Source organism: Peribacillus sp. NPDC097295, assembly GCF_044761665.1.
Classification (GTDB): Bacteria; Bacillota; Bacilli; order Bacillales; family DSM-1321; genus Peribacillus.
This window is the reverse complement of the sequence record NZ_JBIWCW010000006.1, coordinates 67,181-124,851: the sequence shown is the minus strand read 5'-3', so window position 1 is coordinate 124,851 and position 57,671 is coordinate 67,181. Positions and strand designations below refer to the sequence as shown.

Genomic DNA, 57,671 nt, shown 5'->3' with positions numbered 1-57,671 from the left:
GTTTGAAAGTTACTATTGAAGAGTGAAAAGTAAAGTAAAAAAAGGGTTCGGAATTGAAGTGCAAACATTCCGAACCCCTTTTTTCCTAACCGAGTTTTGGTCACGTCAGACAATAACCCACTAAATGTTAGATTTATTTTACAACTGTTATTTTAATAGGAAGCGAAGGCCCATATCTATCATTCAGTAAAATACTCATCTCGAATTGCCCAGGTTTAACGGCCTTAAGTGCACCACCCGTATTTTTAAGTGGGCCATTTTTATTAATAGTAGTGTACATTCTAAATATATAATCAGAATGATCCGTTTTCCCCTTACGAATAATTGAGAAACTTTCTCCAACTTTCATTTTTATTTGTTTATTTCCATCTAGACGCATAGTTCCGTTTCGTCTTTCCAACAAAAGAAGATGTTTTGCATTTCCAGCTATTTTGCGGTCATCTGCTCCAGTTCCGTCATATTGTACAAATTTCCCCTTTTTATACATATATCTTTTGGAAACGGACGAAAGAAAATCAACAAAAAATAATTCCTTATTTTTGATTATGGCATTACCATCAACAAATCCCTCATCACCTGGGGATATTAAGGTTTTTATAGTTTTCCCATCAGTCGATCCATAGAGGATTGGAGTTAGTGAGAAATCACTTCCCCATACATGTCCCACAACTAATTGTTCTCTTTTATTGTCCATCAATTTCCCTTTTGTTATAAATCTCAGTGGCCGATAGGTATACATTTCATTTTCACTAGTGAATTTCTTTATTAATTTCCAGTTCTTTTTTGTGGAATCGTATTGATACACTTGCAATAACGTTTTATTAATGAAGTTCGTGTCTTTTTCAAATCCATAGCTGGAAACCACAATTTCCGATATTTCTTTACCTGTAAATTTAACAGGATATGCTTCATAGAACACATAACCTTTAATTTTTTTCTTTTTCACAACCTCTAGTTGTTTATCTACTAATTTTTGAACATTGTGTGTTTTAGCATAAATAGTTGTTTGGTTAAGACCAGAAAAATCAATAATTACAAATGATAATGTGAAAATAATTAATATTAAGACTTTCTTCATGAGTAGCTAATCCTCCATTTCTTTAATTTGAAGCAATCAATGAATTTGTCAAAGGATTTATGGTTGAACAAGACAAATCTGAGAGTGAAAAGAAAATACAAAAAACAAAACAATTATTAGGTATATTTTATCATTATACTATCGATATATATTAATAATATAGATGTTTATCGTTAAATTATGACTTTTGTCCTATGATTTGTTCTTTATCTTAAGTTTTGTAGATGGTTTGTTTCCATCTTCCATACCTTGTTTAGTCCAACTAAAATAACTCGAATCGTGGAACCTGCAGGCAGTTAAGAGGGCTTTTCTAGTATAGGTACGACGACGCCTCTATACTAGAAGGTTTACTTTTTTACTTCTCCTCTAGTATTTTACATATACATGTCATTTTCCATTTGCAAATGGAATAGTTAATGATCTTGTAGCTCTGATTCACTTTTTCATTCAGGACCATCTCCATAGGTTGATCAAAACGATGGGTTTCGTTCGCTCGATACCATCTCAACCATAGTGGAATTTGAGATTGTTTTTTATTCCTATAGTTTTCCATAATCTCTTCAGGCACTCATTTTCTCTTTCACATCTACTCTATTTCATTTCTCCTGAATATACGTTTTTGCTCATGCAAAAACACCTCCGTTAATGTACTTATTTCAAGTGTACATTTACGAAGGTGTTTAATATGGTCTCAATAATTTAGATTAGTCCATTTTTCTCGTCAAAATAATTGAAATAGACAAAGTAGATTTAAAGATTCATCTAGATCTTACCTTAAAAATACCTCAAAGCTATATATAATTTTTCTATTCATATTTCTTAACTTGCAATCGGAAAAATTACCTCTGACCAGTATTCACATAAACTAATTTTATTTTTCTATATAAGATGAAGATACTTGGTCGATTGGTACCTTATTTTTATCTAATACCCTATCAAGAACAATCGCTATACTATAAACGATAACAGAGGTGAGAATCGCATTAACAGGGGGAATACCTGGTATAAAGTTAGCCGCGACTATCCCGAATATCCAAGCAACAATCGCCTTCATATTGATATTTTTGATATCATTTTTAGCATAGCCTGATTTTCTTCTTAATAAAAAGTAATCCGCTAAAATAATAGCTCCAATAGAGGGAATGGTTGATCCTAGAATAGTTAACCAACTGATAAAGTTGTTATAAACGATTAACGAAAGAGCTGTACCGATTAATCCATTAAAAACGACAATCTTATTCTTTGGTAATTTTGTAATATGTGAAAATCCTAAACCTGAGGTGTAAAGAGAATTATCATTCGTTGACCATATGTTTAAACCTAAAACAATAATGGCTGGAATAAGTAATCCCTGGGCCAACATAACGTCTGAGATATCTGCATATCCCATAGCTAAAGTTCCAACCATTCCGAAGGCGAACATCAAAGAGTTACCAATGAAATAAGCAATAAAAGTCGTTAAGAAACCATTTAGTCTCGTTTTAGAAAATCTTGTGAAATCTGCTGTTAATGTAGCCCCACCTATAAAAGAACCAATACAAATAGAAAGTGCTAATGTATAGGACATGGTCTCCGTTGGTTCAAGTTGCATTAAGAGTGCGAAGCCACCAACATTATCCGTAGCTTTGAAGATAGAAAGGCTACCTAGAATCGCAATGGCAGGTACCGCCACAACACTTAGTATGGTTAATGCTTTAATTCCCCAATAAGCGGTGGATGTCATCAAAATACCAGAAATGATAATTAAAAGGGGTAAGCTGATGCCTGTTGCTTTATTCACCATAATCGAAAAAGTTGCTACACCTACACCAAACCATCCTATTTGAATGGCACTTAGTAAAAAGGATGTGAGATAGGACCCTTTATTCCCGAATGAATAACTGGTCAACAAATGTGTACTCAATCCTGATTTCGCTCCAATGAACCCGAGAAATGCGGCGTAAATGCCTAATATGAAATTTCCAGCTAAAATAGTAAGTATAAACTCTCTCATATTCAAACCCTGGCCTAATGTTCCTCCGGCAACCATACTGGACGAGAAAAAGGTGAAACCTAACATTACGAAGAACATTGGGATAAATCCTCTGCGGTGTTCCTTGGGAATGGGTTCTAATGCAAAATCTTGGTCTTGGCTCGCCATTGTAAGTCCTCCTTTTTTGTATAATGTTTAGAATATTAAGAAAATTCAAGAGAAAATAGGGATGTTAATCTTTGTTATAGCAGGCTTTGTTTCCACTATAACTTCACCGTTTCTAATTGAGTAAAGTACAGGTGATTGACAACGAATGGCTTCATACTCAGAATCTGTATCAATGACGATTAGATTCGCTTTATTCCCTTCTTTTACACCATAATCTTCTTTCAAATGTAAAGCTTTAGCACCATTCGTAGTAATTAACTTCATCGCTGTGACAATATCGTTGTATCCTGTCATATGGCATGCATGTAGCCCCATTTCTAGAACACGTATTAAATTCCCATCACCTAGTGGATACCATGGATCCATAATCGAATCTAGTCCAAAACATACATTGATATCTGCTTCTAAAAGTTCCTTAACTCTTGTTATTCCTCTTCGCTTAGGATAGCTGTCGAATCTTCCTTGTAAATGTAAATTCGCCTTCGGAAGTCCTACGAAATTAATATTTGACTGTTTTAGCTTCTTGAAAAGTTTGTAAGCATAAGCATCATTATAAGAGCCCATTGCGGTTGTATGGCTTGCTGTTACAAGCTCACCCATTCCTAATTTATAAGCTTCGGCAGCTACTACTTCTACAAATCTCGATTGTTCATCGTCAATCTCATCACAATGAATATCAACCATTTTGTTATATTTATAGGCCAATTCGATTGTTTTTTTCACAGAGCGAACGCCATCTTCTCTCGTAAACTCATAGTGTGGAATGCCACCGACAACGTCCGCCCCCATTTTTAAAGACTCTTCTAATAATTCCTCTCCATTTGGGTAGGCATAAATCCCTTCCTGGGGAAAAGCGACGATTTGCAAGTCTACCCAAGGTTTTACTTCTTCTTTGACTTCTAACAAAGCTTCTAACCCTAGAAAACTGGGATCCGTGATATCAACATGGGTTCTTACGTGTTGAATACCGTGTTTCATCTGCATATTCAATGCCTTCAATGCTCGGTTCTTAATGTTTTCTTTAGTATCTTGGAACACTACTTTTCTCTCTGACCAAATTTGAATGCCTTCAAATAGGGTACCAGATTGATTCCATCTAGGTGTCCCGGCTGTTAAAACACAATCCAAATGGATATGCGGTTCGACGAAAGGTGGTAAGACGAGTTTACCTTCTAAGTCAATTGTTTGATCGTTCTCTATAGAATCCTCAGAGGAGAAAGAAGTGATACTTACGATTTTTTCGTCCTTTATATAAATATTCCATCTTCCAGCTTTACCATATAATTTAGCATTTTTTAAAAGCATCGTAATCACATCTCCTCAATTGTTTGTGGGTGCTAGCATATTAAAACTATAAATGAAAAAATTTCCTTTGTCTATACCTTTATGTTAGGTTATATAACATCAATCTTTAAATATCATTAGAATATAGTTAATAAACGTCTTGTTAAATAAAATTACTTTTTAATGTATGTTATATTTAGTTACATTGAAATGCATAGTTGAGCATAGAACTTCATATTATTCGAACACATTGGTGGAGGGAGGTGGTTAACGAGGAAAAACTTGAATAATCTGAAATTTTATTCATAATTAAAGAATCAGCATATTAAATAGTGTTGCATAATCCAATGATAAGGTGTTTTTATATGACCGAAAATACAATTGAAGAGCTTTGCCATTTATATACTGACTTATCGGACTCAGATATACAAATCATTGTTAAGATAGCTGTTACGCTACCTCTGCATGCTGAACTTACTAACAAGTGTATGTTTATAGACTGTATGGTGAAATCTAGCAAGCAGGCAATTGTTGTAGCCGAAGCATTTCACAGAACACAGGAAGCAGTTTATATAAAGTCCGTAGTAGGGGAATTTGTCTATGAAACATTTGAACCAGGCGTTCATTATAGTCATAGTACTGGAAAAAAGTCCTTTGGGCATCGAGCTATTACACAAGAAGGTAAGATTGTTGAGCAAAGTGTCGTGCCCATACGTAATGATAACCATGAAGTAATTGCAACATTGATTATGGAAGAGGAACTTGCTACTACTTTTAATAAGTCGAATGAGCGGAATGATATTTCATTTGGTTCTAAGGCGCTCGGGAATCTGATGGCTGAAACTATTGATGATTATCCGATTGTAACTGATCTGTTGATGGAGATTTTTCTCGTTACAGACGCTGATCAGAGGCTTGTGTATGCTAATCCGGCTGGAGTAAGATTTATAAATGAAATGAGTCAAGCAGTTAGCATTCAAAATGAAAAAATCTTAACCCTACTTCCTTTTTTAGCGGACATACTTGATAACCAGGAAGAAGTATATGTTTCTGAATTAACGGTACTGTCCAAGAATATCGAAGTGAAAAAAGTGAAAATGCATAGTAAGACCAATGAGCTGAAGGGTATTTTAATGATCATTCAGGATTTGACAGAACTTCGAACGAAAGAAAGAGAATTGATGATGAAGTCCGTTGTCATTAAGGAAATTCACCACCGAGTTAAAAACAATTTACAGACTGTCGCAAGTCTTCTACGGCTACAAATGCGCAAAATCTATCCGTCTGAAAATAGAATCCATTTTGAAGAAACATTGAACCGGATTTTTAGCATTTCTTCAGTGTATGAGTTGATTTTAGCCAATGAAACTGTGAATGAAGACGATGTGGACCTGATCGAATTAACAAGAAAAATTAGCTCGTCGATGATACTCAATGGACTTTATACAAATGTAGGTTTGGTTATTGAGACAAATGGCAACAAAGTAATAACATCTTCCAGAAAAGCTGTTTCAATTTCATTAATTGTCAATGAACTTGTACAAAATTCACTGAAACACGCATTCCCTGAAGAGGTATCCGGAACTATTTACATCGAGTTTTTTTCTCATAAAAAGTTTGCTGAACTGCACATCCGTGACAACGGCGTCGGGATGTCGGGTACTTCGTATTCGCTGGGGCTTGAAATCGTTCATAATCTCGTAGTGAATGACCTTGAGGGAGAATTCATGTATAAAACTGTCCAAAATGGTACACTAGCAACAATCAAGTTCCCGCTGAGTCAGGAGGTAATGATTCATCATGAAAAAACGGATTCTAATTGCTGAAGATGAATCGATTATTCGAATGGATTTAAAAATGATGCTTCAGGATAATGATTTTCAAGTGGTAGGAGAAGCTGGAGACGGAGACCGGGCGATTGAACTCGCTTTTGAGATGAAGCCAGACCTCATCTTAATGGATATTAAAATGCCAAAAATGAATGGGTTGCAAGCAAGCAAGATCATCGGTCGCCAACTTGATTTGCCAATTCTTCTTATAACAGCATACAGCCAAAAGGAGTTCGTGGATAAATCTAAACAGGATAATATTCTCGGGTACCTCGTAAAACCGATATCGGAATCAAATTTGATTCCGGCTATCACGGTAGCTCTTCATCAGGCTGATAAAGCAAAGGCGTTTAAGCGTTCAGTGCAGTCTGCACAGGATGAAGTTCAGAAGCGAAAGCTTATTGAACGTGCGAAAGGAATACTGATGGACAAGAGTGAGCTTTCGGAAAAAGAAGCCTATACTTCACTTCGAAATGAGAGCATGTCCCGTCAACTGACAATGGAGTCAATTGCACAGGAAACTATTTCAAAGTATTCCCATTAACAAGTACATAAGGATTTATTAAGCAAAGGCGCTTAAAGAATAACTTCTTTATAGCGTCTTTTTGTTCTTTAGAGGTAAGTGGATAGAGATGGAATGATACTAATTATCAAAAAAACAGGAGGATATTCAAATGGAATTAGTTGGTACAATTGTAATTTACATTATCATGGCGTGTGCTCTTGCAGGAGCCATTGCCGCCATAAAAAGTCCGGATCAGGGGCTAGGAAAAGAGTTCATGAACGGTATTCATACAGTAGGTCATATTTTTGTTCCTGCTGCTGGGATTATGGCATCCATTCCCTATTTGACAATTTTCATTGATAAACTCGTCGGACCATTTTTTAATTTTCTTGGTGCGGATCCGGCTATTGCAGCAACGGCAATTTTGGCATCTGACATGGGCGGGTATCAACTGGCGAATGCATTGAAGGAATCATATGAAGGGTGGATCATGGCATTGATCGTTGGCTATATGGCCGGCGCCACCATCGTTTTCTCGGTTCCGATGGGACTAGCGATGCTTGATAAACGCGATCACAAGTATATGGCACTTGGAATCATGTCAGGCGTATTGACGATTCCGATTGGAGCGTTAATTTCAAGTATATTGGTAGTTTTATTTAATACAGACGTTCGTACAGAAATTAGTACGACAGCTGAATCAACACATGAATTCGCACTGGCATATGGGCAAATTTTCCTCAATTTATTACCTTTGCTCCTATTCGTCGTAGTAATTGCGGCTGGACTAAAATTTTTCCCGCGGATGATGATCAGTGGTTTTATGATTTTTGGAAGAGTGATGGATGCATTAATTAAACTAGTACTTGTTTTCTCGATTATTGAAATTTTCACAGGAATCTTTTCGACGGTTTTCGGAGAGTGGGGTTTCCATCCAATCATGGCGGATGAAAAAGATCAGTTCCGTGCCCTTGAAACAGCAGGTTATATCGGCATCATGCTTGCTGGAGCCTTTCCAATGGTATATTTACTCCGTAAATATGCAGCAAAACCGCTTGAATTAGGCGGCCGTAAACTTGGTTTATCTTCTACTGGAAGTGCCGGGATTTTGGCAACAGTAGCAAACATTCTAGCGATGTTCCAACTCATTCGATACATGCCGCCTAAAGACAAAGTTATCAATATCTCATTTGCGGTATGTGCAGCTTTCTTGTTAGGAGACCATTTATCTTTTACCGCTAACTTTCAGCCGAATCTAATCTTGCCGGTTCTTGCAGGTAAATTTCTAGCTGGTGTATGTGCAATTGCATTCGCTTATTGGTTATCCGTCCCAACTGCATTAAAACTTGAAGAACTGGACCGGAGGAAGGGTATAATTAAAAAAGGAGAGTATCTTATTGAAGCGGATACTGAATATCTCAAAGAAAAGGAAGCTTAAGGGGTTTATATATTTTAACTACGAAGATACATCAGTAACACCGGTAAAAAAATTATAATAATTCAATCATTCACTCTTAAACTCCAATAATATGTTTTAAGAATAATGATTGGCTTATGGAAATTCACTATAATCTTTACAATTAGTAGAATATTTGATATATTAATGCTATTAAAAAGTGAATGTTTATGGCAAAGACGCCTTTACAGCTCGACGAATAATTGTCGATTTTGTAAAGGCGTCTTTTTTTTACGAGGAAAGCGGGTGTCTGAATGGCCGGAGTTCATTTGAAACGAGATAAGATGGTTAGCGCTGGTATAGATATTGGCACTAGTACGACCAAAGTTATTATCAGTCGCTTTTCACTAATGAATACCGCGGGGAGTACGGATATTCCTCGTATTGAAATTGTCGGTAAAGAAATTTTATACAAAAGTCCTATTTTTCGAACACCACTTAAAGATGCTTTAACCATTGATGTATCTAGCGTCGAGAAATTCATCCGGTCGCAATATGAGGAGGCGGGTGTACATCCATCGGATATCGAAACAGGAGCTGTCATCATAACAGGTGAAGCCGCGACAAAACGAAATGCAAGCGAAATCGTCCATCACCTCTCAGGTGAAGCTGGTGATTTTCTCGTGGCAACTGCTGGATCGGATCTAGAAGGTATAATCGCGGCAAAAGGATCAGGTGCCTATGATCACTCTGTGAAAACTGGAAGAGTGACAGCCAACGTCGACATCGGTGGAGGTACAGCCAATATAGCTGTCTTTAAACGGGAGGAATTGCTAGGTACTTGTACATTACATATTGGGGGAAGACTCATTGAATTTTGTGATGGATTGGTCACCTCAATTTCACCTCCAGTACAGAGGTTGATTGAACAGGAAGGCTGGACGCTTACTATAGGGGATCCGATTCATCACCGTGATATAGATAAAGTGACGAAATTCATGGCCGAGTCAATTGCTCGTTTTATAGCATGCGAACCGGTTTTAAAAGATAATGTACTACTTTTGGGACATCACCCTAATTGGGGAACAAGGATTGAAGATGTGATATTTTCTGGTGGCATTTCTGAATGCATGTATAAAAAGGAATCTTCAAAACCAACTGATATTTTGTATTGTGATGTTGGAGTTAAGCTGGCAGCAGCCTTATTAGAAAATAGCACTCTTACTAAATGGAACAGGATCGAACCCAAGGAGACTGTGCGCGCGACGGTAATCGGGGCCGGAACCCACACTACGGAAATAAGCGGCGCGACGAATCAGGTTGCTTCAGAAGTACTACCTCTGAAAAATTTGCCGGTATACAAGTTCTCATTTAAAGATGGTTTTAAAAGCGGGCTTTCCATATTTGGAGAGTCTGTGAAAGAGGCAATTGACATGTATGATTCGTTTCAGGAAGGACAAAACTTCGTGTTTTATTTAGCGGATTTGCCATATATGAGTTTTAAGAATATTCGAATATTAGCAAAAGAAATTATAAAAATGTCAGACCTGCGGCATGATTCGGAGCAGCCAATCGTTATCGTTTTACAAACCGATCATGCCAAAGTGCTCGGTCAGACATTGCACGCCATGAATGCTCGGCAAAGTATCGTGTGCATTGATCAGATAAATGTCGAACATGGTGATTATATAGACATTGGTCACACTAGGCAGTCCGAGGTTGTGCCTGTTGTCATCAAAACACTAACGTTCCATTCATCATAAAGGAGGTAAATATAACATGAATTTAAAAACGACGCTTGGCGGTAAAGTATATCATTTTACCAATTTAAAAGAAGTATTTGCAAAAGCAAACGAAGAAAAATCGGGAGATCGTCTCGCAGGGCTGGCAGCGGAAAACGTACAAGAACGTATCGCTGCTAAAACAGTCATCAGTGACATTACCCTTGCCGATATTCGAAACAATCCGTTTTTGCCCAGTGATCAGGATGAAGTTTCTGCCATTATTGAAGGCGACATAAATGAAAAGATTTATTCGAAAGTGAAAAATTGGAGTATTGCGGAATTACGTGAATACATCTTGAGCAATGAAATAGGTGACAGGGAGCTGAAACGGCTTAGTAAAGGACTAAATAGTGAAATGATTGCTGCAGTCACAAAGATAATGTCGAATTTGGACCTCGTCCATGCGGGAAATAAAATGGAGATTTTAACTACCTGCAATATTACTATTGGTCAGAAAGGTACTCTTTCATCAAGGTTGCAACCGAACCATCCGACCGACAATGTTGATGGAATGCTTGCATCCCTAAAAGATGGTCTTTCGTATGGAATTGGCGACGCACTAATTGGTATTAATCCGGTCAATGATTCTGTTGAAAGTGTGAAACGTCTTCTACATGCGACCAATGATTTTATACAAAAATGGAAGATTCCGACACAGAACTGCGTGCTTGCCCACATAAGTACACAGATGAAAGCTATTCGAGAAGGTGCACCTGCAGATATGATTTTTCAAAGTATCGCGGGAACAGAAGCGGCAAACCGTTCATTCGGGATTACTGCTGAACTGATTGCAGAAGCTAATGAATTGGCAAAAAGACAAGGTACAGGGACTGGGCCTCAGCATATGTATTTTGAAACGGGTCAAGGTTCTGAATTGTCCGCAGAAGCGCATTTTGGCATTGACCAGCTGACGCTTGAATCGCGTAATTATGGCTTTGCCCGCCATTATGATCCGTATATAGTCAACACAGTCGTCGGTTTTATTGGTCCAGAGTATTTATATAATAGCAAGCAGGTTATCCGTGCCGGGCTTGAAGATCACTTCATGGGCAAGATGCATGGCCTTCCTATGGGTGTAGACATTTGCTACACAAACCATATAAAAGCCGATCAAAATGACATTGAAGACCTGGGCGTTTTACTGACAGCCGCAGGTGTGAACTTCATAATAGCCACACCAATGGGTGATGACTGTATGCTGAATTATCAATCCATGAGCTATCACGACGTGGCTACATTAAATCAGCTTTTTGGAAAAACACCGGCACCGGCTTTTCTTGAGTGGTTAGAGAAAATGGGGATTTATGAAAATGGACACCTTGGTCCAAATGCGGGTAACATATCATTATTTTCGTAAAAAAGGGGGAAGCTTATCTTGCAAAATGAACAGCAGTTGCAACACATGAAAAATCCAGCTCAAAAAGATGCCGGTTTGATAGAAGAGTTACAAATGAAAACACCGGCACGCATCGCAGTAGGCCGGGCAGGGTCAAGACCAAAAACGAGCACTTGGCTTCAATTTCGGTTTGACCATGCAGCAGCAGTTGATGCAGTATACGGAGAAGTACCGGACGAATTGCTAAAGGAACTAGACTTATTTCAAGTTCAGACACGTGTTAGAGATAAAGAAGAATACCTTCGCCGGCCAGATCTTGGTCGCAAATTATCCGATGATGCAAAAGAAGTAATTAAAAAGAAGTGCAAGTCTTTACCTTGTGTGCAGATTGTCATCTCTAATGGGTTGAGCGCAAGAGCAATTGAAGAGAATGTGGAAGATGTGTATTTATCACTCGTTCAGTCACTCGGAAACTTAGGGATTGAAACAGGGACGCCTTTTTATGTTGATAAAGGGCGAGTTGCCCTAATGAATGAAATCGGGGAAATACTTCAGCCGGATGTTGTCATTTTACTGATTGGTGAGCGGCCTGGACTTGTTTCTGCTGAGTCACTCAGCGCATATTTATGCTATAAGCCGCGTATCGGGACGATAGAATCGGACCGGATGGTTGTCTCAAACATTCATAAAGGCGGCATTCCCCCTGTCGAAGCCGGTGCCTATCTTGGCACGCTTATTCAGAAAATTCTAAGATACGAAGCGAGTGGCATTTCACTTGTGGAAAAGGAGGGCTGAAAATTACAGCACGTTGAATTTCATGTCATTTCAAATGTCGATGAACAATTTGCTGAGATGCTATAGAGGGTTCGGCTCCTTACAGGCAAAAAGAACTTAAATCCTTGTATTATTAGGGTTTAAGTTCTTTTTACATCAAAGCGTAATTATTAAGCTTACATATACCGTCCACTATTTATATTGTAAAAAATTTACAATACAGCGGCGCAAGAATGTCTGTTTCCTTTCCACTAAGCTTCCAACTTATATTTATATATATGTATGTAGTCTAGAGGGCGGAGAACTTTCAATTTTCTTACCTTACTGTAATGCCTCTTAAGGATTCTGAATATTTCATTTCATTGCATGACGTCAACCCCTTTGGTACACTAGGCAGAAGTGCTTTTCGGATTATTGCTTGTATTTATTATCTAATAGAATAAATTCCTGAATAAATCATGTAGCGAGAAAGACTTTGGAATAATTACATAATAATTTACTGTGTTATTAATAATGAAAAATCATGTGTTCCCTCATGCGCGAGGGGCTTGTATGTTACAAGAATTTTCTTTGAAGAGATTGCATTAGTAATAAAATTAGGAGGAAGTAATGAATAATTATAAATTGACGATTCAATATGATGGTGGGCGCTATCAGGGCTGGCAACGACTTGGTAATAGTGAAAATACAATCCAGGGGAAGATCGAAAGTGTGTTAACGGAAATGGTAGGGGAACCGGTTGAAATCATCGGTTGTAGCAGAACGGATTCCGGTGTACATGCTCTTTCCCAAATAGCCAATTTTAAGAGTGATACAAATATGACTGAAGCAGAAGTCATGAATTACTTGAATCGATATTTACCTCGAGATATCAGTATTGTGGAAGTCACTTTAGTTCCCGAGCGTTTTCATGCCCGTTATAATGCTAAGGACAAGACGTATTTGTATAAGATCTGGAATGAGCAATATACAAATCCTTTCATGCGAAAGTACAGTATGCATGTTGACCAAAATCTGAATATCACAAGCATGAAAGAAGCTAGTCGATATTTTATAGGCAGTCATGATTTTACTGCTTATTCGAATGCAAAGTCCAAAAAAAAATCCATGGTGCGTGAAATCTATTCGATCCATATCGAAGACAATGCAGGTTTCATCGAAATTAGAGTGCGAGGCAATGGTTTTCTGTATAACATGGTTAGAAAGATTGTCGGGACGTTAATAGAAGTTGGGTTGGATGAGATAGATGCAAAAAATATCCCAGGTATTATAGAGTCGAAAGAAAGGGTCCAAACGGGTCGAATGGCAGATCCAGCTGGGTTATACTTGGAAAACGTAGAGTTTTAATGAAGGATAATCTAGACTGTTTATAATGAGTTGTTTATTTGACAGAGTGAGTTCAGGTAATTACACTCATTCCAGGTAACTTATATGGTGGGAGCGTTGCTAAGGCAATGTTTCCGCTCTGGTACTTAAATAAGAATATCGATACTCATTGATGAGAGAAAACTCTTAGATAAACTTTAAAAAACCAACTGAAACGGAACGACACCTCCAATGGTTAGATGGTGTGCAGTTCAAAACAGAAGGTTTTTTTTTATTATGTTCTTTGTTATTTAACACTTTTCAATTGGAGATTGTATTTCAAAGTTTCTTCGTCTGAATATAGTTTGTATCCAAGATTATCACTGTAGTTAAGGAAAACTTTTTTCGGAAGGTGCTTTTTAGACTCGTTTGATATTAATATAGGGACCCTATCGATTATGAACTTCTCATCATCTTTGTTCTGCTTGTCAATTTTCAATTCGTGTTCTACATAAATAGAACAGCTTCCAAGATAAATGGCTTCGATCCTGATTCCCTCATTCTCTTTAAAATCCACTTTTTTAAGCTGTTCTACTGCTGCTTTTTTGAGCTCAATATTCATTTAAACACACTCCCATTATAAATATTTTCTATTTTTTCATAGCACAAGTTAATCCGCAATTATTAGGGCTGGTTAATTATTCTATTTATTCCTATACCCAATTGTTGATAAATTAATGTGCCCGGTTACTTTTAGAAGAGGGTTAAAATCTGAAGGGAGCAAGAGGCAATGTTAATAACCATGCCTAGGAAACGATTCTATAGGCATGATTTTTTTGATATAATATAGTATTTTGTTTGACGAGTGGTCTAATATACATACCAAAATTTAATAAAACTATATTTTCATAAGAGTCAGAAAATTATTTGACTTTGGTATAACAATATTATAATATGTTATTAACACATTTGGTACTATATTTCATTATTGGAAAAGTAAGCGATTACATTTAGCTTGTTTTAGAGAATAACACTTTGATTCTTCATTTTTTTAATAGAAAATCTATATTTTAGTAGCGAGAAATTTAGGAGACGCCTGCTATATAAGGTTTTCCTATAAATAACTTAAAATCAGAATCAGCATGTTCAGTTAAAGAAAAGTGCTGTTCAATTGAATGAAGGAGGTTTTTACAATGGTAGAAAATATAGAGCAAAAAGGTTCAAAAGTTGTTCGTACAGTACTTGGTCCGGTGCCTTCTCGAGAACTGGGTGTTGTTCTTGTGCATGAAACACTGCTTTCCGTGGTTCCTGGTGCGGAATTTGCACCAGAAATCGACATGGACAAGAGTGAGATTTTCGAAGTATTGAAACGAAAGCTAATCGATTTCCGCCGTAATGGAGGTAAAACAATTGTTGATTATAGCGGTATGTTTCACGGTCGTGATGTAAAACTCTATGAAACTCTTTCTAAGACTACTGGTGTACATATTATCGCTTCTACAGGCTTAGGGCCTCAGAAGATGTTAAGTGGTTACTTTACTACGCCACAAAAGAATCCTCCTACACCTTGGTCGGCAGAACAATTTTCGGAATTATTCAAAAAAGAGGTAGTAGAAGGAATCGTGGTACCACGTATAGAACGATCAGGTCTGGCAGGATTGGTTACATCCATTGCTACTCAAAGCGGCATTACAGCAATCGAACAGCAACTTTTCCGCGGTAGTGCACAGGCTGCACTGGCAACAGGAGTACCTGTATCTGTACAATATGGTGCCGATGCCGTAAATGATTTGGAAGTAATCATGAACGAAGGCCTTGACGCGAGCCGTATTATTATCGGAGATCTTGATTGTCTGGATGCTGTTGAACGGGAAGAAGCATTTGCTATTGCAGAACGAGGTGCGTATGTGGCATTAGATCATGTTGGCTGGTCTGCACCAGAAGGCTATATTAATGATACAGAACGTTCCGAGTTAATCGCTGAACTATTTGCAAAAGGTCATGGAAAGCGCTTACTTATTTCAACCAATGCAGTCGGTGTTGCAAAAGGCCATGAAACAAAGGATCTAGGCTATGATTACTTGCTGACAAAATTCGTACCGATCCTACGTAAGGCAGGCATAACGGATGAACAGATTCGTATTTTACTAGAAGAAAATCCACAGCGTGTTTTGACTGCAGCAACTTCAGTTATTGCAAAAAAGGAAGCGGTTGTCGGTGCGCAAAAATAAAAGGTGAGGAGTGAATGAATGATGGGTAAGGTAAATACGGTTCTAGGAACAATCGCGACAGAAGATTTGGGAATTACAGCTATGCATGAACATATTGGGTTCGGTCTTCCGGGCTGTGATTTAGATACACAATGGTGGAAAAAACCTGAAGAAGCCTTTGAAGTGACCATCCAAAAGTTACGCCGTTTCCATGAACATGGTGGTAAGACATTCGTGGATTGCACAGGAATCGGTAATGGGCGAGACGTGGAATACTTCCAAGTGCTTTCACGCAGAACGGGCGTCAATATTGTTGCAGTTACAGGTTTTGTAGCGGGTGACTCGGCGCTTCCGTATTTCCGTGAAAAATCAGTAGAATATTTAACAGATTTATTCATCCATGAGATTACGATCGGAATTGACGGTACAGGCGCAAAAGCAGGGGCTGTTAAAGTCGGAGTGAGCCGTGGTGGCAAGCTTAACGAACTTGACAAAAGGATTTACCGCGCAGCTGCACGGGCAGCTATGAAAACGGGTGTTCCGATCATCACGCATCTGTGCGTGGATCCCGAAACAGCCATCGCTATCTTCAATGAAGAGGGTTTGCCGCTTAATCGTGTTCTGATGGGGCATGCCGATGAAGGACCAAGCGTTAATGAAGAACGTGATTCTATGATTGCAAGTTTAGGAGGATATGTAGGGTTCGACACAATCGGCTACGATACAGAAGCCGATGGGGCACCATATTGGGCACGACCTCGTCAAGACCGGGTTGAACATTTCATTCGTTTCATGGACAAAGGATATTTGGATCGGGCTGTCATTTCAGCGGATGCCAACTGCTGTGCGTTGGGGTGGCCGGGATTAAAAGGACATTCCGTCAACTATCTGTTTGAGGAATTTATTCCTGACCTTATAAAAGCAGGCGTTAGTGCAGACGTAGTTGAACAACTTTTAGTCCGCACTCCTGCAGATATTCTTACCATGCAGGAGCCAAAAGAACCTCTTAGCAACAGAAAAGCTGATGTGTTCGCAGCTATAAAATAAAAACAGAATGGTGCCCGGCTTATTGGAGCCTAGCACTCTTCCTTCAGGTATGTGGATCACAGTGTGGCGATACGGTATGGAATCAACAGGATGGACGGAGGTAGTATCATGAATATTAAAGGAAAGGCTTATATTGCTGGAGCGTTTGAGCATCCACTACGTAAAGCCCCAGATAAATCAGTTGCCGCGATACATGCTGAATGTGCTAGCGGCGCTTTGGCAGATGCTGGCCTCACATTTGAGGATGTGGATGGATATTTCTGTGCCGGTGATGCACCTGGTGGTGTTCTATCAATGGTGGATTATTTAGGCCTTAACGTACGACATTTAGATAGTACGGATATTGGGGGATCTTCTTATATCGCCCATGTTTCACACGCAGCACAAGCGATAGTAGCGGGAAAATGTAATGTAGCATTGATCACGATGGGCGGTCGTCCCCGTTCAGAAGGAAGAAGCGGAGTTAAACAAAAATTAGTAGGCTTAAATGTTCCGGATGGACCTTTTGAACTCCCTTATGGACCGACTGCGGTAAATGAGTATGCGATGGCTACGATGCGACATATGCACGAATTCGGTACGACAAGTGAACAGTTGGCATGGGTTAAAGTGGCAGCTTCACATCATGCCAAGTACAATCCACATGCGATGCTACGTGATGTCGTTACAGTAGAAGATGTAATTTCCTCTCCGATGATTGCCGATCCTTTACATCGATTAGATTGTTGTGTCGTAAGTGATGGTGGCGGGGCAATCGTAGTGGTGAGTCCAGAAATAGCAAAAAGTCTGAAACGTCCGCTTGTCAGAGTAATGGGAGCTGGAGAATCATCTAAAGGCTTAAAGGGTGGAAAAGTTAATCTTACCTATAGCGGTGCTATATGGTCAGGGGCTTCAGCTTTTGAGGAAGCTGGGGTTACGCCTCAAGACATTAAATACGCCTCCATCTATGATAGCTTTACCATTACTGTGTTAATGCAACTGGAGGATTTAGGTTTCTGTAAAAAGGGCGAAGGCGGAAAGTTTGTGGCTGATGGAAACCTGATATCAGGTGTTGGTAAGCTACCAGTCAATACCGATGGTGGAGGATTGAATAATAATCACCCAGCTAGCCGTGGTGGAATCGTGAAGGTGATAGAAGCTGTGCGCCAGCTTCGTGGAGAGGCGCATTCAAAGGTGCAAGTAAACAATTGTGATCTTGCATTAGTTCATGGTACTGGCGGAGGACTTGCAAGCCGTCATGGCAGTGCAACATTGATCTTGGAGAGGGTGTAGATCATGGCAACTATGTATGAATCCAGAAAAATGTCCGTCCCTGAAATTCATCCTGAACACAAGGAATATTGGGATGCTGCTACAGAAGGAAAGTTACTTATAAAACAGTGTGATTCTTGTGGTGAATATCACTATTATCCACGTATGTTGTGCCCGTTTTGCATGAGTGATAAGACGATATGGAAAGAAGCGAACGGTACTGGCAGTATCTACACATATAGTGTGATGAGAAAAGGAACTCCGTATGCGATAGCTTTTGTTACGCTCGATGAAGGTCCGAAAATGATGACGAATATAGTAGACTGTAATCTTGATGCTGTGCATATAGGCCAAAAAGTAAAAGTAGTCTTTAAGCAAAGCGGAAATCAAGAGGATCCAGGACCGTTTATACCGTGCTTTTCACCGATTGTAATTGAATAAATATCCATTCCATAAATATTAATTTTCGGAATCTTAAGAACTTGGTGGAACACATATATGGAACACAAAAAATACTTACAAAGATTTAAGCAGACAAGGAGCGATTGAAATGATCATCACTAAGGACGCAAGCATTCAAATGCGAGATGGCGTACATATCGCGGCAGATATATACCGTCCTGAAGGCGCGGAAAAAGTTCCAGCCTTGCTGGCGTTAAGCCCATATGGTAAAGAGCTGCAAGCACAAGCCCTAACATTACCTCCGCAAGCACGCCCAAGCCATCTTTGGAATGGGGCGATCGAAGCTGGGGATATTCATGAAGTAGTATCCCGGGGATATGCCCATATTATCGCTGACGTACGCGGAACAGGCGGCTCTGAAGGACAAATGTGCGGGAACTATAATTCTGGGGGCCATGGAGATGGGAAAGACATCTATGATCTCGTAGAATGGTTGGCAGAACAAGATTGGTGCGATGGCAACATCGGGATGATTGGTATTTCATACTTTGCATCCGTTCAAATTTTAGGCGCGGCAGAGCAACCGCCGCACTTGAAAGCAATCTTTGCAAACGGAGGCCACTTTGATCTTTATGAACTTTGTTATCACGGCGGAATTATGTGGTTAATGCCACGTGCTTCTCGTGAAGGACGTGGTGGCGATAGCGGGAATGCGTTTAATAACGTTGCAAGTAAGAGCTCGAAAGTATTCACGAAAGAAGAACTTAAGCGAATGACGCAGGAGCGATTAAAAGATCCAGATATCGCGCATTGGTCAGATTTCGTCCACCTTTTACATTACCAAGACCGTCATGAATTATGGATGGATTACTTGTTGAATCCACTTGATGGAGAGTTCTGGCAAGCGGATTCGGCTATAGAAGTAGCCCACAAAGTGACAATCCCGACTTATTTCCAAGCGAAATGGGGACGTGGTTGGAATGTTGAAGGTACACTTGAATGTTTCGAAAAAGTATCAGGAATCAAAAAGCTCGATATTCAAGCGCTACCACCTATGTTGGAGCGTCCATTCCATGAAAATCATGACGAAATGTTCCGTTGGTATGATTACTGGTTAAAAGGCATCGATACAGGCATTATGGATGAACCATCCGTACAGTTCTCTGTAGAAGGTTCTTACAAATGGCGGGGAGGAGAACATTGGCCATTGCCATACGAAGAGAAGAAAGAGTTCTATTTGCGTCCTCGCCACAAAATCAGTGACAAACCAGAGCCATTACCTTCTGAGTATGCTCATCCTGATGGTTTCTATCAAGCACCATTAACAGTCACGACGAAATCAGAAAATATTAAATGGACTAGTGATAAATTCCTTGAGCCTGTTGAAATGACAGGCACAGGTGCCTTGTACTTACATGTTGAAATCGATACAGATGATACAAACCTTATTGCGAAACTTTACGATGTGGATCCAAGTGGCAAACGCACTTTAATGACTTCAGGTTATTTAAAAGCATCACATCGTGAATTAAATGAAGAAAAATCAAAATATGGTGAGCCGTGGCACCCACATAAGCGAGCGGTACCTGTAACACCTGGTGAAATTAACGAGTATGCAATTCGCTTATATCCTTTTTCCTTCTTAATTAAACCAGGGCATCGAATTGAATTGGAACTTGCGTGCAACGAACCACTTGATGGAGAAGATGCAAAATTATTACCGCCAGACAGCTACCATTTACCATCTGGTCGTGCTACGACCCACAAAATCTATCGTGATAGAAATCACCAATCGCGTTTAGTGCTGCCGGTCATTCCAAAAGAATTCAATGTATTGAACATGCCGAATACAGCTGAAACAGAAGGTACAGCAAAATAAGCGTCACTAAAAGGCGCTCTGGGGACAAATGAATGAGAGGGGTAAAACAAATGGTGAATTCAGTAAGTGTCATCCCGATTGAATGCAAATTTGGTCCTACGTCTGCGTATGCCTACTATATTGATGCACCGGAACCTGCAATCGTTGATACAGGGATTGCGTCATCCGCCTTCCAAGAGATTGAGGCTGTTCTTAACCAGCATGGTCGGCGAATCGAGGATATACGCTGGATTTTGCTTACCCACGGACATGTTGACCATCTCGGCAGCGCCCGAGCTGTTTGGGAGAAAACTGGAGGTCGCGCAGAAATTGTGATACCTCAAAAGGAAGCATACTTACTTCGTGACCGTCGTGCACACATAATAGATTACAAAGGTCTCCAAGGAAAATACCTTGATTCCGAAACCCAAGAAAAGCATACGGCAATCCTGATGAATGATATTGGGGGGGATTTGGAACCAACGGTAGAAGTGGCTGATGGTGATCAAATATCACTTGGTGGCGAGGTGTCGATCACTGTAGTGGAAACGCCAGGACACTCAATCGGATCAGTGACCTTTGTACTTGATGGCTTAGGGTGGGCATTTGTTGCTGACGCCGTGCAAATGTATGGTGGTGCAAAAAGCGGCATTCCCACAATTGAGTCTCCTGCTCTTTATCGTCAAAGCTTGCAGCGCCTTCTCGAGGAAATTCATCCTAAGCGTCTTTACTTAGGTCATCATTTCTTGAATTCAAGCGGGGAAACGGTCAGTGAGCAAGTGGATGGAGAGGAGGTTTCAGTGATACTTCGGGATAGCCTTGAAATGGATGCGAAGTTAGCTGAAATGGTCTGCAGACATTTAAGAGAAAATGTACCATCCAATCCGGACGATGAATTGTATGGACCATTTAAATCGATTGCAGATGAGCTGAATTATACAGGGAATCCACGGAATCTGCCTTGTGCTTTCTTTGTTACGATGAATGGTTATAGAGAAGAACTGGTTGGTGTATATGAAAAATGAGAGGGTGAATTCTAGATGATCCAAAAGAAATACGAAAGTGCAGCAAAAGCTGTTGCTGATATGCAAGATGGAGCAACGCTGCTTGTCGGAGGGTTTGGTGGGAGTGGACTTCCCTCACATCTAGTTGCTGCCCTTACAAAGCAGGGAGCTAAGAATCTGACAGTGGTTTCCAATAATATTGGCGCAGTTAGTGATGGTGTAGCGGCGCTTATCAGCAACAATCAAGTACGAAAGATTATTTGCTCTTTCCCTGTTGGTCCACATGCCGACGAACTGATCAAGCGGATGGAAGATGGGAGTATAGAGTTAGAGATAGCTCCTCAAGGAACATTAGCAGAGCGTATCCGTGCAGGCGGTGCGGGAATCCCGGCCTTTTACACACCGACAGCCGCACATACGGAACTTGGAGAAGGCAAGGAAACGCGCGTGTACAATGATCGTTTGCATGTCTTGGAGAATTCCATAACAGGTGACTATGCATTTATCAAAGCCCATCAAGCGGACCGTTGGGGCAATCTTGTTTACCGAAAGACTCAGCGTAACTTCAACCCAGTAATGGCAACAGCTGCCCAAATAACAATTGCTGAGGTAGAAGAAATCGTTGAAGTCGGTGAAATTGATCCGGAGGTAATCGTAACACCGAGCGTATATGTACATCGTTTAGTAAAACTAGATGCGCAAAGTGAAGGGAAGGTGTTAGTGAATGGATAGAGATCAACAGGCGATAGGATGGACAAAAATCGAGTTAGCTTCTCGGGTAGCTCAAGACTTAGAAGATGGATGGTTCGTGAATCTTGGTATCGGTTTACCGACACTTGTTGCTGATGTAATCCCTGAAGGAAGGGAAATTATTCTGCATAGTGAGAATGGTCTTCTAGGATTAGGTCCAAAACCCGAACCGGGTGAAGAGGACATGGACCTTGTCAATGCTGGTAAAGAACCTATCACGTTAAAACCGGGCGGTTGCTTCTTTTCACAATCAGAATCATTTGCCATGATTCGTGGTGGGCACCTTGATGCTGCCATTCTTGGCGCATTCCAGGTTTCGATGTATGGCGATCTTGCTAGCTGGAAACTCCCAAACGCTCCCCTTGGTCGTGTCGGAGGAGCCATGGACCTGACCGTTGGTTCAAAGAGGGTCTTTCTCTGCATGCAGCATACAAGTAAGGGGTTGCCGAAAATCGTTGAGGAATGTTCGTATCCGTTGACTGCTCCTCGTTGTGTAGACCGAATCTATACAAATCTTGGAGTGATTAACGTGACAGATGATGGCCTTGTCGTCCAGGAACTTGCTCCTGGCGTTACATTTGAACACATGCAGGAACATACCGCAGCTCCGCTTAAAATTCATACGACCAGTGAATGGCAAGCAGAAACTCTGAACAAGCATGACTAAGTACACGAATACCATAGATCGCAGCTCAGCTGTGCCGCTTTATAAACAAATCAAGGAAATCTTGATTGAGGAATTACAAGCCGCTGACAGTGGGAATGGTCGCCCCTTCAGCACAGAGCATGAACTTGTTAATCGCTTTAGAGTGAGCCGTGCACCAGTTCGTCAGGCACTGAAAGAGCTAGTCAATGAGGGATATATTTACCGAGAGCGGGCGAAAGGCACGTTCCCTGTCCAGGAACTCCCCGTCCGGCCTCCAGGATTAGAGTTAGGGGGCTTGGTTGGTTATCTTCGTGATCAAGGATTGGCTTGTACTTCAAAAATATTAAGTGTTGATCGTGTGTTCCCCACAGATAAACTGTGTGAAATCCTAGGGCTTGAGCCGATGGATAAGGTCTTGAGGACCTCCCGATTAATCAAGCTCAAAGGGAAACCTTTGGTATGGACGCAGACTTATTTAATTGTTTCGGAAGAATTTCAGCCAAATGCAGGGGAGCTAGAGGATGCCGACAGTGTATTCGTACTACTTGAAAGAGAACAAGGCATTTATATTTCGCGAGGCGATCACCAGATATATGCTTCAGGTGCGAACAGTATGGAGACAGAGATTTTGGGTATTAACAACGGGGACCCCGTTCTCATAATAGAGACAAAGTTATACACGCGAAATGATCGTCTTATCGGCTGGAGAAGGGCGATTCATAAAGCTGACGACTATAAATTTTCTTTCTCGGTGAACCGTTAAGACTTATACCATTTGAAAAGAAGAAGAACGAACTGTACGATCAAACATCACGAGTCTCATCATCGTACTTTATACGACTGGGGGGGTTGGGGTGCCTCGAATAAACATTGTCGATGTTGTGAATGAAGGGAAATTCAATCGTTTTCATATTGGCTTATTAATATGCTGCTGTATCATTATCACTTTTGATATGTTCGATCTAGTAATCTATAGTTCTGTCATACCGATCCTGATGAAGGAATGGTCCATATCCACTGTTCAAGCAGGCGTTATGGGCAGTTATGGAATTTTTGGAATGATGATTGGGGCCATACTATTTGGGATATTGGCTGACAAATTCGGAAGAAAGAACATCCTGATTTTATGTGTGGTCTTATTCAGTGTATTTACATTTTTATGCGCATTCGCACCAGGTCCAACCACGTTTTCCCTTTTTCGATTTATCGCTGGGGTAGGGATTGGCGGTGTTTTGCCCAATGTGATTGCCTTAATGACGGATTATGCACCGAAGCATATGCATAACATGATGGTATCCATCGTCATGTGCTGTTTTTCTGTAGGTGGTATTTTAGCGGGGCTAATAGGAATATACTTTATCCCTCACTTGGGATGGAAAAGCGTTTACTGGGTGGCGGCGCTTCCCATTTTACTTATTCCTTTCATGGTCAAGTATTTTCATGATTCACCTGCTATTCTTTTAGTGAAAGGACGGTTAGATGAACTAAGGTTGGTACTTACAAAAGTGAATAAGAAGGTAACCCTTGCCCCGGATGTTGAATTTGAACCAATCAGCGTCAGCGAGAAAGATTCTGGATCTCCTGTCGCGGCATTGTTTCAAAACCGCCGCGCACAAGGTACCGTGATGATCTGGATTGCCTTTTTCATGTGCTTGTTAATGATTAACGGAGTCACTACTTGGCTTCCTAATTTGATGTTGAATGCAGGCTATGCTCTTGGTTCAAGTCTACGGTTCATGATTGTATTCAATGTCGGAGCTATCATTGGAACGTTAATCTTTGGTAGTCTTGCAGATAAATTCGGTGTAAAAAAAGTGCTTGTTCCAATGTTCATTGTTTCGGCAATTAGCATGACGTTCCTTGGATTTAAAAATGATGTGTTGCTACTATATGTAATTGTTGCAATCACCGGTGCATGTACAATGGGGGCTCAAAATATTTCTTACTCCTTTGTTTCACAATACTACCCTTCATTAATGCGTTCAACTGCAATAGGTTTTGCCTCAGGAATTGGAAGAATAGGAGGTATAGTAGGGCCGACCTTCGGGGGCTATCTATTTACTCTTAATCTATCTGCGCAAATGAATTTCGTTTCGTTTGCGATTCCTGGCATTATCGCAGCTATTGCCTTTTCATTCGTACCTTTAAAACTTGCTTTTGAAAATAAAATGATAAAAAAACCTGCATAGGAGGGAAATAGTATGAAAACATCAGAATTAAGAATTGTAATCATTGGCGGCGGCATCGGTGGTGCTTCGGCTGTACTCGCGTTAAAATCAAGAGGAATTCGTGCAGATGTGTATGAGCAAGCACCTGTTTTGGGAGAGGTTGGCGCTGGGATCGGCATTCGTCCCCCGACTGTAAACTGTTTTAAAAAATGGGGCATATACGAAGATATAGAAAGAGTGACTTCAAGAAGTGATCACATGGAAATCATAGCGGGAGACGACCAAGTATTCATTAAAGAAGCATGGCCTGTTTTGACGGATGACACTTCAGAAGCATACGCTCGTTTAATTCACCGTGCGGATTTATTAGATACCCTTATCTCCCATATCCCTGAAGACCAGCTTCATTTAGACCACCGTCTAACGGAAGTGATTGATCACGGGGACTATGCGGAAGTGAAATTTGCCAATGGGAAGACAATTGAAGCTGATCTCGTGATTGCTGCCGACGGTATTCGTTCACCAATTCGAGATCAAGTATTAGATAAACAGGAACCTGTCTATTCTGGTTACCTAGCCCACCGTGCATTGATTTCGACAGAAGCAGCATTAGGCATGGCTTCACAGGATAATATTTTACGTATCTACGTAGATGGTGATAGTTCAGTCTATTTAATGCCATTAGAAGGACGCGACCAAGTGTCTGTTGATGTCACGGTTCCTGGTAAGTTCGCATGGCGCCCTGAAATAACAAAAGAAGAACTAATGGAGAGCATTAAGGGCTTCGGTCCTACCATCCAGAAAATTGTTAATCGTATCGATATGAAGAATATCGTTACCCGTCCTTTATGTGACCTTGAGCCCATGACAAAATGGAGCACAAAATGTGTAACGTTGATTGGCGACGCTGCTCATGCAATGCTTCATAATCAAGGCCAAGGGGCTAACATGGCCATTCAAGACGGTGAAGTATTAGCTGAAGCAATTGTTGAAGCTGAAACAATTGCAGAAGCATTACAGGTATATGAAGAGAAACGTAAACCAATTACGAAACTTTACCAGGATTTATCCCGTCTATTCCCTACGGACAAAGCTGAAACCGCTTTCCCTGAAAAGGCGCATTTTTAAGATGGTGGAAGTAAAGAGTCGTTTGTCGAACTTAATAATGATGAAATAAGGAGGATTTTACAAATGCCAGTACATCCTGAGATAAAAAAAATCCTGGACTCCATTCCAGAATCAGATCCAAATCAAAAAATCATTCCGGAAGAACATAGAAAAATGTTCGATGCTCCCGCTATACCATTTGAAAAACGTGTGCAGGTGTATTCTATTGAAGAAAGAAACATTCCGACTTCAGAAGCGGATATACCGGTAAGAATCTATACGCCGGCAGAAGGGGATTCTTTTCCTTTACTCATGTATTTTCATGGTGGCGCCTTTTTCTCAGGGAATTTAGAAAGCCATGATGAAGTGGCTCGCCCGCTATGTATGGAATCTGGCTACAAAGTCATTTCCATTGGGTATCGTCTTGCTCCTGAATACCCATATCCAGCAGCATTAGATGATTGTTATAATGTCACGAAATGGGCGATAGAACATAAGGAAGAATTAAAGTGGGACGAGCAAAATCTCGCTCTTAGTGGTGATAGTTCTGGCGGTAACTTAGTCGCTGCGGTTTCTCTAAAGGCCCGTGACCAACAGGAGTTCACTATTACAAAGCAAGTATTATTTTATCCATCTCTCGATCTTGATTTCAGTGAATTTCGTTATCCCTCATTAGTGGAAAATGGAAAAGGTTATTTTGTGGAAAGTGCTCAATTAGCAGAACTGAATTCCTTCTACTTAAAAGGAAATGCAGATACGGATAATCCACTTGTTTCACCAATTAGAGAAGAAAATTTAGAAAACCTTCCATCAGCGCTTATCATCACCGCAGAATATGATCCATTCCGAGATGAAGGTGAATTATTTGCTGAGAATTTGAAAAAGTCCGGTGTGCCCGTTGAAACTAAAAGATATGCAGGTGTTACTCACGGTTTCTTAGGCAAATTCACACATCTAGAGGAATATAAGGATGTCTACAAGCATACAGGTGAATTTTTAAAATCTAAGTAGGTAAAAAAATAGAATAATAGTAATTATATGGAAGTGATTATCGTACAGAAAGTAGAGGCGTTGCGTTTGATCACTTCCATTTTATGATGTCAGTCTTCTAAGAAATCATTCAAATCGATATTTGCATCCCTCAATCGAAACTACTTCTTCTTGTGTATTCCTTTCAACAAGACTCTCCCGTAATGAGTTATGACCCTTTAAGCAAGTTTTTAGTGGGTACCGTCTATATTAAATTCCTGAGGATGACCCGAAATCATACCATTTATTGAGTAGGCAATTGTCTAAAGAAATAATCATTTGAAAGACGAGCTCAATAAAGTAAGGGCTTATATTTTAGTTTTTGTCGTTAAATGACAGGTAATATTCCTTTAATGAGTTAGAGGGGTTAAAGAAGAAAACCATTAAACATGAAACCATCTTTGTAGCTCAATCGGTCATGAGCATTCAGAATTTTTTGTAATCTATTCCATTGCATCTATCTTTGGTTAATTTTTAATTATTGGATGATTAAAAGGTAATACAATGACCTTTGCCAACCAGACGTTTATCTAATCGACTCGGTATCAAGGTATTTTAGGATCCATCTTTAACTAGCAATACAGGAAACGGAAATTTAGGAGGGCGTTTTATAATGGAAAAAAGGAAGTTTTGGAGTTATGAAAACAAATTAACCGCAATCTTTTTCTTCTCAATTGGTTTTGTGTTTTTTGATCGGTTAGCCATTAATTATCTTATTCCCTTTATGCAGGAAGATTTTAGTTTGACTAATACACAAATCGGTTTAGTCAGTGCAGCATTAGCCTTAACATGGTCTATCTCAGGACCACTGGGTGGATATATATCAGATAAAGCGAAAAGCAAGAAAGCTGTTTTGGCAACATTTGTTGTCCTCTTCTCGGTTGTTTCTTTATCACACGGTTTCGTTGGATCATTCGCTATGCTCTTTGTTTTACGTTTAGTGATGGGAATTGTGGAAGGACCAATCATTCCGATTACACAGTCGATTATTGCCGTTGAGTCCTCTGAAAACCGACGTGGTTTTAACACAGGGTTCACGATGAACACTGGGAATGCTGTATTCGGTAGCTTTTTGGCCCCACTTGTAATTGTTGCGTTAGCAAATGCATTTGACTGGCATACAGCTTTCTACTTAACTATCATCCCTGGAATTATTTTATCAATGGTTATTTTGAAATTTGTGAAAAACCCGAAAAAGCTAGAACAGGTAGGTACTTCGGAAAATGAAAAAATAAATTTTAAAGAAGTCATCAAACACCGTAACATTTGGTTATCGATTATTATTTTCAGTTGCTTTATGACATTTCTAATGGCGTTCAGTATTTACACGCCACTCTTCCTTGTAAATGTTAAAGGAGTTTCTTCAAGTACGATGAGTCTCATTATGGCGGCATTTGGAGCTGGGTATGCAATCTTTGGAATCGTCATACCAGCGTTTTCAGACCGACTAGGGAGAAAGCCAATATCCATAATCTTCGGTATCTGTTCTATATTGTTGCCATTTTCATTGATTTTCGTTGATTCTGTGTCGATGCTGATGATATTAGTATTTTTTCTATCTGCAGGTTCAGGTGTGGGCTCGATCGTCATGTCGGCGGTTCCAGTTGAATCAGTTCCCTTTAAATTTGCAGGAGTAGCAGTCGGTTTAGTTATTGGGATAGGAGAGTTATTTGGAGGTTTTTTAAATCCCATTTTAAGTGGTATGGCTGCTGACAATTGGGGTCTTACAGCTCCGCTTGTCATTAGCTCTAGTGCAGCATTTCTTGCCTTCCTATGTTCATTCTTCATGATCGAATCTTTACCATCTAAAGTTCGAGAAACTGAAGAACAGGAACTCGGTACTAGTAGTGTAACAGTATAGGTACTTAGCTTACCCACTTTTTCAATGGGGAGGACCGCATTATAACGAATGATTATTAGAGGCTACCACTTTAGCTATGAAGGGAGCTAGCCTCTTTTCTGTATTCATGAAGGCATTAATGCAGTTCAATACATGAAAAGGGTAAGTTTTATATTGATAGAAGAAATGCTATAATAGGATACTCAGGTAGATTAGGTAGTCTAGATCCTAATTGAAAGGAAAGTATCCGAAACTTCTTCCTTTGTTTAATTCGGAAACACTATCGGAGGTGTGTATTATGAATAAAAAATGGACTATTGAAAATATCCGTGATTATGTCACGAAGAATTCCGATAGTGAATTACTTTCTACTGAATATCTTGGGTACTCTCAAAAACTACAGTTTAAATGTTCATGCGGAAATGTTTTTGAAAAATCTTTCACTAAATTCAAAGGTAGCAATCAGAGAAGCTGTTCGGATTGTTCAGAACCTAAAACTTCGCGTTGAGGTTTATAAATCTCTTATCGTAATGAAACTAAAAAAATCGTTCAACATGCTGAGAATTCAGAAGTTGAGCGACTTTTTGTTTATTAGGGCTATTATAAGGTTGCCATGTGGCGGCCTTTTTAATGTACATTCCTATTTATTTTCCAGTATGGAAGTATTTTTATGAATACTTGCTAATACAATTTTAAAGAATTCTTTTTGTTTGGCATGAGATTGGGGGCATAGTATGAAATGGAATGGAAACTCCCAAGATTCAATTATGGGAATAGCTACTGGAATGTTTGTTGCACGGTCATTAGATGAAATTCGCTTTTGGTCTAGAATTATGAAGGAACACTCTTTATTTCTTAAGTTAGGTTTCAGATGTGACGATACACAGTTAATTGAAGAAGCTAATCAGTTTTATCAATTGTTTGAAAAAATTGAACAACATTCGCATTCTTATACTAATCAAACCGATCCAGAACAAATTAAAAGATTTAATTCGGAAGTTCAACTGGCCGCCACAGGTATATATGCCTTTAAGCGAAAAGTGTTAGGGCTGATTCTTACCTGTCAATTACCAGGAGCAAACAATTTCCCTCTTTTAGTGGATCATACAAGTCGGGAAGCGAATTATTTTAGAAAACGGTTAATTGAATTAAATGAAGGGAAGTTAAAACCACTTCCCGATGCAATAATCAAAGAGAATGTTTTTTTCTTAAGAATTATGGCCGATCATGCCAAATTCATTGGACATCTCCTTGATCCATCAGAAAGAAAGCTTGTGGATATGGCAAGAGAGTTTAGCAATGATTTTGATCAATTGTTGTTTCAGGCTACAGATTTAGAATCTATGAAGCCACAATCAAAGACTCTTCCTCTTTTAGACCAGTTTCTTGATCAGAATAGGGTGTCTGTAGTCTCACTTCGAGATTTCAAGAAAACAGCTCGGGATCTAATTGAAGAATGTAAAATTAAGAGCATTATCCATCCTTTATTAGCAGACCATGTTTTCCGTGAAGCCGAAAGATTCCTTGAAATTATCGATATGTTCGAAGCGCACCTTACAGAAACCTAAATAAGAAGATTTCAATTCCTCAAGGACATGGGGATTTTTATTTTAAGAGGCTGCCAATTGGTGGCTTTTTGTATGTACAATTCTTAAACAAATCTTACATCTTGATTTAAATAAAAAATTCTCTTATGAAGCTAACTGGGCATGATAGTTGGAGTTGAATCTTACATTAAAATAAAAATAATCAAGGGTTCAGATCATAGCAGCGTCAATGTCTTTTATTTACTAATCTCACTTGTATTAATCATTCCTTTACAATAGATACTACTTTTTACTTATATTTAATATATTACGAATCTTTTTGTAGTAAAATAATGGGAAAAAATAATATAATTACATTAAAATTTATACCTATAAATTATATGCATCACCATGAATCTAAAAAGATGGTTTAAATGGAGGGTCTAAAATGAAGTTTCCACATGATTTTTTATTCGGCGCAGCTTCTGCTTCTTATCAAATAGAAGGGGCATGGAGTGAAGACGGTAAAGGTGTAACAAATTGGGATGTCTTTTCAAAGATACCAGGGAAAACGTATGAGGGCACAAACGGAGATGTAGCGATAGACCATTACCATCGTTACAAAGAAGATATTAAATTAATGGCAGAGATGGGACTTGAATCGTACCGTTTTTCCATTTCATGGGCTCGTATTTTGCCCACAGGGGACGGAGAGGTCAATGATAAAGGGTTGGAATTTTATAATAATGTCATTAATGAATGTTTGAAATATGGGATTGTTCCATTTGTCACACTGTATCATTGGGATTTGCCTCTGGCGCTTGAACAAGAAGGGGGCTGGACGAATAAGCGAACGGCTAAGGCCTTCGTTAAATATGCAGAAATTTGCTTTCGGGCCTTCGGTGACCGCGTCAAACATTGGATTACATTCAACGAGACGGTAGTGTTTTGTGGATTAGGCTATTTAAAAGGAGCACATCCGCCTGGGATCCAAAACGATGTGAATAAATATTTTCAAGCGACACACTATGTGTTTTATGCGCATGCAAAAGCGGTTGAAGTCTATAAGAAACTAAAATCTTTTGGGGAGATCGGAATCACACATGTTTTTTCACCTGCTTATAGCATCGACGATACCTATGAGAATAAAGCGGCAGCTCGTCATGCGAATGAATATGAAACTTTTTGGTATTATGACCCCATTTTAAAAGGTGAATATCCTTCTTATGTAGTTGAACAGTTACAGGCGAAAGGCTGGACGCCAAGTTGGACGGAAGAAGAACTAGATACGCTAAAAAGAAATGCAGAGAAAAATGATTTTATCGGACTGAATTACTACCAGCCGATGCGTGTAGAGAAAAACCATGAAGTTGCGTCCATTGACCATTCAAGAGAATCATCTACTCTAACTCCAGGAAATCCATCTTTTGATGGCTTTTACCGAACTGTAAAAATGAAAAATGGCACCTATACAAAATGGGGATGGGAAATCTCAGCTCAAGGATTTTTAGATGGTCTGCATATGTTAAAAGAGCGGTATGGTGATATTAAAATGTATGTAACCGAAAACGGACTTGGTGATGAAGACCAGATAATTGATGGTGAAATAGTGGATGTCCCCCGTATTAAATATATTGAAGAACATTTAAAAGTGGTTAAGCAGGCAATCACTGATGGTATTCATTTAAAAGGGTATTATGCCTGGTCTGCCATTGATCTATTAAGCTGGTTAAATGGATATAAAAAGCAATACGGATTCATTTACGTAGATCATCAAGATCAACTGAAGCGGAAGAAAAAGCTCTCATTTCATTGGTATAAGCATATCATTGAGACAAGAGGAGAAGAGCTGTAGCCAAGAGTTTTATGTATAAAAGGCTGAAAAGATTGAACGGATAATAGAGAGAGTATATGACTGTTAAATATAAAAAGTAGCTGATAGTTTAGAACGGGAAATTTTGGATGGGAAATTTGATGACACGAAAAAGTTGCCCACGGAAGAAGAACTGTTAAAAAATTATGAAGTGAGCCGAAATACCATTCAAAAAGCAGTTACTCAGTAGGTCAATCGAGGCTATATCTATCAAGTACAAGGCAGTGGAAATGTTTTTACGAGAAAAATCTGTAACAGACTATATAAATTTAGGGAGTCTTAGGGGTTTAACACAAGATTTGTCATCTAAAATAATAGAGACAAAAGTTATGGATTTACATGAAATAGAGGCTGACAAATTAATTAACTGCAAAAAAATTGATGAAGCAAGTGCGAGGGTTTTACAGGTTAATGCGTTAGATCCAGCGTTAATTAGTGAAAATACAGTTTGCTTAACTAACGGAACTATCTTTGAATTTTCGAAATCTATATTTCATTATCAAAAAGCAAAAATCTTAAATCGAATCAATTTTAAATAAAAATTGTAAAATCAATTAAATTGGGTGCCCCTAAGGACACCCACATAGTCCCTTAAGAGGGCATACCTATTATAGCTTTAGGTTCAAGGAATTCTTCAATTCCGTAATCGCCCCATTCACGACCGATTCCTGACTGTTTAAAACCGCCGAATGGTGCTGAAAAGTCCGTTTTGGAATTGTTAACCGTGATTTGGCCAGCTCGAATGTTCGAGGCCACTTTTATTAATTCTTCCGGGTTCGTACCAAATACATAGCCGGCTAAGCCATATTTAGTATCATTGGCTATTTCGATGGCCTCATCGATGTTTTCATAAGTGAGAATGGACATGACAGGTCCAAAGATTTCCTCTTGAGCAATGGTCATGTCGTTTTTTACATCGGTGAAAACTGTGATTTTGGTGAAATAACCCTTATCCAGTCCTTCTGGTTTTCCCGGTCCTCCAGCTACAAGGGTAGCTCCTTCTTCTGTACCTTTTTTAATATAGGACTGGACGGTTTCCCACTGTTCCTTGGATACTTGCGGTCCCATAAAGGTGTTTTTATCTTGTGGATCGCCTACTGGGAAGTCTGGCAGTGCTTCTTTGACTGCTTCGATGAATTCATCATGCATCGATTTTGGAATGAGGGTCCGGGTTGCCGCCGTACATACTTGTCCGGTATTCATCGCAACATTTAAGATAGCTGTTTTCGCGGCTTCTTTAACATTTGCGTCTTTTAAAATGACTAATGGGGATTTTCCTCCGAGTTCAAGTGACACTTTCTTTATATCTTGGGCAGCATTTTCCATGATTTTTGTACCTACGCCACCAGAACCGGTAAAGGAAACAAAATCAATGTCGGGATGAGAACTGATTGCGTCCCCAATGGTTGATCCAGATCCATTAACTAAGTTGAATACACCTTTAGGTAAACCAGCTTTATCGAATATCTCTGCTAAAATGATTGCTGCATAGGGTGTCATAGCTGCCGGTTTAAGAACGACAGTGCTACCTGCGGCAAATGCACTCGCTAGTTTGGTGGAAGGTTGATTGGTTGGGAAATTCCACGGTGTAATAAGTCCAGCCACGCCGATTGCCTCTTTTTTAATTAATGTGTTCCCACGTTGCTCAGTGAATTCGAAGGTTTTAAGAAGTTCTGCTGCTTTTTTGAAGTGTTGTAAGCCCATCTCGTATTGTACTTGTTCAGTACGTGTAACAGGAGATCCTAACTCTTCGGTCATAACCTTAACCAGATCATCTTTACGCTTTTCATATTCTTTAGCAATATTCTCTAAAAGTTGAATTCTATCTTCTTTTTTCATTCTGGAGAAGGAAGGGAAGGCTGCACGGGCCGCTTTAACTGCCCGATCAACATCTTCTTTAGTGCCAGCACTAATTTTTCCTATTACTTTTTCTGTTGCCGGATTTATAACATCAATCGTTTCAGAACCTGTGGAATCCACCCATTCGCCATTAATATATTGTTGTGTATAGTTACGCATATTTCCAGCTCCTTTTTTCATTTTTTCTTATAAGGTATTTTCCCGGTATAATGACGAATAAACTTAAAAACACACATCCTTGTTTTAGATGTGTGTTTTGGGAACCGGTAATTACATAACTATAGACGGGTAAAAAAGGATAGGAGCAGGTATTTCAAAAAGTCCCCAAAAGTCAAGGTCACTTCATGTACTCCCTAATATTGTCTGGAATCATTACTACTTCGGTTTTTAGATCGACCGGTCTAAATGTTTCATCGATACATTCTTTCCAATACTCTAAATGCTTCTTATCTATCCAGTGATCGGAATCGTTCACTTCCAGCCCATTTTCCCCTTGTATGGAGTACCAATATAGATACTCATCACCATTTAACAGCTCTCTAAATATGGTTTCAACATACATCTTTTCACCTTCAAGCGTTATTAGCACATCATTCATATTTTGGTTTAAAAATGCTAACCATTCATCAACTTGCCCTGATTTTCCTTTTTTTACTTTAAATCTTGTAAGTTCTACATTCATATTTTTCCCCCATTTGATTTATTTTTTATACATTACATATTTTAGTTAGTTTTTAAAAAAATAACAATTTTTACTTCTGCATTAAGGAAGTATACTGGATATGATAGGATGAACTAGGGGTTGGTTACATTTCAACATAGTCTAACTTGGGATCGAAGGAAAGTTAGTAATAGCACACTTTGTTTATTGTTTTAATAAAATAATAATAATTACATCGGAAGGTTTTGATGAGTAGGGAAAGGGTCATATAAGATAATAGATGATTAAATTTATGACTCTCGATTACACCCAAACCTTAAAGTCTGATAAAAAGAGAAACTATTTTATATGTTAGGAGAAGGAAAATGCGTCAATCACCCATAGATTATTTACGCATAGCAGGAATCATGGATGGTATTTCATTACTGACATTATTATTTATTGCTATGCCGCTAAAGTATTTTGCTGATTTACCACTCGCAGTGACGATTAACGGCAGTATACACGGGGTTATTTTCATGTTGTATATGTGCACCATTTTATATACAGCTATTCGAATCCAGTGGTCTATCTTTTGGTCACTTGCCGCTGTACTTGTTGCTTTTATTCCGTTTGGGAATTTCATCTTGGATTCCTATTTAAAAAAAGCGCAACATCGCTATCCGGTGAAACCATTCCAGGCGTCATGGATTGTATATAGCATTATATTCTTTTCATTCATAGATTTATTTGCCCAGCTCCCAGTTATGAGTACATTTGCGACTTCTGTAGGCGCAAGTGCATTTATTGCCGGAATTGCGGTAGGAATCTATTCTTTTACGAATTCATTTGGAAATATTGCCTCGGGAATATTAACGGATAAAGTTGGTCCATTGTCCATGATGTTATTTGGATTAGGCACAACGAGTGCTTCACTATTTACCTATCATTTCATTAATGACCCTATGACTTTACTTATTGTTCGATCGTTCCATGGATTTTTTGGTGGTCTAATTGTACCTGCAGCATTTACATTATTGGCAAACACGACAGCACAACATGAGCAGGGGAGTAAGAGTGCCGTAACCGGATCTTTTGTGGGGATAGCTGCCATTGTTGGTCCGGCATTCAGTGGTATAATGGCGAGCAAGACTTCCGTTCCGTATGTTTTCTCTTTGGTAGGTACCCTTGGGTTCATTCTACTTGTTAGCTCTTTCTTGTTTCGAAAAATACACATCAAGAAGAAAAAAAGAGAAGAGCCGCGAGTCTCTTTTAAGTGGAACCGTGATGTGCAAAAAGCCTTTATGGGAGCCTTCTTTTTAATGTTCTCTCAAGGGGCGCTGGCTTATTTGTTACCTTTGCATGTAGAATCACTTGGCTATAGTTCCCGAATGTCTGGTACATTGATGAGCATGTTTGGAGTTGTAGCGGTCCTTCTATTCATTTTACCGACAAATCGATTGTTTAACCGAGTTGCTCCCGCCTATACACTTCTAATTGGCGTGGGGGTTTTAGCCGTCAGCCAAATACTGATTGGGCAAATGACAACGACGTGGACATTATACCTTGTAATGGCCCTGTACGGTATCGGGTTTTCCTGCTTATTCCCATCGATTAATACCCTATTGATACAATCGACTACACCTGAAACACGTGGACAGGCTTATGGATATTTTTATGCGTTTTTCTCTATTGGTGTTGTTGTCGGCTCGTCGCTTCTAGGTTTTTTACAAATCGGAATTACCGGAGGCTTTATGCTCGCAGGGGTTGTGTTAACGGCATTTCTAATCTTTATCTTTTTTGATATTCGAAAAAAGGAGAAAAATGAAAAACTCTCAGACCTAAGTATTAAATGATTGAGAAAGCATAGAACAATCTTTGTATATTAACTAGGTTTTTGATATAAAATTAGAGTTGTACCTGTATCATAGGTCAACTCTAATTTCTTTATTATTCGAGAACCTCTCCTTCAAGTTAAGCGCCTAATTCATTATTGTGTTAACAACTTCTACTTCGCCATTTTTAATATAAGATTCTAGCACTATTTGTTTTTGTTCATTTAAATAATAGGTATATTTTATTGGATCACCATCAATTTTTACAAAAACCATCCGATTTCTATCACCAGGTAAATTTGAAATAAATGGTTCTGAAGTGAAGGATCGTTCCGGAATATCTTCATTAACCGTTAAAAATTCTATCACAGAACTTTCAACAGAATTAAATTTATATTGCACATAACCATAAATCATACCTACCACAATCAGTAACCCTAAAAGAAACTTATAAATTTTTTTCAATCTCACACCCCGTTTGTTCACTTGCAAACTCTTCCTTAAAAACAGTTATGTTAATATTCATTCGACAATCCTACCTTAAAACCTCTATATTTATCAATTCGGATAATAAATTTGTAGAATTTTAGATTCTTTAACTGGAGAAAATCTTTTTCAATCATATATATTAAAGCAGTATAAGTTAACAAAGTAGCTAAAAAAGAGGCTTCTAGACCTGTTCATTTTTTCTATTATATTTGATAAGCTTATATCACTTATAGAATGAAAGGTGAGGTACCATGATTAAGGAATTTAGGGAGTTTATTGCTAAAGGCAATGTGCTTGATTTGGCTATAGCAGTAGTGATGGGTGCAGCTTTTGGAAAGATCGTCTCGTCACTAGTGGAAAATATAATCATGCCGATTGTTGGTATTTTACTAGGAGGAATCAATCTCTCTTCGTTGTCCATAACGGTCGGTAAAGCAGTTATTCAATATGGTTCATTTATTCAAGCCGTAATCGATTTCTTGATTATTTCGTTTGCGATTTTTATATTTATGAAGTTGGCAAATTCTATTTTTAGGAAAAAAGAGCAAGAAGAAGAGGTAGTGGTCGAAGCACCAGCTACCGAGCAATACTTAAAGGATATTCGTGACCTTTTGCAAAAAAATGTACGTGAAAATGAAAGAGAGTGAATTTCTTCATCCACTGACTCGCGATTTGATGGAAAAGAGCATGTTTTGAGCAGACTTTGTTCAAAACATGTTCTTTTATTTATGTACAGGTTCAGTCGTATTTTTTAATTCTATATAATTTTTGTTCTCAATAAAAAGAGCATGATTTAGGAGTCTGGAATGATGGTAATAGCAATGGTTCGAACGGGAGCGTCTATTTCAATGCTTGTATATTGATAGTATTTTGTCATTAATTCGTTTAATTCATTTTGAAATTGTGTAAAGTGTTCCTCATCCATCTTTAATTCTACTGCAGAAAATGTAGCACCGTCCTCTTGGCAGTCTTGTTCTTCAAGCTTTTTAAGGTAACTTTGATACTGGGTAAGAAGGGATAATTGATAATAAGAAACATAATCGAGTTTCTTCTCACTCGAAACTATTTTCCAATCTTCTATACTAAGTCTGGCCTCAATTTCGTTAAGAGCGTAATATTTTTCAGTAACCGATTTAACCTTTTTTTCTTTAATTACACGAATCACATCAGAGTCCAACATGGTTTGTATATGTCTATATAGAGTTGCTTGCGGTACGTTTTTAATGATTTTTACCATTTCTAAGGGCGTCAATCCATTGTCTTTATTCCTCATTAATACCTGTGCAATTTTCATCCTGACGGGATGCATTAAAACTTCCACTTTATTAATCATTATATTCTCCTTATTAAGCTAGCATGAATTTTATTCTTATTATAAATAATGAGAATGGGTATTGCAATATATTCCCATTATAGTTATCATTATCAATAACGATAATGAAATAAAAAGGAGTGTTGAAGATGAAACTGCACTATGAATTAAATGATCTTAAAGATTTGGATATCATGGCCATTCTGCCTATCATATTGCCGGTTATGGCAATAGGTGTGCTATTAGTTTTGATTGCATTAATAGATTTATATAAACATAGAAAGACGAGAGACAACGTTCTCATTTGGACAATAATTATTTTGTTTGCTAATACATTGGGGCCCATTTTGTACTTTGTAATAGGACGAAAGGATATTGAGAAATCATGAAATTAGAAATCAAAAATGTGACGAAAACATTTAAAGGGAAAACAGCCGTTAATGATTTCTCGATGGAATTGAAATCCGGGGAATGTGTCGGGTTGATTGGGCCCAATGGTGCTGGGAAATCAACATTAATTAAAGTGATTTCTGATTTTATCATTCCGGATGAAGGCGAAGTTTTGTTGAATGGTAAAAAAATATCCAAAATGAAAAAGGAAATCGGTTATCTGCCACAATACCCTAACTTCTTTCATTGGATGACAGCGAATGAAACCCTTGCGTTTATGGGACAACTTTCAGGCTTGAATAAAGAAGAATTTGCAAATTCCATAACGGATATGTTGAATAAAGTTGGACTAAGTGGTGAAGGAAACTCAAAGGTTGGCACATTCTCGGGAGGAATGAAACAACGGCTTGGTATTGCACAAGCATTACTACATAAGCCTTCGCTAATTGTCATGGATGAACCGGTATCCGCATTAGATCCAATCGGCAGAAGAGAAGTAATAAACCTGATTGAGGAAATCAAAAAGGAGACAACGATTTTATTATCAACCCATATCTTGAGTGACGCTGAAGAAATTTGCGAACGATTTGTCATGATGAAACATGGAACAAAGATTGAAGATACGACAATCACTGAACTAATTAACCGGCACCGCGAAAATAAGTTAAAGATCGAAATCGCTGCAAAAGATCAAAAGTGGATTGAAATCGTAAAGACATTTCCTTATGTAAAGGGAATTGAGGTCATAGGGCATAAAGTCAAAATAAACGTTGAAAACATCGAAATAAACAAAAAGATGATACTGGAAAATGCACTCGAGTATGATGTGGACATCGTAAAGTTCGAGGTCAATCATGATACGTTAGAAGAAATCTTCTTGAAATTGGTGGTACAAAAATGAATAACTTTATTGTGTTGATAAAAAAAGAATTTATTCAAATGATTCGTGATTATAAAGTGTTTTGGCTACCGATTGTCTTTATATTTCTTGGAGCGACACAGCCGATAGTAACCCATTACTTGCCATCAATTTTGGAAGCATTAGGCGGGGGACACGGAATAATAATTGACCCGAGCATGGCCAAACAAAGAGGAGGGGAAGTATTGGCCAGTACGTTAGGATCTCAATTCGACCAACTTGGACTTATGGTTCTTGTCATCTCGATGATGGGGATTATTCAATCAGACAAGGCAAATGGCATGTTGGCTTTTATTTTAACACGGCCTGTTTCTGTTATTTCATATATATCTGGGAAGATTACAGCCAATTATTTGATAGCCGCTATTAGTGTTGCGATTGGATACTTTGCTTCATTTTTATATGTTAATTTTCTTTTTACAGATGTTCCATTTTCACAGATGGTTAGTGGACTAATATTTTATCTTATATGGATCCTTTTCATTGTCTCGTTCACAACCATGATGAGTACGATTTTTTCCAGTCAAGGGATTATCGCTTTGCTTTCCATTGTATTCTTACTAGGTTGCAGAATTATCGTCGGGTTGAGTCCGGTGATTGACCGGGTGAATCCGGCTAGCATGAGTACACATGCAATGGAAGTATTGATGACGGGGTCGGTGAATTCTGACGCGATGGTAAATCTACTAGTTACATATGGTTGGATTTTCCTGACACTCTTTGTAATGAATTATTGGATTAGCCATAAAAAATACAATCATGAATAAATAGAGAAACGGAATTTTTATTCGTTCTTTTTTTGAATATGAAATTTTATTTTAAGTTAGTACTATGGATTCACTTGAGGAATAGGTGGAATTTTTAAAATTGGTGGTGTTTCAAGTAAATGAAGCTATCTGAAGCAAAGCGTTTAAACAATTGTAGATCTATCGTCTACTTGTAATTAGGAAAAATCACCTACAAAAGCGACGGGTCATTATTGCTGAACCATACTTCATGTCAGGTTTTATCACAATGGTACATTGTACAATTGAAAAACAAATGATATAATTTAGAAAATTCCGAAATGTGAAACAAAAATTCCGAATTTCGGTATAGGTTTATTGGATGACAAACTATCAATTTATGAGAAAAGTTATTAGAGTTTTCGATAAAAAGGAGAAGTAAACCATGCATACAGTTGATTTGAATTGTGATTTAGGAGAAAGTTTTGGAGCCTATCAGATAGGAAATGATGAAGAGATTTTAGATTATGTCACTTCTGTGAATGTTGCCTGCGGGTTTCACGCGGGGGACCCATCAGTTATGAGGAAAACAGTTCAACTAGCTTTAGAGAAAGGTGTGAAGATCGGAGCTCACCCGGGTTTGCAAGATCTAATGGGTTTTGGGCGGAGGAATATTAAGATTTCCCCCCAGGAAGCTTATGATATCGTGGTGTATCAGATTGGTGCATTGAATGGTTTCCTGCAAGCAGAAGGAGGGCGGATGCAGCATGTTAAACCTCACGGAGCACTCTACAACATGGCGGCCAAAAACAGAGAATTATCACAAGCCATTGCGGAGGCCATATATAAAATTAACCCCGAGCTTATATTATTTGGCTTGTCGGGCAGTGAATTGATACGTGCTGGCCAATCTATTGGATTGAAGACAGCTAGTGAAGTGTTTGCAGATCGAACCTATCAGGATGATGGATCCTTGACTTCTCGAATGGAAAAGGACGCATTAATTGAAAGTGATGAAGCGGCTGTAGCACAAGTAATAACAATGGTTAAGGAAGGGAAGGTCTTATCACAGCAAGGAACTGATGTGGCAATAAAGGCAGATACAATTTGTATTCATGGAGATGGGGCTCACGCATTAAGCTTTGCAAGTCATGTGAAGAAATCCTTGCAATTATCCCAAATTACAGTTAGTTCGTTTACTTAATAAAAGACATCTAGGAGGTAGATTCCATTGGAGCCAATCAAAAATAAACCAGTACATACTATTCCGAATAAGCCAAAAACCAATAAGACTTTATTGTTGGGTGCAGCATTCCTCATGGCAACATCTGCTATTGGACCAGGTTTCTTAATGCAAACAACCGTGTATACTCAAAGTCTGGCAGCTAGTTTTGGATTTGTCATTCTTATTTCTGTTATTCTAGATATCTTTGCTCAAACCAATGTATGGCGGATCATCGCTGTATCCGAAAAAAGAGGACAAGAAATTGCCAATATGGTTCTTCCTGGACTAGGATACGTCCTCGCAGCTCTCATCGTTATGGGAGGCCTTGCATTCAATATAGGGAACATTGCTGGAGCAGGCCTTGGATTGAATGCGATGACAGGGATATCTCCAACAACTGGAGCGGCGATCAGTGCCGTCATTGCCGTTTTAATTTTTGTTGTGAAAGAAGCAGGAAAAGCGATGGACCGATTTACACAAATCGCTGGTTTTGTAATGATTTGCTTGATGATTTACGTTGCATGGACAACTTCTCCACCAGTAGGGGAAGCGGCATTGAAGACATTTGCACCCGATAAGATTGATATCATTGCAATCGTTACGTTAGTTGGGGGATCAGTGGGTGGTTATATTACCTTTGCGGGTGGACATCGTCTATTAGATGCAGGAGTTAAAGGTGTTGGTGCTCTTCCAGAAGTTACAAAAAGTTCAGTAGTAGGTATCTTAATAACAACCGTTATGCGAATTGCTTTATTTTTAGCCGTTCTAGGCGTTGTTTCTAAAGGTTTACAAATTGATTCGGAAAACCCTGCGGCTTCCGTTTTCCAACTTGCTGCCGGTAATGCTGGCTATAAAATCTTTGGTATCGTTATGTGGGCTGCGGCGATAACCTCAGTTGTAGGTGCTGCTTATACTTCCGTTTCATTTATCAGAACATTCAGTGAAAAAATAGAGAAAAAAGCTAATTGGATTATCATTGGGTTTATTGTTCTTTCCACAATCTGCTTTGTATTAATTGGTAAACCCGTTAAAGTGCTTCTTGTGGTAGGGGCAATAAACGGTCTTATTCTACCGATAGCTCTTGGAACACTATTAATCGCTGCTTATAGAAAGAACATTGTGGGTGATTATAAACATCCATTATGGTTAACGATTTCGGGTGTATTCGTTGTAGTGGTTATGGCATTAATGGGTGGTTATACATTAATTACTCAACTTCCATCCTTATTTTAAGCATAATGAATCGAACTGGTTTTTAAAAATATCCAGTATGTATAGGAGATGTCTAGTATATGATTGATTTTTCACAAGCAACCCCTACTGAATTACGTTCAATGATTCGTAAGAATGAATGGATTAAACCGACGGCTCGGATGGCTAATGGTTATGCGCAAGCAAATTTAGCCATCCTAAAAAAAGAGCATGCATTCGACTTTTTATTGTTTTGCCAGCGAAATCCTAAATCTTGTCCTTTATTGGATGTGACCGAAATTGGTTCACCAATTCCTAAGTTTGCTGCCGAAGCAGGTGATATACGTTCAGATATTCCGAAATATCGAATCTATAAATATGGTGAATTGGTAGAAGAGGTGACGGATATATCAGATTATTGGGAAGACGACATGGTGGGGTTCTTAATCGGTTGTAGCTTCACATTCGAACATGCCTTGTTGAACAATGATATTCCCATTCGCCATATTGAAGAAGAATGCAATGTGCCTATGTATAAAACAAATATTCCTTGTATAGATGCTGGTATATTTCACGGGAACATGGTAGCAAGCATGCGTCCTATCCCTCAAAAAGATGTCGTTCGGGCTGCTCAAGTTACATCGCGGTTCCCGGCTGTTCATGGTGGACCGATCCATATCGGAAATCCGGAGGCAATTGGTATTTCTTCCATTACTCAACCTGACTTTGGGGATGCCGTCACCATTCGTGAAGGTGAGGTTCCTGTTTTCTGGGCATGTGGGGTGACACCTCAATCCATCGCCATGGAAACAAAACCAGCGCTTATGATTACACATGCACCAGGACATATGTTCATAACGGATATTCGTGACGAAAAATTGGGTGTTCTATAATAAACGGAAAGAGATGAGTTCTATGCCGGAAAAGCTTTTAGATCATATTAAAGGTGTACTTTCTCCATTAGGCGATTCCGCTATCGTGATTGCATTTGGAAATGAAATGAATGCTGACATTCATAAAAAGATAAAAATATTCATGAACATGCTTGAAGAAGAACCATTTATAGGCTTCATAGAATGTGTACCGGCTTTTACTAACTTGACAGTCTATTATAATTCGCTAATGATCTATAATGAACAAAAGAAAAAGAGTAAAGACGAACTTGTTTCACCGTATGAAGTGGTTCGGACAATCATCGAAAAGAAATTACAGCATGTAAAGAAAGATGAAGACTTGGCCCAACGAACGGTTACAATACCGGTATGCTATGGGGGGGAATTTGGGCCAGACCTAGAACACGTGGCTCGTTTCAATCATTTAACAACTGATGAAGTCATTCATATCCATTCGAATGGAGAGTACTTAGCTTATATGATTGGCTTTGCACCAGGTTTTCCATTCTTGGGAGGACTTTCTGAAAAAATTGCGACGCCTAGGAGACCATCACCCAGAATGAGCATACCTAAGGGGGCCGTTGGAATTGCAGGCATGCAAACAGGCGTATACCCCATTTCCACACCTGGAGGATGGCAATTGATTGGTCAAACACCATCCAGGCTATTTTTACCGAATGAATCCCCACCGACATTATTACAAGCAGGAGATAAAGTGAAATTCATTCCGATTACTTCTATAGAGTATAAAGAAATGGCTCTTAAGGAGGAGTTAAAATGAGCATGCGTGTTATTAAGCCAGGATTATTAACGAGTATCCAAGATCTTGGAAGGAAAGGGTATCAGCAGCACGGAGTCATCGTAAGTGGAGCAATGGATCCCTATTCCCTGCGAATTTCGAATATGTTGGTTGGCAATAAAGAAGGAGAGGGCGCTCTGGAAATCACCTTAATGGGACCAACTCTTAAAATAGAAAAAGATTGTTTAATTGCGATAACGGGTGGGAATTTAACACCGACCGTTAATGGCCAAGTTATTCCAATGTGGAGGCCTATTCTTGTGAAAAAGGATGCAATTCTTGCCTTTGGAGGTTGTAAATCGGGTTGTCGGGCTTATTTGTCTGTATCGGGAGGGTTCACCATTTCTCCAGTTATGAATAGTAAAAGCACATATTTAAGAGGAGGACTGGGCGGATATAAGGGAAGAGCGTTACAAGCAGATGATGTGATAAAGATGAATGCAGAGTCTCTTAATCTAGAGAAGCGCGCGTTCAATGATTTCTCTACAGTGAAATGGTTTGTTAATGGTAAAGATTTTATGCCCGAAAGCAAACCTGTTATCCGATTTATACAAGGAAGTCAGTATGAATTTTTTACGGATTCCAGTAAAGATGATTTTGAAAAGGAATCTTTTAAAGTATCCAACCAGTCTGATAGGATGGGCTATCGAGTATCAGGTCCTTCAATGGATTTTAAAGAGGAGCGGGATTTGCTGTCAGAGGCAGTAACAAATGGATCGATTCAAGTTCCACCAGACGGGAATCCTATCATTTTACTTGCGGATAGCCAAACAACGGGAGGATACCCTAAAATTGCTCAAGTAATTACGGCTGATATACCATTTATTTCTCAAGTTAAACCAGGAGAATCCATTCAGTTTTCCAGAGTGTCTTTAAGAGAAGCCGAGCAATGTTATCTTCAAAAAGAACAAATACTAAAAAATCTGAAGATTTCAATTTCATTAGCCTTGAAAGAATTAAATCAATAAATCTACATCAGCGTTATAGGAAAGTATCTCTTACACTGAGAGCACTTTCTTTTTTTATTCTTTCATACATAATTGGGAATGAGACTCTACTTAATTATATCCATGATTTATAATAAAATGATAGTAAAAGTGAACGTAAAGAAAGGAGACATTGCATGCAAGCGCATAATAAAACGGTAGTAAAATCGATGCAAATTCTTACCCTTTTCTTGAATCATCCTAAACTATCATTTAATGAAATGCTGGTCTATTCCGACCTTCCCAAAACTTCCCTACACCGCATGGTTGTATCGTTAGAGGAGATGGGGTTCTTGACAAAAGATGATGATGGAAATTATTCACTAGGGATTATTTTCTTGCAGCTTGGGCAACTAGTGAGTGAGCGTTTAGATATCAGAACAATCGCTTACCCAATTATGAAAGAACTTCGAGATGAAGTGGAAGAGGCTGTGAACCTTATTGTAAGGGATGCGGATGAAGCCATGTATATAGAAAAAGTGGATACGATGCAGCCTGTACGTCTATATACTTCGATTGGTAGGCGCTCCCCCCTTTATGCAGGTGACTCTCGTATCATTCTTGCCCATTTACCGGAAGAAGAGCGGGAATCTTACATAGCAAAAGTCGAATTAAAGTCAATCGCCATTGGGACAATCAGTGATAAAAAAATCCTAAGGCAGGCTTTGGAAGAGTCGAATAAAAACGGTTATACCATCACATCATCCGAACTTGAAAATTACACAAAATCCGTCAGCGCACCCATATTTAATGGTAAAGATCAAATTATTGCCGGTATAAGCGTAGCAGGAATTGAAGCTCGTTTTACAGAAGACCGTTTACCACAATTGATTGAAAAAGTAACGAAGGCAGCTAAACAAATTTCTTGGAAAATGGGGTTTCAATCTTCATAGATTAACAAGACATATAGCGGGGAATATTTTACCATTAGGGGGGTAGAGGATGAATACAGTTTCTCGACCAGTAACAGCAATTAGTATCGCTTTCGTTGTGATGATTTGGGGTTTATGTTGGCCTGTTTATAAAGTGGCACTCGAATATTCTCCACCACTGCTTTATGCAGGTATGCGAACATTATTAGGCGGATTACTATTAGCTCTCACTCTCCTTCCTCAATGGAAGAAAATACAGTGGAAAAGAAATTGGTACATCTATGTAATCGTTGCATTCTTCAACACCATCATCTTCAATGGTGTCCAAACAATTGGTCTCCAATATTTACCCTCAGGATTATTTTCTGTTATAGTTTATCTTCAACCAGTTTTAGTCGTTCTTATAGCATGGATGTGGTTGAAGGAAACTTTATCTGTTATAAAAATAGTTGGCTTAATGATCGGGTTTCTTGGAGTAGTGCTAGTTTGCTTGGATGGAATGAACGGTAATATTTCTTATATTGGCATTCTATTAGCACTTATCACGGCGATTGGTTGGGCATTCGGTGTCGTTTATGTTAAGAAGACAAGTACGCAAGTGCATGGATTGTGGCTGGTTGCAATGCAAAGTATCATTGGTGGTTCATTTCTAACTGGAAGTGGCATGGCGGTAGAAAATGTTTCAAATATCGTGTGGAATAGGCCTTACATACTCTGTATAATTTTCGGTTCGATCTTCAGTATGGCGTTAGCAACCGCGGTATATTTTAATCTAATGAGTTCCGGGGAAGCAAGCAAAGTAGGATCCTTTACTTTTCTTGTTCCATTAATAGCGGTAGGGATAGGAACCATATTCTTGGGTGAGCCATTCACTACTTCCCTCCTTGAAGGCATGGTCCTGATCTTACTTAGCATTTATTTGATTAATCGGCAAAGTTCCACAAAAGCAAAGAAAAACGTCGCATAAAATATGAGCTCATAATGGGGAAAATGAATCAAAATTACAGAAGTACAAAAGGGGCTGTCTCATAAGTCCCTTTTTTGAGTGAAATAACGCAAAATTGAAGAGGCAGAAGTGTTGTTAAATCAACATTTCTGCCTCTCTTTATTTATTCAATTTAAGCTTAACTACCCTTTTTGAGACAGCCTCGATGTAGCCACCGTACATAACATGTTTGTCTAGGGGATCCTTGCTGTCAATGCCTGGTTTACTTGAGGTAGTCGGCAAATTTCTTTTGCAACAATTAATTTTCGAGCATCCACATATATATGATGAGGTCGTCATGAAACGAATTGATGGTTGCGCTTATTTAATTTTTTCTTCGAATGCAAATTCAATGGGTTTTATTCATCACAGCATGTCTATTTTAGGTTTCTTTTAAATCTGTCCACACATGATCTTTCAATGATGAATACATTACAAAGAACTGAAAAAATGGATTAGAAACGTTAAAAGGCCGTAAAGTACCAACTTTGTCTTAAGTGACTGAATTTCTCGATGATATATTGGTTCCTACTTATAGCTTTTTAGGTAAGTAATCAAAAGGAGTATCCTATTTCATGAAAATCCTAATGATCTCGTCAGGCTATAGAGGAATTTACCCACATTTTGAACAAGCCATAGAGAAAGAATTTAAGGGCTTCGGGCATATCATTCGTACAATAAAACCAGCTCATGAACAAGAAATAATGGGAGCGGTCAGAGATTTTAATCCTGATTTCATTATAACGCTTGTTGGTTTCATGATGAATGAGGCATTGATGGAATGCCTCAAAAAAAGTGGGTCGGTTCTGTGTATTTGGCTGACAGAAGATCCTTTCTATATGGATAGGACGATTGAATTGGTTAAGAACTTTCATTATGTGTTTACTGTAGATGTAGGAGCCTTCGAGCACTACAGGTACAAGTTCCCCGGTAAAAAAATTTTCTTTCTCCCCTTAGGAACCGACCCATTCCTGTATAAGCCTTCTAACAGCGAAGCCCCATACTCATATGACGTTTGCATCGTTGGCTATCCGTATCCAGATAGGATTGAATTAGCAAATGACATCCTGAATAAAACCCAATATAGATTGATTCTTGTGGGACCCCGGTGGAAAAAACATATATCCAACCAGCCCAAAGAAAGGTTAGACATCATCAATAGGTGGGTTGCCCCAGAATCGGTAAGAAACCTTTTTATCACTTCAAAAATCATCTTGAATTCTCATCGAGCTTTCGATTATGGAAAAAATCGTAACACTATAGGGATTATCAATAAAAGTATAAATAATAAAACTTTTGATATAGCAGCTAGTGGCAGCTTTCAACTCATATCTAATCAAACCGATTTAAAGAATCATTTTCATCCTGATGAAATTGTTTCGTATAGAGATCATGCTGAATGCTTGGAATTGATTGAATATTATATCGGTAAGGAAAACGAAAGAAATCAATTTAGCAAAAAAGCTTATGATAGGGTGCTGGATTGTCATACTTTTTCCCATAGAGTTCAGTACATCCTTAAGCAACTAATTTAAATAAAGGGCGGTATCGAATGTTTTCATTGAAAAATAAAACAATCTTAGTAACTGGTGGAACTGGTTCGTTCGGGAGAAAGTTCGTTCGTAAGGTGCTAGAAATGGATGTCAAGAAAGTGATTATATTCAGTCGGGATGAATTAAAGCAGTATGAAATGGCTCAGGAATATACAGATCCAAGAATTCGTTTTTTTATTGGTGATGTACGGGATAAAGAGAGGTTATTTCGGGCATTTGAAGGTGTCGATGTTGTTATCCATGCTGCCGCTTTAAAACATGTGGGCATTTGTGAATATAACCCATTTGAAGCGATTAAGACAAATATCCATGGAGCCCAAAACATTATTGAGGCTGCGATTGATAGAGGGGCGGAGAGAGTGGTGGCTTTAAGTACTGATAAGGCAGCGAGCCCCGTCAACCTCTATGGAGCGACAAAATTGGCCTCAGATAAATTATTTGTGGCCGCAAATTCTTATGCAGGAAATAAGGAGACCCGATTTAGCGTCGTTCGCTATGGAAATGTCGTTGGAAGTCGGGGAAGCGTCGTTCCATTTTTCAAAAAAATCAGGTCGACAGGAAAACTGCCGATTACCGATGAGCGAATGACAAGGTTTTGGATAACCTTGGAGCAAGGCGTGCAATTTGTTCTTGATAACCTGAAAAGGATGAAAGGCGGAGAAATATTTGTACCAAAGATACCAAGTATGAAAGTGACGGATTTAGCAAAAGCAATTGCACCAGAATGTAAAGTGGAAATCAAAGGAATCCGTCCTGGTGAAAAATTACATGAAGCCATGATCACTGAAGATGATGCACGTCGTACATTGGAATTCGATACGTTTTACATCATTCAACCTGAATTTCCATGGTGGGATTCAGAATCATTGAAAGGTGGAAAACCGGTCTTAGAAGGATTTAGTTATATAAGCAATACGAATGACTATTGGCTATCTGTAGAAGAGTTGAAGAAGTTAGTGCAAGAGTAAAGGCTGATGAACAGCTAATGGAAGGAGGAGGATAAATGGATGGAAAGACCAATAAGAGAAACTTTTCTCCCTTATGGTCGACAATGGATTGATGAGGAAGATATCGATTCAGTCATTCGGGTATTAAGAGGAGATTACCTGACGACAGGTCCTTTCATTTCTACGTTCGAACAGGAGTTAGCAAATTATGTTGGAGCAAAGTATGCTGTAGCATTCTCCAATGGAACTGCTGCCTTACATGGTGCATGTTTTGCAGCTGGTATCGGGGAAGGGGATGAGGTCATTACTACCCCACTAACATTTGCAGCCAGTTCAAACTGTATCTTATACCAAGGTGGGGTACCCGTTTTTGCTGATATCGATGAAAAAACATTCAATATAGACCCGAATGAAATCGAGAAGAAAATCACTCAGAAAACTAAAGCAATTATTCCCGTACACTTTACAGGAAATCCTGCACCATTGGATGAAATATATGCGATAGCCAACAAGCATGATCTGATCGTCATTGAAGATGCAGCACATGCACTCGGAGCAACGTATAAGCAGAAAAAGATAGGTTCAAAAAGTGATATGACCATGTTTAGCTTTCATCCTGTTAAACATATTACTTCGGGTGAAGGTGGCATCATTACAACGGATGACAAAGAGTATTATGAAAAACTATTACAATTCCGTTCGCATGGCATTACACGCGATCCTGATAAAATGGTTGAAGATCATGGACCATGGTACTATGAAATGCAGTTTTTAGGTTATAACTATCGAATGACAGACATCCAGGCAGCTCTTGGATCGAGCCAATTAAAGAAAGTAGATGAATTTTTAAACCTACGGAAAAAATATGTCTCGATGTACAATGATGAACTAAAAGAGATAAAGGATATTACCATTCCTCATACAAATAAAGAGGGTAGTTCTAGTTGGCATTTGTATGTAATCCGGTTACATTTAGAGAATTTAACGGGAAACAGAAAAGAAATATATAATGCCCTCCATCAGGAAAACATCGGTGTGAATGTGCATTATATTCCTGTTTATTTATTGCCGTATTATCAAGATCTGGGTTATAAAAAAGGGCTATGTCCGCATGCAGAAAAGCTGTATGAAGAAATCATTACATTGCCTCTTTTTCCGGCAATGACAGAAAAGGACGTAGTTGATGTGATCAAAGCTGTTAAAAAAGTTCTAGACTGCTATTCTAAATGAAGATTAGAAGGTGAAAGGATTGAAAGTAGTCGCAATAATTCAAGCAAGAATGGGATCTTCAAGGTTACCAGGAAAGGTTATGAAGCAAGTCCAAGGAAAACCTTTGCTTCAGTACCAGTTGGAAAGGATAGGGAAAGCAAGATTGATTAATAAAATTGTGGTGGCCACTACTACGAAGGAAACGGAACAGCCCATTGTAGACCTATGTGAAAGACTTTCGGTTGCAATCTTTCGTGGGCCGGAAGATGATGTATTGACAAGGTTTTTTGATGCGGCTACTGAGCATCAGACTGACATTGTGGTTCGACTTACCGCTGATTGTCCATTAATCGATCCTCATACGATTGACCAAGCTCTAGTAGAATTTCTTGCAGATGTCGGAAAATATGATTATGTTTCCAATACCCTTGTAAGAACGTACCCTCGAGGTTTCGATGTGGAGGTTTTCTCAATGAAGGCGCTTGCGCAAGCATTCAAGGAAGCTAAAGAAGCCGCTTATCGAGAGCATGTAACCCCTTATATCTATCACCATCCTAAAAAGTTTAAACTAGCTTCCTTTTTGAATGGTACCGATTTTAGTTCTTTACGCTTAACGGTTGACACAGAAGATGACTTGGAGCTGATTACCAGGTTGCTTGAACATCTGTATGAAAAGGAAGACTTTACACTCGAAGATATCACCAAATTGCTAAAGGATAAACCAGAATGGTCCTCCATTAATTCCCACATTGAACAAAAGGAAGTATTCACTTTGAAAGAATCAGAGCGTGAATGATGAATGCATATATCCGTGTCGATGCTTCTTTAGATATCGGAACAGGCCACGTAATGAGATGCCTGACTCTTGCAGGATGCTTAAACAAACTGGGGTTCACGGTCCGTTTCATTTGCAGGGAACATCCCGGGCATTTGTGCGACCTTATCGAAGAAAATGGATTCGAAGTTTTCCGGCTCCCGTCTTCCCGAATTTTGAATGGAAATATCCGAAATCTCTCGCCATATTTGAACTGGCTAGGTGTTCCATTACAGGTGGATGCTGAACAAACCATGGAAATCCTAAAGCGGGAAACTGTGGACTTGCTAATCATCGATCATTATGCGATTGACGAGAGATGGGAAATGAAATTTAAAGGCATTTCAAAAAAAATCATGGTCATCGATGATTTAGCGGACCGTAAGCATGATTGTAATCTATTACTTGATCAAAATTTTTATGAGGACTATCAAAACCGTTATCACTCTTTAGTACCCCCGCATTGTAAATTGTTTTTAGGACCGGGGTACGTTTTATTAAGAGCAGAATTTCACGAACAGTGGAAGAAGCATAAACTACGAAATGGGCCTGTGAAACGGATCTTGGTTTTTTTTGGTGGAATAGATCAAACGAATGAAACGGGAAGAGCGATAGACTCTTTTTTGAAGCTAGGACGAGATGATATCCATGTGGATGTGGTGGTGGGTAAAACCAATCCCCATATAAAAGAGCTTGAAACGATTTACAAGCGGTATGATAATGTACATGTTCATTGTCAGGTTTCTAATATCGCCGAATTCATGTGTCAAGCTGACCTTTCCATCGGGTCTGGTGGAACAACTACATGGGAACGGTGTTACCTTGGTTTACCTTCTATGGTATGGAGCGTTGCTGAAAATCAGGTGGAGATCTGTAAAGCCCTAGATAAAAAGAAAATCATCAATTATCTAGGGGATAAGGAAAAGGTGGAGGAGAGTTTTATAGCGAATCAATTGAGCGATATGATAAAAAATGAAGTGAACCGCCAAGAAATGTCACGCTTGTCCCATCATTTTATGAAAGACCTCCATGTGAGTCATCAAACGATGATAGAAGAAATAGTGAGCTAGGGATGAATAAGATGGACTATCAATTAATTGCTTTATCAAAAGAAGACAGGGAAATGATTTATGGATGGAGAAATATGGAGCATATTCGTATGAATATGTATAATCATCACCTCATTCCCTATGAAGATCATTGTCGATGGTTTGAAGATGTACTGAAGGAACAAATGGAGTATTATCGTCTCTTCATTTATCAAGAAAAACCCTTAGGTCTTGTCTCTTTCAAAAAATGTAGCCAACAAATGCTAACATGTGTCTGGGGATTTTATATTGGAGAAACCCATGCTCCTAAAGGAGCAGGTACGATAATGGGGTATTTGGGATTGGAATATGCTTTTCATAAATTAGGTATGAAAAAAATCATTGCTGAAGTTTTATCCAGTAATAATAAAAGTGAAGGGCTTCATCGGAAATTAGGATTTAAGCATGATAATCGTTTAGAGAATACTCTTATTAGAGAAGGTCAATCTATCGATGTAAATAGTTTTTCCATCATACAAGAAGAATGGGAAAAGTATAAAGGAACATTGAAATTGAATTTCATAGCAGAGGCGTGATCATATGAAAGATATCAATCTTGCAGGAAGAATGATTGGACCGAAGCATCCTCCTTTTATCATAGCGGAGATGTCAGGGAATCATAATCAATCCTTGAAAAAAGCTTTAGAAATTGTGGAGGCTGCAGCAAAAGCCGGGGCCCATGCATTGAAAATCCAGACTTATACGGCAGACACGATGACCTTAAATATAGATAATGAAGATTTTAATATTGAAGATAAAAGTAGTTTATGGCATAAGAATAACCTGTATAACCTTTATCAACAAGCTTATACACCATGGGAATGGCATGAGGAAATCTTTGAAAGATGCAGAGATTTAGGACTCATCCCCTTCAGTACTCCATTTGATAAAACCGCGGTTGACTTCCTAGAAGATCTAAATATACCCATGTATAAAATAGCCTCATTCGAAAATAATGACATCCCCCTCATAAAGAAGGTGGCCTCTACTGGTAAGCCCATGATCATTTCTACCGGTATGGCAACACTTGCTGATTTAGATGAGACAGTCCGTGCTGCTAGAGATGCCGGGTGTAAAGATCTTGTACTATTAAAATGCACGAGTACTTATCCAGCTACTCCTTCCAATACGAATATATCGACAATCCCACACATGAAAGATCTCTTTGGATGCCAGGTAGGATTATCCGACCATACGCTTGGTATCGGAGTTTCCATCGCGAGCGTCGCAACTGGAGCGACTGTCATTGAAAAGCATTTAACCATTTCAAGAACAGATGGTGGTGTAGATGCAGCATTTTCCATGGAACCGGATGAAATGAAAGCATTGGTGGAGGAGACGCAAAGAGCATGGAAATCTTTGGGACAGGTGAGCTACGGCCCAACCGAAGCGGAAAAAAAGTCCATGAAATTTAGACGGTCCATTTATGTTGTTAAGGACGTAAAGGCCGGAGATATGTTGACTAAGGAAAATATAAGAATCATCCGACCAGGGTATGGGTTAGCACCTAAGTATTACGAGAATTTAATAGGAAAAAAAGTGGTGAAAGAGATTAAAGCAGGAACCCCCATTAATTGGGATATCCTATAGGACTTGTCAGTTTAATCGAATTTGAGAAGACAAAGTAATGATGGAATTTTTAAAAAGGGGTGTGGGATTTGCCAAAAGTTACAGTGATTCTAACGAGTTATAATAAACAAGAATACGTAGCGAATACCATTCGTTCGATTTTGGGGCAAACTTTCCAGGATTTTGAATTATTTATAATGGATGATAACTCCAATGAGGAAACACTTAGTGTCATAGGTGGATTTTTAGATGATGAGAGGGTTAAATTTTTCAGGAGTGATATCAAAACACTCGAGGAAAGGGTAGAGAAAACTAGATATGCTGTTCTAATCAATCAAGCATTGGAGTTGGCGCAGGGAGAATATGTTACGTATGCGACCGATGATAATATATATCACAATCAGAAAATTGAAAAGATGGTTGAGTTCTTAGATTTACATTCTGAAGCTATGATTGTCTACTCAGCTTCCAAAACCGTTCATCTGAATGAAGAAGGAGAAGTAACGAACCAAATTGTCAGACCCGCTAAATCTATATCATGGCTTGCTTCGTGCATGACTGATCATTGTTCGATCATGCATCGTAAGTCCATTCTTCCTAAAATCAAAGAAACGTTTGGTTCGCACTGGGACGAGGATCCGCAATTTTATAGAACAGGTGATGCTAGGTTCTTTTGGAGACTCAATCATTTCTGGCCATTTTTCCCCATCAATGAGATTCTAGACTTTAACTATATAACCCCTAAATCCATCCACGCCCAGTTATTCAATGATAACCCTAATGATTTTTCCCAAATGTTACCCACTCAAAGAACCTGTAAAGAACTTAGAGAATCCATAAGGGCCCGTAGACGGAGAGAGAAAGGATGAGTATCTATCTATCAAACTATTGGACATTGTATAAGGAGTTTGTAGAAACATTCAGTCACTTGAAATTCAGAGAAATCCCTATTGTATTGTTAACTAACTTTTATCAACAAATTGATTCGGAACTTAAAATGAAAATGGAGGAAGAAAACTTTCATTTGAATATCAATGCTGCACAATTAGATCAGGAGAAGATTCAACCATACTTTGAAAAATGGTTAGAAAAAATTAGGGAATCATGGATGGTTAAGCCCAAGGAAGGTAAAGTCTTAATCAATGCAGATTATACGCGGATTCCTGAGCAAACGTATATGAATAAGTTTGACCCTGGTCAAACGCTTATTCTCTCTCGGTCAAAAGGGTCTCACATCTATGGGATTCCATGCGAAAACATGGGGAAATATGTAGAAGTAAATCATGAGGAATCGGATAAACTTGTAAAAGAGGCAACCAATCTATTTGAATCATTCACCACACATCTCGCGTTTGGAAATGAATTCTTTCAACAGACTTTCATTAAGCGGATTCCCCAAATCGTCAATACCCTCGGGATGGTTTTCAACCTTTTTGAAAAACAAGAGATATCCTCTATCGTTGTTGGGACGACTGAAGATATGCAAAGCAGAGCTCTTTCAATCGTGGGATCATCAAAAGGTATCAGGAGCGTTTGTTTGCAGCATGGGATTTTGATGGGGGAAGAAGCTTTTATGCCGGTTTTCACCAACATAGTCGGGGTCTACGGTGATTATGAGAAAAACTGGTATGCAAAAAGAGGGCTTTCCAAGGAACGTGTGGCTGAATTAGGGCATCCTAAATTTGATGAAATTTTCATGGATACAGCAACGGAGAAAGTGGATTTGATAAAAAAATATGGTCTTGATCCTAATAAGCAAACATTATTGGTGATTACTGGTCCACAACTGGATGTACTCAGGTTCGAAGCTCTAATGGATGGTATTTTAAATGAGTCCAATTTCCAAATTATTATAAAGCCGCATCCATGGGAAATGGGAAAGAAGAAATACGGAATGTATTTAGAGCTAGAAGAGAAATATGACTCCCTACAAGTGTATACTGCTAGAGATAATCATTTGTACGAATTATTATCTCATAGCGATGGCGTGGTTTCATCTTTATCTACAGTCGCTTTAGAAAGTATACTATTTAATAAACCTGTGTTTATATTTAATTTCTTAAAGAGTAATCGTCACTATGATTATTTCGATATCTTAGGTGAATATATACAAGAAGATCCTACTAAGCTTACTGAAGTAATAAAGAATTATTATCATGCTAGTGAACATAGGGCTATTTATCATTCTATACGAAATCGATTCATAGCTGATTCTTATATCGATGGACATTCTGGTCAAAAATTAGCCGATTTAATAAATAAGAAAGGTTAATTTAAAGACCGAATGCAAAAAGAAAACCACGTGTGCAACCTGAACGTGGTTTTTTTTAGTTTGCTTTACTGCTTATACTTAGCGAATTCTTTAGGAGATTTCTATACCGGAAAAGCGTTTCCGATAAATACGACTGGTCCATTTATCTCTGCAGTAGAATCTGGACTCAATACAGGATCGACTTGTGCCGTCAATTCATACGTGTTGAAACCCAATCCAGGGGATGAATCGACATGTAACATGGAACTTAAGAATCTAGCTTGTTCGTCAGATTCAAAGCTGGCGCCATCGCGACCTTCCCAAATGATTGGTCCCCCGATGCCCTTACGTATCCTCCATATCAGTGCCAAATCAAAAAAGTTAGGTGACACCATTGCTAAATTAAAGAAATTTGGAGAGCTCCATCCTACCTGCCCCTGCAGTACTACCACGGCATCTTGGAAGAGTGAGATAGTAAGAGTAGTGATAGCAACTTCTTCATTGGTCACAGTTATTAAGCCGGGAGAAGGGATGAATATGGATGATGGTACAGAAAATTCAAATCCTGCATTCCCTGTAGCTCCGGTAGCGCCAGTAACACCAGTAATACCGGTAGCTCCTGTATTCCCCGTAGCTCCTGTAGCACCAGTAGCTCCAGTAGGACCCGTGATCCCAGTCATGCCGGTAGCTCCTATTGGGCCAGCTGGACCCGTGGCTCCTGTACAACCAACACATCTTCTCCAAAAATCACAGAACCTTTTAAAACTCAATTTCTTACCCCCTTTTTTAAAACACTACATTATCTTATTAAATTAAACCCTTTTTTGATTGGACAAATCCCGATTTTTATATCAATTATTCCGCTGGAACTATTTACTAGGGGATTTTTCAAGACATCGTTTCAAAAAGGTAAAGATTTCTGAAAAAATCAGGACGTAAGGAAGGTATCCACATATTATTCATAGCAGGAATAAGCG

52 protein-coding genes and 2 pseudogenes are annotated in these 57,671 nt (G+C 38.9%); 45 read left to right on the top strand and 9 right to left on the bottom strand.

Features of this window, described 5'->3' with window-relative positions; all coding sequences use genetic code 11:
- Positions 1–133 precede the first annotated feature (133 nt).
- The 3 genes from ACIQXN_RS12710 to codA form a co-directional block, all read right to left on the bottom strand.
- On the bottom strand, positions 134–1,078 hold the full coding sequence (locus tag ACIQXN_RS12710) for a hypothetical protein (RefSeq protein ID WP_402966875.1): 945 nt from the start codon (positions 1,076–1,078) through the stop codon (positions 134–136).
- An 871-nt stretch (positions 1,079–1,949) separates the two neighbouring features.
- Positions 1,950–3,218, bottom strand: coding sequence for a cytosine permease (gene codB, locus ACIQXN_RS12705; RefSeq protein WP_402966873.1), 1,269 nt, complete (start codon positions 3,216–3,218; stop codon positions 1,950–1,952).
- A 45-nt stretch (positions 3,219–3,263) separates the two neighbouring features.
- Entirely contained in the window at positions 3,264–4,523 is a 1,260-nt protein-coding gene (codA, locus tag ACIQXN_RS12700) for a cytosine deaminase (RefSeq protein WP_402966871.1), read from the bottom strand.
- A gap of 344 nt (positions 4,524–4,867) precedes the next feature.
- Here codA and ACIQXN_RS12695 point away from each other — a divergent pair, with 344 nt between their 5' ends.
- The 7 genes and pseudogenes from ACIQXN_RS12695 (at position 4,868) to truA (ending at position 13,473) form a co-directional block, all read left to right on the top strand.
- Positions 4,868–6,328 (top strand): histidine kinase N-terminal domain-containing protein, encoded by a 1,461-nt coding sequence (locus ACIQXN_RS12695; RefSeq protein WP_402966869.1) that lies wholly within the window; start codon positions 4,868–4,870, stop codon positions 6,326–6,328.
- A complete protein-coding gene (locus ACIQXN_RS12690) occupies positions 6,303–6,875 on the top strand; it encodes an ANTAR domain-containing response regulator (RefSeq protein WP_402966867.1) in 573 nt (190 codons plus the stop codon). Before ACIQXN_RS12695 ends, ACIQXN_RS12690 begins: the two co-directional genes overlap by 26 nt.
- A 130-nt stretch (positions 6,876–7,005) precedes the next feature.
- Positions 7,006–8,274, top strand: coding sequence for an ethanolamine utilization protein EutH (gene eutH / locus ACIQXN_RS12685; RefSeq protein ID WP_402966865.1), 1,269 nt, complete (start codon positions 7,006–7,008; stop codon positions 8,272–8,274).
- A 272-nt stretch (positions 8,275–8,546) separates the two neighbouring features.
- Positions 8,547–9,995, top strand: coding sequence for an ethanolamine ammonia-lyase reactivating factor EutA (locus ACIQXN_RS12680; protein WP_402966863.1), 1,449 nt, complete (start codon positions 8,547–8,549; stop codon positions 9,993–9,995).
- 16 nt (positions 9,996–10,011) lie between these two features.
- On the top strand, positions 10,012–11,373 hold the full coding sequence (locus ACIQXN_RS12675; protein WP_402966861.1) for an ethanolamine ammonia-lyase subunit EutB: 1,362 nt from the start codon (positions 10,012–10,014) through the stop codon (positions 11,371–11,373).
- A gap of 54 nt (positions 11,374–11,427) precedes the next feature.
- Positions 11,428–12,147: pseudogene (eutC, locus tag ACIQXN_RS12670) on the top strand (ethanolamine ammonia-lyase subunit EutC); the annotation flags it as partial.
- Positions 12,148–12,735: 588 nt separating this feature from the next.
- Positions 12,736–13,473, top strand: a complete 738-nt coding sequence (gene truA / locus ACIQXN_RS12665; protein WP_402966859.1) for a tRNA pseudouridine(38-40) synthase TruA — start codon at positions 12,736–12,738, stop codon at positions 13,471–13,473.
- A 265-nt stretch (positions 13,474–13,738) separates the two neighbouring features.
- On the opposite strand, the gene ACIQXN_RS12660 is transcribed toward truA, so the two are convergent.
- On the bottom strand, positions 13,739–14,053 hold the full coding sequence (locus tag ACIQXN_RS12660; RefSeq protein ID WP_402966857.1) for an iron-sulfur cluster biosynthesis family protein: 315 nt from the start codon (positions 14,051–14,053) through the stop codon (positions 13,739–13,741).
- A gap of 571 nt (positions 14,054–14,624) precedes the next feature.
- Here ACIQXN_RS12660 and ACIQXN_RS12655 point away from each other — a divergent pair.
- The 17 genes and pseudogenes from ACIQXN_RS12655 (at position 14,625) to ACIQXN_RS12575 (ending at position 32,681) form a co-directional block, all read left to right on the top strand.
- Positions 14,625–15,662, top strand: coding sequence for a phosphotriesterase family protein (locus ACIQXN_RS12655; RefSeq protein WP_402966855.1), 1,038 nt, complete (start codon positions 14,625–14,627; stop codon positions 15,660–15,662).
- A 21-nt stretch (positions 15,663–15,683) separates the two neighbouring features.
- The gene (locus ACIQXN_RS12650; protein ID WP_402966853.1) at positions 15,684–16,688 is read left to right on the top strand and encodes a phosphotriesterase family protein; all 1,005 of its coding nucleotides are present in this window, start codon (positions 15,684–15,686) and stop codon (positions 16,686–16,688) included.
- A gap of 108 nt (positions 16,689–16,796) precedes the next feature.
- Positions 16,797–17,960, top strand: a complete 1,164-nt coding sequence (locus tag ACIQXN_RS12645) for a thiolase domain-containing protein (protein ID WP_402966851.1) — start codon at positions 16,797–16,799, stop codon at positions 17,958–17,960.
- A gap of 3 nt (positions 17,961–17,963) precedes the next feature.
- Positions 17,964–18,380 (top strand): Zn-ribbon domain-containing OB-fold protein, encoded by a 417-nt coding sequence (locus ACIQXN_RS12640; protein ID WP_402966849.1) that lies wholly within the window; start codon positions 17,964–17,966, stop codon positions 18,378–18,380.
- 109 nt (positions 18,381–18,489) lie between these two features.
- Positions 18,490–20,220 carry a CocE/NonD family hydrolase gene (locus tag ACIQXN_RS12635; RefSeq protein WP_402966847.1) on the top strand — a complete coding sequence of 577 codons (1,731 nt, stop codon included), beginning with the start codon at positions 18,490–18,492 and terminating at the stop codon, positions 20,218–20,220.
- Positions 20,221–20,270: 50 nt separating this feature from the next.
- Complete coding sequence (locus tag ACIQXN_RS12630) at positions 20,271–21,224, top strand: MBL fold metallo-hydrolase (protein ID WP_402966845.1); 954 nt, start codon at positions 20,271–20,273, stop codon at positions 21,222–21,224.
- A 15-nt stretch (positions 21,225–21,239) separates the two neighbouring features.
- Positions 21,240–21,935, top strand: coding sequence for a 3-oxoacid CoA-transferase subunit A (locus ACIQXN_RS12625; protein WP_402966843.1), 696 nt, complete (start codon positions 21,240–21,242; stop codon positions 21,933–21,935).
- The gene (locus tag ACIQXN_RS12620) at positions 21,928–22,620 is read left to right on the top strand and encodes a 3-oxoacid CoA-transferase subunit B (RefSeq protein WP_402966841.1); all 693 of its coding nucleotides are present in this window, start codon (positions 21,928–21,930) and stop codon (positions 22,618–22,620) included. Before ACIQXN_RS12625 ends, ACIQXN_RS12620 begins: the two co-directional genes overlap by 8 nt.
- Positions 22,613–23,362 (top strand): GntR family transcriptional regulator, encoded by a 750-nt coding sequence (locus tag ACIQXN_RS12615; RefSeq protein WP_402966839.1) that lies wholly within the window; start codon positions 22,613–22,615, stop codon positions 23,360–23,362. The genes ACIQXN_RS12620 and ACIQXN_RS12615 overlap by 8 nt, the downstream gene beginning before the upstream one ends.
- A 91-nt stretch (positions 23,363–23,453) precedes the next feature.
- Positions 23,454–24,788: an MFS transporter gene (locus ACIQXN_RS12610; protein WP_402966837.1), complete on the top strand. Its 1,335-nt coding sequence runs from the start codon at positions 23,454–23,456 to the stop codon at positions 24,786–24,788.
- 12 nt (positions 24,789–24,800) lie between these two features.
- Positions 24,801–25,895 (top strand): FAD-dependent oxidoreductase, encoded by a 1,095-nt coding sequence (locus tag ACIQXN_RS12605; protein WP_402966835.1) that lies wholly within the window; start codon positions 24,801–24,803, stop codon positions 25,893–25,895.
- A gap of 63 nt (positions 25,896–25,958) precedes the next feature.
- On the top strand, positions 25,959–26,885 hold the full coding sequence (locus tag ACIQXN_RS12600; protein ID WP_402966833.1) for an alpha/beta hydrolase: 927 nt from the start codon (positions 25,959–25,961) through the stop codon (positions 26,883–26,885).
- A 631-nt stretch (positions 26,886–27,516) separates the two neighbouring features.
- A complete protein-coding gene (locus ACIQXN_RS12595) occupies positions 27,517–28,764 on the top strand; it encodes an MFS transporter (RefSeq protein WP_402966831.1) in 1,248 nt (415 codons plus the stop codon).
- A gap of 277 nt (positions 28,765–29,041) precedes the next feature.
- Positions 29,042–29,251 carry a hypothetical protein gene (locus ACIQXN_RS12590; RefSeq protein ID WP_402966829.1) on the top strand — a complete coding sequence of 70 codons (210 nt, stop codon included), beginning with the start codon at positions 29,042–29,044 and terminating at the stop codon, positions 29,249–29,251.
- A gap of 226 nt (positions 29,252–29,477) precedes the next feature.
- Positions 29,478–30,311, top strand: coding sequence for a DUF2935 domain-containing protein (locus tag ACIQXN_RS12585; RefSeq protein WP_402966827.1), 834 nt, complete (start codon positions 29,478–29,480; stop codon positions 30,309–30,311).
- A gap of 406 nt (positions 30,312–30,717) precedes the next feature.
- Entirely contained in the window at positions 30,718–32,124 is a 1,407-nt protein-coding gene (locus ACIQXN_RS12580; protein WP_402966825.1) for a GH1 family beta-glucosidase, read from the top strand.
- A 56-nt stretch (positions 32,125–32,180) separates the two neighbouring features.
- Positions 32,181–32,681 (top strand): annotated as a pseudogene (locus ACIQXN_RS12575) (GntR family transcriptional regulator).
- 52 nt (positions 32,682–32,733) lie between these two features.
- Here ACIQXN_RS12575 and ACIQXN_RS12570 read toward each other — a convergent pair.
- Together ACIQXN_RS12570 and ACIQXN_RS12565 are read right to left on the bottom strand one after the other, a co-directional pair.
- Positions 32,734–34,161, bottom strand: a complete 1,428-nt coding sequence (locus tag ACIQXN_RS12570; RefSeq protein WP_402966823.1) for an aldehyde dehydrogenase family protein — start codon at positions 34,159–34,161, stop codon at positions 32,734–32,736.
- Between the two features lie 178 nt (positions 34,162–34,339).
- Positions 34,340–34,684: a DUF6176 family protein gene (locus ACIQXN_RS12565; RefSeq protein ID WP_402966821.1), complete on the bottom strand. Its 345-nt coding sequence runs from the start codon at positions 34,682–34,684 to the stop codon at positions 34,340–34,342.
- A 344-nt stretch (positions 34,685–35,028) separates the two neighbouring features.
- Between ACIQXN_RS12565 and ACIQXN_RS12560 the strand changes: the two genes are divergently transcribed.
- The gene (locus tag ACIQXN_RS12560; RefSeq protein ID WP_402966819.1) at positions 35,029–36,498 is read left to right on the top strand and encodes an MFS transporter; all 1,470 of its coding nucleotides are present in this window, start codon (positions 35,029–35,031) and stop codon (positions 36,496–36,498) included.
- Between the two features lie 126 nt (positions 36,499–36,624).
- On the opposite strand, the gene ACIQXN_RS12555 is transcribed toward ACIQXN_RS12560, so the two are convergent.
- Entirely contained in the window at positions 36,625–36,963 is a 339-nt protein-coding gene (locus tag ACIQXN_RS12555; RefSeq protein ID WP_402966817.1) for a hypothetical protein, read from the bottom strand.
- A gap of 254 nt (positions 36,964–37,217) precedes the next feature.
- Between ACIQXN_RS12555 and mscL the strand changes: the two genes are divergently transcribed.
- The gene (gene mscL, locus ACIQXN_RS12550) at positions 37,218–37,613 is read left to right on the top strand and encodes a large conductance mechanosensitive channel protein MscL (protein WP_402966815.1); all 396 of its coding nucleotides are present in this window, start codon (positions 37,218–37,220) and stop codon (positions 37,611–37,613) included.
- Positions 37,614–37,759: 146 nt separating this feature from the next.
- Here mscL and ACIQXN_RS12545 read toward each other — a convergent pair whose 3' ends face one another.
- Entirely contained in the window at positions 37,760–38,299 is a 540-nt protein-coding gene (locus ACIQXN_RS12545; protein WP_402966813.1) for a helix-turn-helix domain-containing protein, read from the bottom strand.
- Between the two features lie 128 nt (positions 38,300–38,427).
- Here ACIQXN_RS12545 and ACIQXN_RS12540 point away from each other — a divergent pair, with 128 nt between their 5' ends.
- The 19 genes from ACIQXN_RS12540 to ACIQXN_RS12450 all read left to right on the top strand — a co-directional run bounded on the left by ACIQXN_RS12540 (position 38,428) and on the right by ACIQXN_RS12450 (position 56,715).
- Complete coding sequence (locus ACIQXN_RS12540) at positions 38,428–38,667, top strand: PLD nuclease N-terminal domain-containing protein (protein WP_402966811.1); 240 nt, start codon at positions 38,428–38,430, stop codon at positions 38,665–38,667.
- Entirely contained in the window at positions 38,664–39,569 is a 906-nt protein-coding gene (locus tag ACIQXN_RS12535) for an ABC transporter ATP-binding protein (protein ID WP_402966809.1), read from the top strand. The genes ACIQXN_RS12540 and ACIQXN_RS12535 overlap by 4 nt, the downstream gene beginning before the upstream one ends.
- On the top strand, positions 39,566–40,354 hold the full coding sequence (locus tag ACIQXN_RS12530; protein WP_402966807.1) for an ABC transporter permease: 789 nt from the start codon (positions 39,566–39,568) through the stop codon (positions 40,352–40,354). Before ACIQXN_RS12535 ends, ACIQXN_RS12530 begins: the two co-directional genes overlap by 4 nt.
- 403 nt (positions 40,355–40,757) lie before the next feature.
- A complete protein-coding gene (pxpA, locus tag ACIQXN_RS12525; RefSeq protein ID WP_402966805.1) occupies positions 40,758–41,516 on the top strand; it encodes a 5-oxoprolinase subunit PxpA in 759 nt (252 codons plus the stop codon).
- 114 nt (positions 41,517–41,630) lie between these two features.
- On the top strand, positions 41,631–42,770 hold the full coding sequence (locus tag ACIQXN_RS12520) for an NRAMP family divalent metal transporter (protein WP_402967125.1): 1,140 nt from the start codon (positions 41,631–41,633) through the stop codon (positions 42,768–42,770).
- Positions 42,771–42,829: 59 nt separating this feature from the next.
- A complete protein-coding gene (locus ACIQXN_RS12515) occupies positions 42,830–43,621 on the top strand; it encodes a putative hydro-lyase (protein WP_402966803.1) in 792 nt (263 codons plus the stop codon).
- A 22-nt stretch (positions 43,622–43,643) separates the two neighbouring features.
- The gene (gene pxpB, locus ACIQXN_RS12510; RefSeq protein WP_402966801.1) at positions 43,644–44,402 is read left to right on the top strand and encodes a 5-oxoprolinase subunit PxpB; all 759 of its coding nucleotides are present in this window, start codon (positions 43,644–43,646) and stop codon (positions 44,400–44,402) included.
- Positions 44,399–45,388 carry a 5-oxoprolinase subunit C family protein gene (locus ACIQXN_RS12505; protein ID WP_402966799.1) on the top strand — a complete coding sequence of 330 codons (990 nt, stop codon included), beginning with the start codon at positions 44,399–44,401 and terminating at the stop codon, positions 45,386–45,388. Before pxpB ends, ACIQXN_RS12505 begins: the two co-directional genes overlap by 4 nt.
- Before the next feature lie 155 nt (positions 45,389–45,543).
- Positions 45,544–46,299, top strand: coding sequence for an IclR family transcriptional regulator (locus tag ACIQXN_RS12500; RefSeq protein WP_402966797.1), 756 nt, complete (start codon positions 45,544–45,546; stop codon positions 46,297–46,299).
- A gap of 49 nt (positions 46,300–46,348) precedes the next feature.
- Positions 46,349–47,245, top strand: coding sequence for a DMT family transporter (locus tag ACIQXN_RS12495; RefSeq protein ID WP_402966795.1), 897 nt, complete (start codon positions 46,349–46,351; stop codon positions 47,243–47,245).
- Between the two features lie 593 nt (positions 47,246–47,838).
- Positions 47,839–48,798, top strand: coding sequence for a CgeB family protein (locus tag ACIQXN_RS12490; protein WP_402966793.1), 960 nt, complete (start codon positions 47,839–47,841; stop codon positions 48,796–48,798).
- Positions 48,799–48,815: 17 nt separating this feature from the next.
- Positions 48,816–49,784: a UDP-N-acetylglucosamine 4,6-dehydratase (inverting) gene (pseB, locus tag ACIQXN_RS12485; protein ID WP_402966791.1), complete on the top strand. Its 969-nt coding sequence runs from the start codon at positions 48,816–48,818 to the stop codon at positions 49,782–49,784.
- Positions 49,785–49,823: 39 nt separating this feature from the next.
- Positions 49,824–50,993: a UDP-4-amino-4,6-dideoxy-N-acetyl-beta-L-altrosamine transaminase gene (gene pseC / locus ACIQXN_RS12480; protein WP_402966789.1), complete on the top strand. Its 1,170-nt coding sequence runs from the start codon at positions 49,824–49,826 to the stop codon at positions 50,991–50,993.
- Positions 50,994–51,012: 19 nt separating this feature from the next.
- Positions 51,013–51,768 carry a cytidylyltransferase domain-containing protein gene (locus tag ACIQXN_RS12475; RefSeq protein WP_402966787.1) on the top strand — a complete coding sequence of 252 codons (756 nt, stop codon included), beginning with the start codon at positions 51,013–51,015 and terminating at the stop codon, positions 51,766–51,768.
- Positions 51,768–52,856, top strand: coding sequence for a UDP-2,4-diacetamido-2,4,6-trideoxy-beta-L-altropyranose hydrolase (gene pseG / locus ACIQXN_RS12470; protein ID WP_402966785.1), 1,089 nt, complete (start codon positions 51,768–51,770; stop codon positions 52,854–52,856). Before ACIQXN_RS12475 ends, pseG begins: the two co-directional genes overlap by 1 nt.
- Before the next feature lie 11 nt (positions 52,857–52,867).
- Entirely contained in the window at positions 52,868–53,410 is a 543-nt protein-coding gene (gene pseH / locus ACIQXN_RS12465; protein ID WP_402966783.1) for a UDP-4-amino-4,6-dideoxy-N-acetyl-beta-L-altrosamine N-acetyltransferase, read from the top strand.
- A gap of 4 nt (positions 53,411–53,414) precedes the next feature.
- Positions 53,415–54,464, top strand: coding sequence for a pseudaminic acid synthase (gene pseI / locus ACIQXN_RS12460; protein WP_402966781.1), 1,050 nt, complete (start codon positions 53,415–53,417; stop codon positions 54,462–54,464).
- A gap of 68 nt (positions 54,465–54,532) precedes the next feature.
- Positions 54,533–55,312, top strand: coding sequence for a glycosyltransferase family 2 protein (locus ACIQXN_RS12455; RefSeq protein ID WP_402966779.1), 780 nt, complete (start codon positions 54,533–54,535; stop codon positions 55,310–55,312).
- Positions 55,309–56,715 carry a CDP-glycerol glycerophosphotransferase family protein gene (locus ACIQXN_RS12450; protein ID WP_402966777.1) on the top strand — a complete coding sequence of 469 codons (1,407 nt, stop codon included), beginning with the start codon at positions 55,309–55,311 and terminating at the stop codon, positions 56,713–56,715. The genes ACIQXN_RS12455 and ACIQXN_RS12450 overlap by 4 nt, the downstream gene beginning before the upstream one ends.
- Before the next feature lie 101 nt (positions 56,716–56,816).
- On the opposite strand, the gene ACIQXN_RS12445 is transcribed toward ACIQXN_RS12450, so the two are convergent.
- Positions 56,817–57,464 (bottom strand): hypothetical protein, encoded by a 648-nt coding sequence (locus ACIQXN_RS12445; protein WP_402966775.1) that lies wholly within the window; start codon positions 57,462–57,464, stop codon positions 56,817–56,819.
- Positions 57,465–57,671: the final 207 nt, after the last annotated feature.

What these genes read in the sequence shown, in the direction of transcription:
- ACIQXN_RS12630 (WP_402966845.1), top strand. Translation starts at nt 20,271, where the DNA reads ATGGTGAATTCAGTAAGTGTCATCCCGATTGAATGCAAATTTGGTCCT.
- ACIQXN_RS12595 (WP_402966831.1), top strand. Translation starts at nt 27,517, where the DNA reads ATGGAAAAAAGGAAGTTTTGGAGTTATGAAAACAAATTAACCGCAATC.
- ACIQXN_RS12680 (WP_402966863.1), top strand. Translation starts at nt 8,547, where the DNA reads ATGGCCGGAGTTCATTTGAAACGAGATAAGATGGTTAGCGCTGGTATA.
- ACIQXN_RS12655 (WP_402966855.1), top strand. Translation starts at nt 14,625, where the DNA reads ATGGTAGAAAATATAGAGCAAAAAGGTTCAAAAGTTGTTCGTACAGTA.
- ACIQXN_RS12645 (WP_402966851.1), top strand. Translation starts at nt 16,797, where the DNA reads ATGAATATTAAAGGAAAGGCTTATATTGCTGGAGCGTTTGAGCATCCA.
- ACIQXN_RS12585 (WP_402966827.1), top strand. Translation starts at nt 29,478, where the DNA reads ATGAAATGGAATGGAAACTCCCAAGATTCAATTATGGGAATAGCTACT.
- ACIQXN_RS12600 (WP_402966833.1), top strand. Translation starts at nt 25,959, where the DNA reads ATGCCAGTACATCCTGAGATAAAAAAAATCCTGGACTCCATTCCAGAA.
- pseC (WP_402966789.1), top strand. Translation starts at nt 49,824, where the DNA reads ATGGAAAGACCAATAAGAGAAACTTTTCTCCCTTATGGTCGACAATGG.
- ACIQXN_RS12560 (WP_402966819.1), top strand. Translation starts at nt 35,029, where the DNA reads ATGCGTCAATCACCCATAGATTATTTACGCATAGCAGGAATCATGGAT.
- codA (WP_402966871.1), bottom strand. Translation starts at nt 4,523, where the DNA reads ATGCTTTTAAAAAATGCTAAATTATATGGTAAAGCTGGAAGATGGAAT.
- ACIQXN_RS12650 (WP_402966853.1), top strand. Translation starts at nt 15,684, where the DNA reads ATGGGTAAGGTAAATACGGTTCTAGGAACAATCGCGACAGAAGATTTG.
- mscL (WP_402966815.1), top strand. Translation starts at nt 37,218, where the DNA reads ATGATTAAGGAATTTAGGGAGTTTATTGCTAAAGGCAATGTGCTTGAT.
- ACIQXN_RS12450 (WP_402966777.1), top strand. Translation starts at nt 55,309, where the DNA reads ATGAGTATCTATCTATCAAACTATTGGACATTGTATAAGGAGTTTGTA.
- ACIQXN_RS12520 (WP_402967125.1), top strand. Translation starts at nt 41,631, where the DNA reads ATGGCAACATCTGCTATTGGACCAGGTTTCTTAATGCAAACAACCGTG.
- ACIQXN_RS12505 (WP_402966799.1), top strand. Translation starts at nt 44,399, where the DNA reads ATGAGCATGCGTGTTATTAAGCCAGGATTATTAACGAGTATCCAAGAT.
- ACIQXN_RS12500 (WP_402966797.1), top strand. Translation starts at nt 45,544, where the DNA reads ATGCAAGCGCATAATAAAACGGTAGTAAAATCGATGCAAATTCTTACC.
- ACIQXN_RS12545 (WP_402966813.1), bottom strand. Translation starts at nt 38,299, where the DNA reads ATGATTAATAAAGTGGAAGTTTTAATGCATCCCGTCAGGATGAAAATT.
- ACIQXN_RS12620 (WP_402966841.1), top strand. Translation starts at nt 21,928, where the DNA reads ATGGATAGAGATCAACAGGCGATAGGATGGACAAAAATCGAGTTAGCT.
- ACIQXN_RS12570 (WP_402966823.1), bottom strand. Translation starts at nt 34,161, where the DNA reads ATGCGTAACTATACACAACAATATATTAATGGCGAATGGGTGGATTCC.
- ACIQXN_RS12640 (WP_402966849.1), top strand. Translation starts at nt 17,964, where the DNA reads ATGGCAACTATGTATGAATCCAGAAAAATGTCCGTCCCTGAAATTCAT.
- ACIQXN_RS12495 (WP_402966795.1), top strand. Translation starts at nt 46,349, where the DNA reads ATGAATACAGTTTCTCGACCAGTAACAGCAATTAGTATCGCTTTCGTT.
- ACIQXN_RS12540 (WP_402966811.1), top strand. Translation starts at nt 38,428, where the DNA reads ATGAAACTGCACTATGAATTAAATGATCTTAAAGATTTGGATATCATG.
- codB (WP_402966873.1), bottom strand. Translation starts at nt 3,218, where the DNA reads ATGGCGAGCCAAGACCAAGATTTTGCATTAGAACCCATTCCCAAGGAA.
- ACIQXN_RS12490 (WP_402966793.1), top strand. Translation starts at nt 47,839, where the DNA reads ATGAAAATCCTAATGATCTCGTCAGGCTATAGAGGAATTTACCCACAT.
- ACIQXN_RS12530 (WP_402966807.1), top strand. Translation starts at nt 39,566, where the DNA reads ATGAATAACTTTATTGTGTTGATAAAAAAAGAATTTATTCAAATGATT.
- ACIQXN_RS12690 (WP_402966867.1), top strand. Translation starts at nt 6,303, where the DNA reads ATGAAAAAACGGATTCTAATTGCTGAAGATGAATCGATTATTCGAATG.
- pseG (WP_402966785.1), top strand. Translation starts at nt 51,768, where the DNA reads ATGAATGCATATATCCGTGTCGATGCTTCTTTAGATATCGGAACAGGC.
- pseI (WP_402966781.1), top strand. Translation starts at nt 53,415, where the DNA reads ATGAAAGATATCAATCTTGCAGGAAGAATGATTGGACCGAAGCATCCT.
- pseH (WP_402966783.1), top strand. Translation starts at nt 52,868, where the DNA reads ATGGACTATCAATTAATTGCTTTATCAAAAGAAGACAGGGAAATGATT.
- ACIQXN_RS12710 (WP_402966875.1), bottom strand. Translation starts at nt 1,078, where the DNA reads ATGAAGAAAGTCTTAATATTAATTATTTTCACATTATCATTTGTAATT.
- ACIQXN_RS12695 (WP_402966869.1), top strand. Translation starts at nt 4,868, where the DNA reads ATGACCGAAAATACAATTGAAGAGCTTTGCCATTTATATACTGACTTA.
- ACIQXN_RS12635 (WP_402966847.1), top strand. Translation starts at nt 18,490, where the DNA reads ATGATCATCACTAAGGACGCAAGCATTCAAATGCGAGATGGCGTACAT.
- ACIQXN_RS12625 (WP_402966843.1), top strand. Translation starts at nt 21,240, where the DNA reads ATGATCCAAAAGAAATACGAAAGTGCAGCAAAAGCTGTTGCTGATATG.
- ACIQXN_RS12590 (WP_402966829.1), top strand. Translation starts at nt 29,042, where the DNA reads ATGAATAAAAAATGGACTATTGAAAATATCCGTGATTATGTCACGAAG.
- ACIQXN_RS12580 (WP_402966825.1), top strand. Translation starts at nt 30,718, where the DNA reads ATGAAGTTTCCACATGATTTTTTATTCGGCGCAGCTTCTGCTTCTTAT.
- ACIQXN_RS12675 (WP_402966861.1), top strand. Translation starts at nt 10,012, where the DNA reads ATGAATTTAAAAACGACGCTTGGCGGTAAAGTATATCATTTTACCAAT.
- ACIQXN_RS12565 (WP_402966821.1), bottom strand. Translation starts at nt 34,684, where the DNA reads ATGAATGTAGAACTTACAAGATTTAAAGTAAAAAAAGGAAAATCAGGG.
- pxpA (WP_402966805.1), top strand. Translation starts at nt 40,758, where the DNA reads ATGCATACAGTTGATTTGAATTGTGATTTAGGAGAAAGTTTTGGAGCC.
- ACIQXN_RS12605 (WP_402966835.1), top strand. Translation starts at nt 24,801, where the DNA reads ATGAAAACATCAGAATTAAGAATTGTAATCATTGGCGGCGGCATCGGT.
- eutH (WP_402966865.1), top strand. Translation starts at nt 7,006, where the DNA reads ATGGAATTAGTTGGTACAATTGTAATTTACATTATCATGGCGTGTGCT.
- ACIQXN_RS12660 (WP_402966857.1), bottom strand. Translation starts at nt 14,053, where the DNA reads ATGAATATTGAGCTCAAAAAAGCAGCAGTAGAACAGCTTAAAAAAGTG.
- ACIQXN_RS12615 (WP_402966839.1), top strand. Translation starts at nt 22,613, where the DNA reads ATGACTAAGTACACGAATACCATAGATCGCAGCTCAGCTGTGCCGCTT.
- ACIQXN_RS12535 (WP_402966809.1), top strand. Translation starts at nt 38,664, where the DNA reads ATGAAATTAGAAATCAAAAATGTGACGAAAACATTTAAAGGGAAAACA.
- ACIQXN_RS12515 (WP_402966803.1), top strand. Translation starts at nt 42,830, where the DNA reads ATGATTGATTTTTCACAAGCAACCCCTACTGAATTACGTTCAATGATT.
- pseB (WP_402966791.1), top strand. Translation starts at nt 48,816, where the DNA reads ATGTTTTCATTGAAAAATAAAACAATCTTAGTAACTGGTGGAACTGGT.
- truA (WP_402966859.1), top strand. Translation starts at nt 12,736, where the DNA reads ATGAATAATTATAAATTGACGATTCAATATGATGGTGGGCGCTATCAG.
- pxpB (WP_402966801.1), top strand. Translation starts at nt 43,644, where the DNA reads ATGCCGGAAAAGCTTTTAGATCATATTAAAGGTGTACTTTCTCCATTA.